Origin of the sequence: Bowmanella denitrificans (genome assembly GCF_039522935.1) — a bacterium.
Lineage (GTDB): Bacteria > Pseudomonadota > Gammaproteobacteria > Enterobacterales > Alteromonadaceae > Bowmanella > Bowmanella denitrificans.
The window spans coordinates 125,226-182,896 of sequence record NZ_BAAAEI010000014.1; the positions used below are offsets into that span (position 1 = coordinate 125,226).

Sequence of the window (57,671 nt, forward strand, 5' to 3'; positions counted from 1 at the left end):
CAACCTGTTGCAATGAGTTGCGCTGACCTGGCGATTGTTTAGCAATCAGTTGATTCAGCTCAACCAGTGCCAGGCTTTCGGCCGGTAAATAGTCGACAAAGCGATCCAACCGCTCGCCATGGTGATAGGCATCGGCCTGAAATTTCAGATGATGACGGGTGTAATACTGTGCCTGCTCCAGAAGATCCGCCAGGGTATACAGGGGCTGGATATCACCCGGTTGGTCCAGCAGCGCCTGAAAACCGTCCCGCTGTTGCGACTGATGAGCCAGGCCCACCACAGTGGCAAAATCATCCATCACCTTTAGCCGCTGGTACATGGCTTGTTCGTCGGTCAGCGTCTTGACCGACCACAGGCGCTCGGCAATAGCGTACAGTCTCGGCCACACCCGTAAGTCCAGGTTGTCGCCGGTGATCATTTCGGACCAGATGGTGGCTTCCCCGCCCAGGATATTCTCTGCAAAGGCCGGGTCAAAGTGGCTGGGTGCCGTGACAACCGGGGTATTGGCCTTGCCCTGGCCGGCCGCCAGCTGTGTTCCGGTGATCTTATAGGGACTGTTGCCAATCAGTATACGTCCCTGGATCTGGGTACTGTCGCTGAGATCCACTTCAAACTGCATAGGACCCATCCAGGTATCCAGCCAGAAACGGGTCAGTTTGCCTTGTTTCGTGACGTCCTTGAGCATACGGGTTTGCTGCTTGTTCAGACGCACATAGCCTTGTTGATGGCCATCGGGCTGTTCAATCAGCACTAAATCGCCGCTGACAGCGGCGCCTTTGAGTCTGGGCATCTTAAACTGCCAGTGTTGCCATTGGCTCTTTGCATGCCAATCTGGTCCAACAAAATCATTGGCAGGCACCGGCTCATTACGATAGTGATAGGCGGTTTTTTGCGGCTGATCGATATAAAAACCGGTGGACAACAAGCCCTGATAACCCGCCATGGCGGTTTGCGCTAAAGAATCCAGTCCCTGCCAGGACTGAATCATAATGTCCTTGGGTAAATCGGCATGGAATATCTCATCCCAGCCCATCATTTTCTTGCCGTGTCGGGCCAGGATTTTTTGCACTTGGGCATTGAAATGGGTATGCAACTGATGGTGGTCTTCCAACCCATGTGCCTGCATATAGGCCTGTATCTTTTGACTTTGCTGCCACTGCGTTGGATTGATTTCATCGCCGCCTATATGCAGGTAGGGATCAGGGAAAAGTTCGGCGATTTCTGCCACCAGAGTATCAATAAATTGATAAACCTCTGGATTGCTGGGATCCAGCAGAGGTTCAAATACCCCCCAGTGGCGTTCCAGTGCATATGGACCGGGCTGACTGATAAGTTCGGGGTAGGCCACCGCAATGGCCGTTGCATGACCTGGTACATCAAATTCCGGGACCACGCGTATGCCCAGGCTGTTGGCATAGTTAACCACCTGGCGGATCTGTTCGCGGCTGTAATACAAACCGTCTGACGCCAGCTGCTGCAGCTTTGGATAGGCTGTGGATTCCAGCCGCCAACCCTGATCGTCGGTCAGATGCCAATGAAACACATTGAGTTTGGCTGAGGCCATACCGTCCAATTGACGGTAAATGGCCTCAAGAGGCATAAAATGTCGGACGCTGTCGATCATCAGTCCGCGCCAGGGAAATCTGGGACTGTCCTGAATGTGCACAAAAGGTAACTTACCCTGATGGTCAAAGGCCAACTGGCGCAGGGTTTGCGCGCCGCGTAGCGCGCCGAGCTCGGTTTGCGCTTGTATCAGGATGCCATCCTCGCTGATACCTAACAGGTAGGATTCATCTTCCCCCAGTGCTGGGTAGCCAGGTGTGGATTGCGCAATCTCAATCTGCAGCTTTTGGTCGCTGTGGCCAAAGGTCACACCCAGGCTGGCCTGCAGCTGTTGCTTCAGCTTTGCTGCTCTATTCTCACTGAGGTTTTGCACTGTTAAGTGCAATTGAGCGGGCAGGCGAAAGTAGCCAGACTGTTGCTCTAACTTAGCAGGGTAGGGCATAAGTGCCAATGGCGATGTCTGCCCTAGACTTGGCAGACTTATGCCCGCAGTGAGCATTGCCGCCAGTATCAGTTTGTTTTTCATCATATTACTCCTTGATGGGCATCAGGTCTTGCATCGCCTCAGCAGCAATGATGGCACCGGGGTATTGAATTACTCTTGCTGCTAACCGGTGGCCGGTGGTCACCGCGGTTTCAATATCTGCACCGCACAGCCAGGCGCTCAGAAAACCGGCGGCAAATGAATCTCCGGCAGCGCTGGTATCCACTACCTTAGCTACCCGCTGACCGGCAACATGGCTAAGCTCCTTACGACTGCGAATAATGCAGGGCTGTGCGCCACGTTTGATCAGTACATAGGGAATATCGGCTGTACGGGCGAGTATGGCATCGACACTATCACCACCATACAGTGCGTATTCATCCTCATCGGTCAGCAGCGCCAGGTAGGCTAACTGCATGGCTTTTTCATACCAGGGTAACGGGTCATCACGCCACAGCACCGGGCGAAAATTATTGTCAAAAATCAACTTGCCGCCGCTGCGACAAAATTCAGTCAGTGCATCCAGCAAACGTTGTCTGTGCTCCGGGCTGAGAATGGCCAGGCTGATGCCGCTCAGATAGACATAATCGCAGCCTTGCTCTTTTAGCAGACTAAGCAGCGGATTGTTCGCTTCACGCAGGTAGTGACGCGCGGCGCTGTCATCGCGCCAATACTGAAAGCGGCGCTGGCCTTTGTCATCTGTATAGATGCGGTAGCGTCCGGGGAGCTTGTCGGCAAGTTGCAATACCAGCGCGGTGTCCAGTCCTTCTGATTGCCAGTTTTGCAGTAAGGTTTGGCTGTCTGCATCATCACCCAGTGCAGTAGCGTAACGTACCTGTAGTTTTCCAGGCTCGGCCATTCTGGCCAGATACAGCGCCGTGTTGAGCGTGTCGCCGCCATAACGAAACGCACCGCTGTCGCAGTGCTCCAGCATACATTCACCAAAAAACACGATGCGCATTTATGACTCCTGTGCAGCGGTATTGAGCACAGGAGCAGGGCTTTCCATCTTCTGCCGTTCTGCATCTAAAATAGCCAGGGCTTGCTCGCGGCTGATCTGGCAGGCCGGCGTGAGCAGACTGACCAAGAGCCCGGCAGTCAATGCGCCGAGCAGTGAGGGCAGCACCGGGTTGCCAAACAGGCTGTTTAATGTGGGTGTCAGGCTGATATACAGCGCTGTAGCGGTGCCTGTCACTAAGGTGGCCAGCGCACCTTGCCAGTTGTAACGCGGCCAGAAACGCCCGAGCAAACCGCATACGCACATGCCGGACATCAGAATCGCGATCATTTTAGTGATATAGGCAATGATATCGTTGGAAGTCAGAGCAAAACCCAGCGCCAGGCTGATGGTCAGTACCAGGGCAAAACGTGATAGCAGCACCACCTTGTGTGCCTGGGGCATCTTACCTGTTACCAGTACATACAGATCGCGCAGTACCACACTCACTGCAGCAATGGCGTCAGAGCTGGCGCTGGATAAGGTAGCGGAGATACCGGCGATGATTATTAGCACCCCCAGTCCAAGTGGCATAAAGTGCAGAGCAATATGCGGGAAGGCGAAAGACGGATTGTCTAAGTCTTTTACCGCTGCATAGGCTGCCATACCGATAATGGCAGGGATACAGGAAAACATCAGATACAGAACGCCGGAATACGTAAATGAACGGCGTATGGAACGCACATCACTGCCGGAGTAAATTCGCTGGCGGAATGAAGGGGTGGCCAGGATCCCTACCAAAATCGCCAATGACAGAGAGATGGCCGGTAACAGGCCAATGTTGTCTATGGCAAACCAGGAAAGGTTGCCTGCTGGTTGGGCAGCTAACATCGCATCCCAGCCTCCTACCTGATGCAAGGCAAAAACCGCCATTAAAATAAAGCCGCTGAACAGAATCAGCGCCTGAATCGAATCGGTCCACACCACGGCGGTATAGCCCCCGATCACCACGTAAATGGCAAAGCTCAATGCAATCAGTACCTTGGCCCATTGAATATCCATACCTGTCAGCCACGATAAGTACATGCCGCCGCCAATAATATGGGCACCCAGCCAGCCAATGCTGGCGATAAAAATGACCAGAGCAATCAGATTTTTTATCAGCGGATTGGCACCCACATAATAAGACAGCTCTTCACTCATGGTCATAAACCGCAATTTGCGTACCGGTGCAAACCACCAGGCCAGCAACAGAATGCCGATGGCACCGCCAATACCGTATAATGTTCCGGCCCAACCGTTCTGATAGGCAAATCCCACCGCGCCCATGGAACTGCCGGTGCCGACCATAGTGGCAACGGTGGTGCCCAGGGTCAGCAACAGAGGCAGGCTGCGCCCGCCCAGTAGAAAATCTTCGCCACCCTGACTTTTTCTGGAAACAAACCAGCTCAGGGCAATCATACCCAGCAGATAAAGGCCAAAGGCCAGCATAAAGGTCATTTGCATGGTGTTGAATACCTCAGAATACAGGGGCGGCTGTGACACCGCCGGAAAAACGGGCGGTGCCCGTTTTTAGGCGCCTTTGTAGCAGGTCACGTCCACTTCCACTTTACAGTCCACCACCAAATCGGCCACGGCGCAGATACGGGCAGGCGGATGCTCACCGAAAAATTCCTTGAAAACCTTATTAAAAGATTGGAAATAGCGGGCATCGGTCAGAATCACTGAAACATGCACGACATCCTGCAGGCCATAGCCCGCTTCCTGCATAATGTTCAGGCAGTTTTCAATGGCGATCCTTGATTGCTCAATAATACCGCCTTCCACCACCTCGCCGTCGCGCATGGGAGTTTGGCCGGACACATACAGCCAACCACCGGCTTCCACTGCTCTTGCAAAGGGTAGATGTTGTCCGCCTGTACCTGTGCCGCCACTGATGCCAAAACGCTTAATTGTCATGCTTGTTTACCTGTATGTTGAAGAAACTGGCCGGCCCGCAGCCCGGTCAGCGTGGGTTGTTGAAAATTTTCGTAGCTCAGTTGGCCGTTGACCCATACCTTGAGAATGCCGTCACTGGCTTGTTTAGGTTCAATAAAGCTGGCTTTGTCGCGGATTCTGACAGGATCAAACAACACCAGATCAGCCTGGTAGCCTGGTTTAACCTGTCCGCGACCGTGCAGCATAAATTCCTGAGCGGATAATCCGGTCATTTTGTGTACCGCCAGTGCCATTGGCAGTAACCCCTTGTCTCTGGCGTAGTGGCCCAGTACTCTTGGGAAACTGCCCCACAATCTGGGGTGAGGGCTTGGATCGCAGGGCAAACCGTCTGAACCAATCATACTTTTGGGGAAGCGAATAATGTTCTGCACATCCTGTTCATCCATGCCGTGGTAAACCGCGCCAGCGGGTTGCAACCTTTCTGCCGCTTCCAGCAGTGAACATTGCCAACTGTCAGCAATGCTCTGCAGCGTTTGCCCTGCCATGTGTGGATGCGGATCTGACCAGGTGATGAATATCTCGAAATCGGTGGTGACCTGTCCTAAGTCCAGGGTGCTGGAACTGGCACTGTAAGGATAACAATCACACCCCACATGCTGATGTGCCTGAGCGGACTGTAAATGCGCCAACACCTCGGTGGAACGCCCCCAGTTGGCCTTACCTGCACACTTCAGATGGGAAATAATCACCGGCACCCCGGCCTTTTTGCCCGTGGCAAAGGCTTCGTCCATGGCATCCAGAATGCCGTCAAATTCAGTGCGAAGGTGGGTAGTATATAAGGCGTCATATTCGGCTAATAGCGCCGATAACGCATCGATTTCCTGTGAAGGTGCATGAAAGGCGCTTTGATAGGCCAGGCCGGTACTCATGCCTTTTGCCCCTTGTTTGAGGGCCAGCGTCAGCATATCGCGCATCTGCGCTATTTCTTCATTGCTGGCCGGGCGGTCCAGTCTGTCCATTACCTGGGCACGTAGCGCCGTGTGACCGACCAGAAACGCGGCATTTAACGCAGGTTGAGCTTTTTCAAACGCCTGTCGGTAGGCGGCAAGGGTTGGAAAACAAAACTCATCGGCCCGGCCCAGCAGGTTGAGTGGGTCCGGGACCGTGTCAGTGACCGCCACCGGTGCGGCGCTGATCCCGCAATTGCCGACCACTACTGTGGTGATACCCTGGCTGAGCTTGCTCAACATGCCTGGGTTACGGATCAGCTCAATGTCATCATGGGTGTGTACATCGATAAAGCCCGGTGCCAGGGCCAATCCTTCGGCATCTATTACGACATCTGCCGACCATGCGTCCAGCGTGCCTATTGCTTCAATCTTGTCGCCACGGATTGCAACGTCTTGTTGCTTGGGTGGGTTTGGGGTGCCGTCATACAAACAGGCATTGCGAATCAATATATCCGTGGCGTGCGACAAATTAATCTCCGAGGGGTAATCGTTCCGAGCCTTTGCGGTGCTCATCAAGGTGGTGTTTTAAACGCCGCAGTTTTTCACGGCACTTGCGTTGGTTTTTCACTGCCACTTCGCCAGCCAGCATGTCAATGGCCGCCAGCATCACGTAGCGGGAAGCACTGGGGTTGAAAATGTAATCCGCTTCACGGGTCTGGATGGGCAGGTGAATATCCGCCACGGCAGCCAGCGGGCCCTGGGGACAAATGGCCACAACATGGGCCTCATATTCTCTGGCAATCTTCGCCGCCGCTTGCACATCCGGGCTGACGCCGCTTAACGACAGACAGATCAATACATCGCCTTTATTAACGGTGGATGCGGTCATGCGCATCAGCATCGGGTCAGAATAGGCGTTGCTTTTTACTTCCAGGCGGAACAGCCGGTTGTGACATTCCTGTGCCATCACGGTGCTGCCGCCACCGACACCGAATACCAACACATGATCGGCCTGGGTAACCAGTTGGCTGGCGGTCTCAATATCTTCATCGCGGATCAAACCGGCATTCAGATCGAGAATTTCGTGAATAGCCTGATAAATGGCAGGCATATCGGTGCGCTGCACCGGCTTGTCATTAATAAAACGTTCACCCACAGCGGCGGACTGTGCCAGCAGCAGTTTCAATTCTCGCACATTAGTGCATTCCAGCGCTCTGGCCAGTCGGGTAATACTGGCATGGCTGACCCCGGCCTTGTCGGCCAGTTCATTGATAGGGGCGCTGGCTGCAAAATTCAGATCGCTTAAGATGTAGCGGGCGACCTTCTGTTCTGATGGTCGAAGGTGGGCCAGGCGGCTGTTGATACGAGATACAATATCCAATCTTCACTCCCTAAGGCGTTAAAAGCAGGTTTGAATCAATTGCCGGATGCGATAGTCAGCATCGACAATTCCCAGATAACGCCATTTATCCATGGTTAGGCAGGGATGTGAAGTGGAAAAACACAAGATATCGCCAACAGTTAACTTATCTTCGGCAGAAATCTTAAGCATGGCGTGCTGATCCATGATGCGGGTCAGTTGCCAATGTGCCGGTGTCGGCACGGGAGCCTTATCGCCAGGACGGTAATGCAGCATCGGGGTTGGCAGGCCGGCATCAAAGGCGGCATCACGTTTGCCAAGGCCAATAATGGCCATACCTGGCTCGGGAACTGATTGTACATAAGCCCATACCTGCAGGCTGCTGACAAGGTCGCCCTGAATATCACAGGCCATACGACTTCTGCTTTTTACCCCGGCCTGGGCATCCTGATAAATACCGGTATCGTGAATCAGGTAACAACCAGGGCGGATCACCACCGCCATATCTTGTGGCAAACTGTTACTATCCATTTGCTCAGCAACCAGATCGTACCAGGCAGAGCCGGCACCGGTCAGAATAACTTCGCCTTCAGCAAAGCGTTTTTGCTTGTGCCAGGTTAAGGCCATGGTGCGGATGTCACCAACAAAACGGCGAATTTGCTGTGGGGCATCAATGCCATGGATAACCCCTTCATAAAAAGCGACACCGCGCAGGCGCAGCGCCGGAAGGGTTGTTATTATCTCGGCAAGGGCATCGGCTTGTGCTATTCCTCGAACACCGCAGCGGCCACCGCGAACGCCTATCTCCAGCAATACGTTGAGTTGTAAGCCGTGCGCCTGGAAATATTGATTCAGGGCGTTGGCATTGTCGATGGAATCAACGAAACAATAGAATTCCAGGCCTTTTTGCAGTTGCCCGGCGATCAACTGCATGTTGTGTTTACCCACCAGTTGATTGGCCATAATAATGCGCGACACGCCAGCAAGGCTGGCCGCAACGACCTGCGGCGCCGTGGCAAGGCTCATGGCCCAACTGCCGGACTGCAACTGCAGGGAAAACAGCTCAGGGGCCATGCTGGTCTTACCATGCGGAGCTAAACGCACACCGGTCCTGGCTGCATACTCCGTCATCCAGGCCTGGTTATTTTGCAAGGCCTGACGGCTTAATACCGCTGTTGGCAGGCTGACTTGCTCGGCCAGTATATTCCAACCCTGATCAAGGCTTTGATGGTCGCCAGTGCCTTTAGTAAAGGCGGCAACGGTCTCGGATGACAAACTCATGCAGCAACTCTCTGTCTGTTTAACCTTGATATCCCAGCATTCGCGTTTTGCTAAAAAATAACCATTGCATGCGTAGGGATAACAATGTTAAAAAATACCTGTCTTCTGTAAATTGCATTGGTAAAAAGTAACACGCCAGGCAAAGTTAATCATCCTTACTAACTTTGTCAACCCAAGAAGTGAGCAAAACAAAAACAGGAGACCAACAAATGAGACCACAAAGGTTTAAGCAACACCTGGTGGCGGCCAATATTTCTCTGATCCTCAGCGGAATGGCTGTGCCTGCCGCGCTGGCGCAGGAGCAGGTGGCGGACGATGTGGAGATATTGGAAGTACGTGGCATAGCAGCCAGTCATAAGCGTAATCTTAACGAGAAACGCTTTAGCGACGGTATTACCGACGCCATTACTGCGGAAGACATCGGTAAGTTACCCGATGTGACTATATCCGATACCTTGCAACGCATCCCTGGTGTACAGATTCGCCGCTCGGCCGGTGAAGGTTCAACGGTGAATGTAAGGGGGATGCCACAGGTCACAACCCTGTTAAATGGTGAACAACTACTCAGCGCCGGTTCCATTACCACAGTGCAACCTGATTTCAGTGATATCCCGGCACCTTTAGTGTCGGCCATTGCTGTGCATAAGTCTCCTACCGCCAGTCTGTTAGCCGGTGGCATTTCCGGTACCCTGGACTTGCAAACGCTGCGCCCTTTTGACCTTGAGCAGGGAATGACCCTGAACGGCGTGGTGGAAACCACCCGTGGCAGTTTGTCCAAGGAAAATGATCACAAACTGGTGGCCTTTGCCGGTTATCGTGGTGACGATATGGGTTTGATGTTTACCGCCTCATACGACACCAATACCCTGGCTAATTATCGCTATGGCACAATTTTGACCTCGTTCGATCTGCAAGGCGAAAATACCGGTGACAAGCGTGACTTTAATGCTGATGGTGACAATAACGACAGCTATCTGAGCCAGCGTTTTCACGGCATGATGGACAAACAAACCGAACGCGATCGCCTCGGTTTAAGCGCCAGCTTTCAGGCGATGGTCAGTGACAATCTGGAATTCATTGCCGATGTTTTCTACACCGATATGGATGATGCCGATCGTCAGCAAGGGCTGATGATTGACAACGCCCGTGGCAATATCTGGGCCTATTCCGATAACTTTATTGAGCGTGCACCGGGCCCGTTAGGTGGCAACATATATACGGTTAACCAGGCCGAGCTGTTAGTCCGCAGGGTCAGCTCGTATTCTGAAAGTCTGACCAATGACCGTCAGTCCACGAATGTTAATTTGCAGTTGAATTACTTGGGCGATGGCCCGCTGAGCGGCTCGGTAAGGTATTTACGTGGTGATGCGGAACGTTCACACACCGAAAATGTGGCGCACTCCTACCTGACCAGTGGTGCTCAGCACGCAGCCTTTACCAATAACACTGGTACGGCGACTCCGGTTAACCCTAATGGCTATGGCCCGGATCCCATCAAAGTTGACTTTGACCGCACTGGCGAGTACATCACCCTTGGTTATGATCAGGGCTTTGGCTCTGATGTGAGCAAGTACAATCTGGTATCAACCTACTCAGAGAATAACTTCGATGAAGAGGCGACACTCGATGTGCTGCGCGCCGACGGTACTTATGAGTTTCAGGGCGATCATCTGGCCAATGTGGAGTTCGGGGTACGCTGGGGTAAACGTGATGTTGAGCGCGACACCTATATTCTGGTCGCCCCCATGACCGGCGGGCAATTTACCGCCGATGTGATGTGGAAAGATTCCAGTGCCGCATTAGGTGATACTAACGGCGACGGTACGGTAAATGTGTCGCAGGGCGATCTGACCATTGGCAACACCAATTTCTTCACCGATTTGCCCGAAGGCTGGGTACATAAGGTAGACGGATTCGGGCCAGCCAGTGGCGACAGCTTCTATATGATTAATCCCAAAGTACTAGATGATCCTTTTGCCTTCCAAAATGCCCTTTACCCCGGCAATAAGCGCTTATCCAGACCTTCTCGCTCATTTGATATCAAGGAAGTGACCCAGACCGCCTATTTGCAGGCCAACTTCGACGGCATGCTGTTGGGCATTCCATACAAAGCCAATGTGGGCGGCAAATACATCAGAACAGAATTGGATATTGGCCAGTATATTATTGGCGATGGCCGACCTTGTTCGCTCTGTACCGCTGCCAATAGCACCGGCTATGAAGTGCTGGAGCGTAGCTATTCTGACTTCCTGCCTGCGGCAAATATTACCTTTAATATTACCGATGATTTCCTTATTCGTGCTGCCTATGGTAAGACCATGACCAGTCTGAATATGAGTCAGTTGTCTGGTGGTATCAGTGTCGGGCGCACCCGCGCTGGGGATGTACTGGCGGCTGAGCTGGGTGTCAGCCCGGATCTGCTGGTGGCCATCAACGGTAGCCGTAATGGTAACCCGGATCTGGAGCCATGGCGTGCCAGCAATTATAACCTGTCGGCAGAATGGTACTTTGACGATTCCAGTCTGGTCAGCCTGGGCTTGTTTAAGATGGATATCGAATCCTTTATTGAGCGTGGCCAGGTGATTATGGGCTTGCCGGATATCGACGGTGTGGTGCGCCGCGAAGTACCGGTAAACACCGAAATCAATGGTGAAGGCGGCAGTATTGACGGTGTGGAACTGGCATACCACCAGGCCTTTGACTTTTTGCCGGGCGTGTGGGGTGGCTTTGGCACTACTCTAAACCTGACGTATGCGCCAAGCGACAGTGCTAACGTTGACGTTTATGGTGGAGAACTGCCGATTCAGGATAACTCCGAGCGCTCCGCTAATGCTATTTTATGGTATGACCAAGACGGATTGCAGTTCCGACTCGCCGCTAACTACCGCAGCGATCGTCTCGACAGCCTGGGCTTTGCCGTGGGTGAGGGCGTATTGCCGGTGTGGGCCGATGACACATTGTATGTGGATATGTCAGCCAGCTACGATATTTCAGAGAACCTCAGCGTATATCTGCAGGGCAGTAATATTACCGAAGAGTTCGAGAATATTTATGCACAGTGGCAGGATAACGTAGTCACACAAAACGTGTATGAACGTCGCTGGACATTGGGCATTCGCGGTCGTTTGTAATATGCATGAGCCCGGTGTCACGTTGATGCCGGGCTAATACTATTTGTGATTCAGGCATTGCGTTTACGCTTCAGGTATTGCCCTGGAGTTAGCCCCACCACCTGCTTAAACTCATGAATAAAGTGTGCCTGGTCATAGTACCCGGCTTGCAAGGCCAGTTCGGTCAGACTGGCTGGCCCTGCTGCTTTAATCAACTGTCTGGCCAGTTGGATTCGTTGAAGTTTACTGTATTGTTTTGGCGAAAGTCCCAACCAGCGACCAAACTGGCGCTCTAACTGGCGCTGACTGATATTCATATCCTGGGTCATGGCCTGAATATTCTGCGAGCCGTTGCTTTGCTGGATACGGGTCAGCGCGTAAGTGAATGCCTGTTGTGCACCCAGATCCATGCTGAGTAAATGCAGCAGTTCCTGATCCAACCGTTTGATTCGTTGCGCAATAGAAAGTGGCGCCAGACGCTCTGCAAGTGCCAGCCCCGGGAAGCTTGGAATAATGTCCAGTGCTGAAGCTTGAATATCCAGAACATCACTGAGCGGTAAGCCAAATAGCGCCATGCCTTTACCTGGATTAAATCTTACGCCTAGTGCATCCACCTGTCCGGTTAAATGTAATCTGGTGGTCTGCCGGGTAGGTCCGGTCAACAGACAAGGGCTATGGTAGGGCTGGCCGTCAAACAGTAGTGCATCGGCAAAATTGAAAATAACACCGCAGCCTCCCTCAGGATGCATAAATTCGGCTTGAGTCGGATGCGGGCCAGCGGGCGCCTGCATGGTCCAGTAACACCTGATATGTGGCTGCAACTGTGGGCAGGGGGGATGAAGTTTAAAGCCCAGATGGGCAAGGTTATGCATAGTGATGTACCGGCTTTGTTGTCAGCTCAGTGTACTGGATCCGGTTAAGTCCTTACCACCCCGCCAGCCAAAAGAATACCGGGTCGAATTTATACAATTTTTTTCAACCAACCCAGGTTAGCCTGCATAGCGAATCAACTGCAAATTGGAGAGATGTGATGTCACTACGCGTAAATTATTATCAGCAGGCGCCGGGTGCTGTTCAGGCTATGATGGCATTGGAAAAGTATCTGGCGACTATTGCAGATCAACCGCAGGGCCTACCTAAAACCTTATTGGAACTGGTTAAGATGCGGGTCTCCCAGCTCAACCGCTGTGCCTTTTGTCTGGATATGCACAGCAAAGATAGTCGCGCCGCTGGCGAAACCGAGCAGCGCCTTTACTTGCTCAGTGCCTGGCGTGAATCCCCTTGTTATACCGAGCAGGAGCGTGCCGCGCTGCAGTGGGCCGAGCTATTGACGAATTTGTCGCAAACAGAGGTGAGTGATGCCTGCTATCACGAGGTAAAACAGTGCTTTTCCGACAAACAAATGGCGGATCTAACCCTGGCCATTAACGCCATTAATGGCTGGAATCGATTCTGCGTGGGTTTGGGGGCCGAGGTGGGCTCCTACCAGGTCGGGCAATTTGACTAGCTGGACTATTTAACCCATGTACAAATAAAACAGGGCTGCCACAAGCAGCCCTACTTATCTACCACGCGAAGCGAGGCGATTTCTTCATTGAGTTGATATTTTTTGTCTGTCACTATGGCCTCCAACACTTCCAGGCGTTTCTTAACCCCGTTCAGTTCTTCTTTTAGGCCCTGCTTCTCTGAGTTATCTAATTTAGCATTGGCCTTGGCCATTTCTTTCTTATGTCCCATCCACATCGCGGTAAACACAATGGGCAAAACAAACAAGAATAAAATAATCAATACAAATTCCGGGCCTTCCATTTTGGGTTCCTTATTCTTAATAAGATCGACGTAATTTAAGCATGGATAAGAGTCAATGCTATTCAACTTTGCAGCAATATTTAAACCAATATTTATTTCTATTAAAAACATAGAGTTATCTTTTTGCTTGAAGTGAATGTGCGAAAATATGGCCTAACCAACTAATAATTGGCCTTGTTTGCTAATAAGGGAACCTTGCACTCAGGAGGAAAAAGGGTAGATTGAAATAAGTGCCCATCAATAAGGTCGGCCTGATGCATCATGCCTTACTGGTAATATGTTTATTACTGACTTCGCTGGCTGTGATTGCCAAAGAGCGGGTCAGGATTGCGGTGTTTGATGAGCATAGTGAGTTTCTGGTAACCCATACAGGGTATGGGCTTGCCTGGGAAATTCTGGAGCTGGCCGCTGAACAAGCCGATATTGTACTTCTGCCGCAGGAAAGCTCATGGACCGGTGCATTAAATCGGTTGCATGCCGGCAAAGTCAAAATGATATTTGGGGTATTAAAGACCAAGGAACGTCAAAGCTGGCTGCAATTCAGCCTGCCCCTGGGGCAGGATAAAATCAGGGTTTTTACTGGCCCTGAGAACATGATCAACCAAGTCGAAGACATTGATTTTGCTTCCGCCAGAGTCGGGGTATCGGCCAAATCAGTCAGTGAGCAACATGCCAGAGCATTAGGGTTCAAACACATTTATGCGATTCGTGAGCGTGGCAATTTGTTTCAGATGCTAAGCAGTGGACGCCTGGATTACCTGATTTTTGGTGAAGCTTTTGTGGGGTATTTTTGTAAGACGGCAATGGCAAATTCATCGTCATGTCTCAAACCTTTGTTACCGGTATTGCAACATACGGATATTCGTTTTGCCGCTCCCCTCGATAACCCGGACGCCGTTGCCCTAAGCCACAGAATAGACCAGCAGATCCGGCTGTTAGCGACACGTCCTGATATCAGGCAGTTATTTGAGCGTTATCAATATTCTGAACAAGATTATCAAACCTGGCTGAATAGCTTACCGGTTGAGAACCGGTAAGCCAGGTAAACAAAGGCTAGGGGCTGTTTGTCTTTCATGTATAGGTTTTGTTCAAATCCAACCGCTTCTGGTCACGACGCCGGGCTGCAGACCTGATTAAACGGTTCTGGTAGCCATCGCAGGGGAGATGGCGGCGGCGCGTTTGGCCGGCCCCAATACCGCCAGTAACCCTACCAAACAAAGGGCCAGCATACCTATTGGCAGCAAGTACCAGTGCAGACGGGTGAGTCCGAGAGACTCTACCAGAACAACATTCAGTCCAAGGCTGAGCAACGCACCTAGCAGCACGCCGACTGAACTGATGATGAAATTTTCCAGCATAAAGTAACGCAGAATGCTGCCCTGACTGGCGCCCAGCGCGCGGCGGGTACCTATCTGCTTACGTCGGCGATTCACACTGAAACTGGCCAGACCGACGATTCCCAGGGCGGTCACCAGCGTCAGAGTTATCATTACCGTGCTAAGCACTTTGATCATGGCCTGATCGCGACGATAGCTGCGCTCCCGGGTCTCACTCATGCTGCGCATGCCCCTTACCACCCGACCTTTATTGCTGTCAGCCAGCAGTTGTTCCACTTTGGGCATCAGTTCGTCTAAGCGTCCTGGTTCGGTACGAATGATATAGGTACTGGTACTGAACAAGGTTTTTTCCGGTGACAGCATGGCATTTTCAACCCGGTTCCAGCCCACCCAGGGAGCCTGGAGTTTATCCACTATGCCCTGGATCAGTATGGGTTCGTCGTCGTTGATATATACGGTTTTGCCAACAACATCCTGATATTGATCATCGGGGAACAGGTTCTCCGCCAGGGCCTTGGTGACGATGGTCTGCGCTGGCCAGTCTCGCTGGGTACCCTGACGCCAGCGAATATCGGTGTCCTGGAAGGGCTGACCAGCAATCAGCTCAAGGTCCAACGTCTGAAGTACGTGCTCGTCTACCATGTAAACGGCGGTACCGACACCATCAAATTCAGTACCCGGTTGGGTTTGCAGTCCCATCGACCAGCCACCACCGCTAATGGGTATGGCATTTATCTGCATGGCATCCTTAACACCAGGCAAGGCACGGATAGCATCAAGATCGGTTTGGATGGTGACTTGCTGATTAAAATCAGCGGCAAATCCGGTACTGCTGATATAGAAGCTGTTGGCTTCGTCTATACCGCTGTCCCTGGCCATCTGAGCTCGTCGTTCCAGTAGAATATGTACTGCATTAACCACAATACACAGTGTCACGGCAATTTGCAGGGCGATGAGTAAAGCACTGACCTTATTGCGGCTTAAAGCACGAAAAATGGGACCTATTTCCAGACAAGAGAATGCTTGCATAATCATGTTCCTCACTGGCTTTTCAGTTGACTGGCCGGGGCGATATTGCAGGCCCGCCAGGTGGGGTAGAGACCGGCCAATATGCTGCAGACCAAGGACAGCAGCAGCGCAAATACCACCATATTCAAATCCAGGCTGGTAAGATTGTCGGCAAACTCACCATACAAACTGCTGATCCCCATCAGGCCCAACAACGCCAGCAACAGTCCGGCAATCCCTCCTGCTAAACCAATACAGGCGGTTTCCACCAAATGTTGGTAAAACAAGGCTGTTCTGGACGCGCCTATGGCCCGGCGCAGACCAATTTCCGATGATTTACCGCTGAATTTCGCCAACAGCAGACCAATGGTGTTGAGCAGACACACGGTTAAAAACATCAAGCTCAGCCACAGCATGACTTTGGCATCATCTGCTACCACTTGCTGGTTTTCCATCCATTGCATCACGTCAGATAAGCGGTTATTCAATGGTCGGGGGAAGCGCCCCAGGGCTTTTTGTTCATTGACGTAATGGGTCAGAAAGGTCAGATAATCCTGCTTAGTCTGGGTATCTGGTAGCTCTACCCACATTTGGTAGTTAACGCATTCTGAACGCAGAAACCCTTCAAAACTGTCCTCTTCCGGGGTTTTCCAGCAACTGGTATTGCCGCCATTGGGTAGCTGCAACGCCTGCTTGAGTAAGAAGGGCATAAACAATTCTTCCGTTTCGTGAAACGCACCGGTGGTGACGTCATAAAACCTGGGTACCGGCTGCCAGTCAGCCAGTACGCCGACGACAGTAAATTGGCGTCCGGCAATGCGCAGTGAACGACCAACCGGGTTTTCACCACCAAACACCTTGTCATTGGTTTCGCGACTTAAGATTACAACCTGTTCTTTGTTTGCATCCTGCTGAGCATCCCAGGGCCCACCATACAAAAATGGCGTATCAAACATGCTGAAAAAGTCACTGAAAGTGAGGCGGATACCAGCGTTAAAAGGTTTTGCATCCTGATCCGGGGGCTCCACCACGGCTGCAGAGGAAGCCATGGCTGCTTGGCGCGGTGCTTTTTGGGCGGCCATCAGGTTGGTGGCATCTGTCCAAGTCAGTTGGTCGGGGGGCTCATTGGGTTCTTCGGCCGGTTCATTAGGATCCCAACTGTCCACTTGTACATAAAAAAGTTGTTGGCTTTTATGCGGAATCGGATTGGCCGACATCAGATAGTTCACTGTTATGGTGGTCATACTGGCGCCTATGCCGAGCGCAATAGCCGCTACCATCAAGGCGCTGAGTATCGGATTACGGCGGATACTTAAATAAGCCAGTCGCAGATAATAACTAAACATGTCGGCCTCCCTAGTCCGCATTTACCGCTTGGGCGGTGAAAATCGCGGCTGTGGTAAGGGATGGCAGCTCACTGACTTTGCCGTCTTTGACATAAATATTGCGTTTGGCTTGTTGGGCCAGCAAAGGGTCGTGGGTGACCATCACGATGGTGGTGCCCCGGTCGTTTATGTCTTTAAGTAATTCCATCACGCTATGGGCCATCTTACTGTCCAGATTGCCGGTCGGTTCGTCAGCCAGCAAAAACCGGGGTTCACCGGCCAGTGCCCTGGCAATGGCGACCCGTTGTTGTTGCCCACCGGATAATTGCGAGGGGAGGTGTTTCATTCGATTAGCCAGGCCGACCAATTCCAGACAACACTCGATGCGGCGTTTGCGCTCGGCACTGTTAAAACCGCGATAGCGCAACGGTACATCGACGTTATCGAAAAGGTCGAGGTCGGGGATCAAGTTGAAACTCTGAAAGATAAAGCCGATTTTTTCATTGCGTAATCTACTACGTGCTTTATCGCTAAGGCCGCGCACATTCTCGCCATCCAGGTTGTATGTTCCCTGATCGAAGGTCTCCAATAATCCGGCGATATTTAAAAAGGTGGTTTTGCCAGAGCCGGAAGGGCCGGTCACCGCGACAAAGTCGCCTTCTTCAACTTGCAGGTTAAAGTTGCTTAGGGCGTGGGTTTGAACCAGTTCGGTACGATAGGTTTTGGTCAGTTCTTGCATGGTCAGCATGGGATATCCTCGTTGCTGTTTTTTTACTGTTATTGGCTGGCGAATTTGTGTCGTCTATTGGGTAATTTGCACCCACTGGGCCCCGTCAAACTGGTCTGTGCCCGAAACAATGATGGTGTCGCCGGGACTCAAGCCTGCCAATATCTCAACGTTGGATAGGCTGCGAGCCCCGGTTTCTATACGTTGTCGTCTGGCCATGCCGTCTTTGACTACATAGGCAATTCGGCCATTGCCGCTCTCCAGGAACTGCCCCCGCTGTACCATCAGGACATTAGGTTTGTTTTCCATCAGAATGCGGGTGGTCAGACGCTGGTTTTGGCGCAGGCCGGATGGGGCGGTGGTGGCAAAACGCACCCGCCCGGTCACCTGATTGTTCTCAATTTCCGGGGAGAGGGTGACCAGGGTTGCGGGGTGCGTTTCACCATTAAAGCTGACCTGGGCATCCATGCCGATGGCCAAGTCATCGGCGTAGCTTTCTGGTATCGCCACTTCCAGTTCAAACTGACTGAGATCCACCACTGATAGGATGGCTTGATGACGGGTAACCTGGTTTTTATCCTGTACGGCCAGGTTTCCGACTATACCGTTCACCGGTGAGCGCAGGGTCAGTTCATCCACTTTGCGTTGTAGTTCCGCTACCAACAGGGTTTGACGGTTTACCTGCAACTGCTGTGACTGAATATCAAAGGCCAGGCTTTCTTCATCCAGCTCTGCGTCCTGAATGGCATGCTGATAGACCAGCCTGGCATTCTGTAAATCATCCTGTGCTTTTTCAAAGTCTATCTGACTGATAGTACTGCTTTGATAGGCTTTGTCGGCACGGCGTTTTTCCCGGTCAGCAGCCGTCAGGGCGACCTTGGCCATATCCACTGACTTCTGATTTTCAAGGTGCTGGATCTTGGCCTGAATACGCTTTCTGTCCAGTTCCATCTTTTGTTTCTGTAAACTGGATTCCTCCTGTTTCAGCTCATTGGTCAGTTCCGGACTATCGATACTGGCCAGTACCTGATGCTGCTGAACCTGAGCACCCGCGTCTACCGCAAAGCTAATGGTGCCCTGAGCAGGGCTATACAGCCTTGGACTGACGGCGGCGACCACCTGCGCCTGCACTGACAGATCGCGAACGAAATCGCCCTGGGTCACCTGTGCCAGTCTTAAGCGCTGCAATGGCACTGAAGCCTGCGCACTGGACCAGTTGCTTAATGTCGGCATCAGCAGTATGCCTGTGGTTGTCAGCAACAACACCGCCGCCAATACATAAAGCGGTTTGCGGCTTTTGCGTGGCGTTAGCCTGACATCCTGGCCGCTGGTATCAGTAATCATCATGTTGTTTCCCCGTTGAGTTTGGCATAAGAACAATCACTGCCTAAGTCGAGCCATAGAGGAAAATGGTTGTTATCCATGTTGTAAAAAAATGTGTTTTTGTTAATGCTGTTAAAAAATTAAGTGAGGGAACAATATGATTACGCTGTTCTATGCCGGATGGCTGGTGCTACTGGTGGTCACCTTGTCGGTTAAGGTGATTCGTCTGCGACGACGCCACCAGGTTGCCATCGGTGACGGTGGCCATAAAGACCTGCAACTGGCGATTCGGGCCCATGGCAATGCGCTGGAATATTTGCCTCTGGCGTTGCTGATACTGTTTATGTTGGAGCAGGCTAATCTGGCATTTTGGGTGATCCATGGCCTGGGGGGATTATTACTAATCGGGCGCTTGATCCATGCTTACGCCATTCCGAATCGTAACCTGAAACTCAGGGTGCTGGGCATGGCAATGACATTCGCCATGCTGCTGGCCGGTGCGGGAATGGGTATCGGATTGGCCATAGGGCGCTGGTAAAATGGTTGTTCTGGTTGGGTTGCTGAAGAAGTGTAACGAGTATCTCCGTTTGATGCTGTTTATGGCTGCGCTTCTGGCCGGTGTGCAGCTTCCTGGTTTTGTTCAGCAATATGAAGATGCGGTGCTAGCCCATCTGGCAGAAGCCAGACTGGCGTTGGCACCTTTTGAAAGAGATGCCCGAATTCATACCCAGGGTGATGTCACGGCACTGATAAAACGCTATCAGCAGAACAGTGATGCGGCCGTGCGGGATGGTGCGGCCAGTATTCAGCAGTTGCTGCAGCGGGTCATATACCTGGAGCAAGTGGCCGAACAACTGCAAGCCAATGCATTGGTCCGTGGCTGGTACGCTTTATTACAACCTGATTCTGAGCTATTTGCAGAAGTACAAAGTTACTACGATTACAGGGTGCCTTTAAACCTAACTGCTATTATCTGGGGACTGACCTGTGGCATTCTGTTTGCCGCCGTGTTTGATTTTGTGGTTGCTTTATTGGTCTGGATGCTACCTAAGCGCCGCAGTAAATCTGGAGCATAGAGATGATAAAAAAGGCTGTCAGCTTGGTACTTTTGTATGCCTGCTGTTTCCCGGCGCTGGCAACGTCTGTCATGTTTGTTTCGCCCTCTACAGCTGATGATCCCTTCTTTAGTCGGGTTGAGCTTTTCACCCGTTTGGCGGCGCAGAGTCTGCAGTTAGATCTGACCGTTGTGTATGGCGATGCACACCGCATTTATCAGCACGCAGAATTGGAAAAACGTCTGGCCAATGAACAGCCTGATTATCTGTTGGTGCAAGTCTATTCGGGATCTGGAAAGGCTCTGTTTGATCTGCTGAAGAAATACCCAAAAGTTAAAGTTATCAGCCTTGAGCACTTATTGCTGAATCATGAGGCTGAGGAAGTGGGACGCCCTGGTGCGCAATATAGCAACTGGATCGCCGAAATCACCTTTGATAATCAGGCCGCCAGTGAATTACTCAGTCATTATCTGCTGCAGAGCTGTGACAAGCTGGCTCAGACTGGACGACACGGGGTGGTAGGTATTAATGGTCTGCATGGTCAGGAAGCCCTGCAAAGGCAAGCTGGACTGGTTGAGGCTGTGGATCGAAGCCCTGTTTATGAGTTGCACCAAGTCGTCAATGCCAAGTGGATGCGTGACGTTGCTCAGCAGCAGATCAGGGCATTACTGGGGCGTTATCCGGACACCAGCGTTATTTGGTCTGCATCTGACTGGATGGCGTTGGGTGTGGCAGATACCCTGGCTCCCCTGATGCGGGAAGGCCAGCCCTTTTGCATTGGTGGATTTGACTGGTTACCTGAAGTGGTTGGCGCTATTGAAAGCGGCCAGCTTACTGCCAGCGTTGGTGGTCATTTTATGATAGGCGCCTGGGCCATGGTAATGGTTTATGACCATTTGCATAAAGCTCTGCCTGATAGCGTTAAGGGAACTAACCCACTTTTCAGCCTGGCCTTAATGCATAAGGATAATGTCAATCAGATGGCCCCGCTGTTGGATACGCCTGCCTGGCAAAATACAGACTTTCGCAAATACAGTCTGTTTCACCATCCTGAGCAAAAGGAATATCGCTTTTCGCTGATTTCCCCTTAATCTTTGTTTAGGGCGTGAAATTGCATACTTTTATCAATGGCTTTATGCAGCTTTTTACGCTTAAACAGCGCCAAGCTGCCGTGCTTAGGAAGCAGGGCGCCGCCCAGGTTAATCCCCACAACGTTGCCTTTTGACCATATCTTACTGGCAGGCTCACCGCCTGTCACAATACAATCAAACTGGTCATATCGGCGTCCTTTACGGTGAGGCACAGAAGGGTTGAGCAGGCAGTCGAGCAGTTCACGTAAGCTTGCCAGCTCAAATCCCTGCTGACTGAAATCATCCAGGGGATAACGACTGACTAAGCCAATGGGGGAGTGCTTTTTCTGCCTGACAATCATAGCAATAGGAAGTTTAGCCAATGCTTTGCAGGCTTTGCCAAGATCCCATTTTAACCTGATATCTTCATCAAAGGCCCAGTGGCCGCCAGCCACATACCAGTTCAGATAATGTCCCCGTTGAAGGGCATCCAGCATCATCAGTTCATGCAAGCCCAGCACCGGGTAAAACCAGTTTTCACTGAGCAATTCCAGTACCTCCAGGCTCTCCTGACCGTGGTCAATCAGGTTGCCAGTACAAAAAAGCCTGTCCTGCTGTGGATTAAAATCGGCTTTGTGCATGGCCCGCTGTAGCAGGCTGAATTGCCCCGCCAGATCACCGACAAAGTAGTCCTTGCCGCTTTCATTGGCATCGAGGGTCTGCAAGCGTGTAAAGCCTGACAACAGTCTGGCCAGATCCATCTGCTTCATAAGTGCATTTGCCGGCTGGTCATGGCTGTCCAACTCGCTCAATTGCCAAGCTATAAATAGCTAAGCTAACAGCTGCTTAGGCTTAGGCAATAGGTTCATAAATATTTAATATTTAAGGCCTTACTTGTTAAATACCGGGTCGCCCATATCAATGGCTGTTTGTATCGGGAGATAGGCGACATGAAACCAGCAAATACAGAAATTGAAAGCCACAGACTAAAGCTCAGACGCTTGCAACATCGTGATGCTAAAGCCTTGTTTGGCATTTTTTCCGATCCCCGGGTTATGACGTATTGGCACACGCCAGCATGGCCATCCGTTGAGTATGCCCAGAATTATATTTCAGACGAGCAGGTCGCCTGGGATGAAGGTAAGGCTTTTACTTTTGCTATTGAACACCGCCACAGTGGTGAAGTAATGGGGAAATGTCTTTTGTGGCATTATGACGCTCAATCCCGGCGGGCTGAAATCGGCTTTGGGCTCGGTCCTGATTATTGGGGACAAGGGTATATACAGGAAGCCGGAATGGCATTGTTGCAGTTTGCTTTTAACCATCTTGATTTAAATCGACTGGAAGCCGAGATTGATCCGGACAATAAGGCCTCGGCCAAGGCCTTGGAACGGCTGGGGTTTAAACAGGAAGGCTATTTGCGTCAGCGCTGGATTATAGCCGGGCATAAGTCCGACTCTGCTTTATATGGCCTGTTACGAGAGGAATTCTTGTCCATAGGTATTTAACCCTGAATATTGGACCCAATATAAGTCAGTAAGTAACTGATTATTGGAACGCCCCATGTTTGCATCTCGTCCATCTGCCGCTTTAGGGCAATCTATGTTGATGGCCTGCCTGTTTTTATGCCTGTTATGGTGGGTTAAGCTGGCAGAGTCATTTCTGGGGCTGGATTTAAGCAATCTGGCAGTGGTCCCTCTGCAACTTAGTGGTTTGCTGGGTATTATCACGGCGCCATTGGTGCATGCATCGTATTTGCATATATTCAGCAATAGTTTGCCGGTACTGGTGCTAGGCACCTTACTATTTTATGGGTATCCGCGCTCCTGCAAACCGGCACTATTGCTAATTTGGCTAATGTCAGGTTTGGGAGTGTGGTTATTTGCCAGACAGGCTGCTCACGTGGGGGTCAGTGGCGTGGTGCACGGCATGTTTTTTTATCTGCTACTGTCCAGCATTCTGCGACGGGACAAATTATCCGTCGCCCTGATGATGGTGGGGTTCTTTTTATATGGCGGCATGCTGATGACCATTTTCCCCAGAGAACCGCAAATCTCATTTGAGTATCACTTTTTCGGTGCCGTGGCCGGTTGCGTGGCATCGGTGTTGTTTCAACACCGCGATCCCAAGCCAGAAGAGAAGACCTATCAATGGGAAAATGAAGAAGACAGCCAGGACCCGCTAATTGGCGATTTATGGCAGCAGAACCCACAACACCCATATTCCGATGGTTCCCAGACACCACATGAACACCGCGATACAGAGAACAAATATTAATCCCATCAAGTACTTGCTTCTCATCTGAGGATTGTGTGGCTACAATGGGGACCTTATTGATGCAACAGGCTCGAGAGATTGATGGCCACAGGCGTATTACGTCTTATTGGTGTGTTGGGGGGCATTTGCTTACCCGTAGTGACCGCTGCCCAGCCGGTGGCAGTGGACGAACTGATCCGCTCTCTAAAAGCGGAGGGTTATGAATGTCCGAGTGACCAGCATGCCAGGCAGATTGACTCATTTATTGGCCAGGCATTGCCGGTTCAGCAGGCATTCTATCTAAAAGTTCGTAAGGCGCAGTATCTGGCCTGTGGTGGGCGTTTGGAAGAGTCAGCAGAAATTTTGGATGCGCTTCTTAGCGTGACATACCCACCAGATGATAGCGAAAATCTGGCCTACGCCCTGTATTTAGCGGGCATTGTCACCAGTAACGCCGAGCAAACCCGCAGATGTGATTATTACCGGGCCGCAGAGCAGGAAGCGCTGCGCGTCGACGCCCCGTCGATTTTGCTGGGGGCCCAACTTGAACTGACCTCAACCTGTGATATCGACGAGGACAACATCGACAAGAGTCTGGCTAAACTCTATGCCTTGTTGGAAAAGCATTCGTCAGCGGAAGATCAGGCGATTCGCTCCGATATATTCAATAATATCGGCAACCTTTACGCCATTCTGGGGCAGCATGAACTGGCAGGTGATCAGTACCTTAAGTCCTATCAGATGTCGCAAGGTAATTACACTGGCGAGACATTGCTGACCCCTCTGTTTAATGCCGTGACCGCTTACCTCAAAAGTGGTCGTATTGATCAGGCGCGTAGCGCGATGGACGAGCTCATTCAGCAAAACGCTCAGGTCAACACCCCCTTAACCAACGCCTGGGTGCAGCAGGCACAAGCTATTTATGCACTGCATATGGGAAATTTTCAGTTGCTTAAAGACAGTTTGGTGAAATGGGCGGTCTTTTTACCTGATCTTTCCCACCCGGATATGGATACTATGTACCGTCGTATGCAGGCGCAAGCCTGTCTGCATGAGCGAGACGAACGGTGTTTAAAGGATTATCTGACCTTTGAGTTACAGGATCATCCCTTTGAACAATCTGAAGATCTGGCATACCTGCGTTTATTGATTCAGAGTTATCGCCTTCTGGACCAGCCAGAAAATGCACTACTGGTGTTTGATCAATACGACAGAGTCAATAAACACTTAATTGAAATGCAGCAATCATCGTCGAAAATATTGGGTGTAGCACAAATGCTGTCTGATATTGTCGAGCTCGAATCAAACCTTGAAAAGGCCCGGCAGGAGAAAGCTCTGGCGACCATGCGTCTGGTCTTCGCGTTGGCATTGGTGGGGGCATTACTCGGCCTATTGGTCTGGCTTATATACCGTCGCCAGCGTAGTCATTTTAAGCGGGATCACCTGACTGGATTGTTCAGCAGCAGTGCGGCAGTGGAGCGACTCAAACGCTTTGGTCGGCCGTCGGTGCTGAGAGTGCATGCCTTAGCCCTGTTTAATGTGGATGGTATTCAGGCGCTTAATCCTGAATACGGACCCGGCAGCGTCGAGGTGGTGTTGCAGCAGGTTGCCGAGAAACTTCAGCAAGCCAGTCAGGCTGGCGATGTAATAGGCAGAATGGGCAGTCAGGAGTTTTTGGTCTGCCTGTATGACATTGACGAAGTTCGTGCCAAGAATCATCTTGAACGCTTGTATTTGGCGCTGACTGAGTCAACTTTTGATACGGTGTCAGGGCAGGGGGTCAATTTATCGGCCCAGTACTCGGTGATGATACTGGATGAGGCGCCGGATGACGTAATAGCCCTGTATCAGGGACTGGTTGAGGCGATGGCGCAGGAGCGCCGTATGCAAGCGGCCCAGCAGCGTTAAGTTTCTCTTAAGGCTTTTCCTCTACTCTGTATCGCAGATTGTAAAGAGGAAAGGTTGATGTTCAGGTGGCCGGTTTTTCTGATTCTCGTCATTGCAGGTGGTTACCAGCAATGCGCCTACCCGTCTTCAGAGTCGGCCTTGCTGAATAAGCTGTCAATACTTTTGTCCAGTCATGATGACACTACAATACTGAGAGAGCTTGCGTCCTTACAGCATGAAGCCCGGCAATTGACATACCAGTGCTCTGAATGCCCATTCGATTGGTATGTTCTTGGAAGAATCGAGCATGAAATTGCTCGCAAAAGTGGTGGGCTGGCGCAGTTGAAAGCGGCACGGCTTGCCAAAAATGCATTGACAAGAGCAGCAAGATTGGACATCCGTGTGGCTCAGGGCGATGCCCTGGCAAATCTGGCCCAGCTTTACCTTGAAACACCCTCCTGGCCGCTGTCATTTGGTGACAAACATAAAGCCAGGCAATTGCTTGAAGAGGCATTAGTGATTGCACCGCAAAACATTAGTGTTTTGTTAGTGGCCGGCCAGCTTTATCTTGAACTGGGGCAAACAGACAAAGCCAGACGATACCTGCAAATGGTGGTAGACACTGAGCCGATGAATAACGCTTTAACGCACCACTTGAAAATAACGCAAGCCTCAACCATGCTGACAAAAATTAATAATAAGTTATTGGAACAATGAGACTTTTACTTATTGAAGACGATAGTCAACTGGCCAGTGCCTTGTCTTTGGCGTTGCGCAGTGAAGGTTTTGCAGTCGACCATCTAAATAGTGGGCGTCAGGGATTATCCGCCTTACAGGCCAAGCAAGCCGATATGGCTATTTTAGATCTTGGCTTACCGGATATGGACGGCATTGAGATACTAAAAACTGCCAGACAGCAGCGACTGGGGATACCTATTTTGGTGTTGACCGCCCGGGACAGCACCGCCGATAAAATTAAAGGTCTGGATCTGGGCGCCGACGATTATCTGGCCAAACCCTTTGAGGTTGAGGAACTGCTCGCCCGTATCCGGGTGATTGCCCGTCGTCTAGGCACCTCAGATGACGCCAGAGTTAAAATAGGTGACGTAGTGCTGGATACGCTGGCGCATAAAATTCTGGTGGAAGGTGAACAACTGGCGTTATCCCGTCGGGAGTATATGCTTGCCAAAGCGTTGATGGAGAATGCGGGGCGGATACAGTCCCGCGAACAACTTGAAACCCGTTTATATGAATGGGGAGAAGAAGTGGCCAGTAATGCTATTGAAGTGCATATTCATCACCTGCGCAAAAAACTGCCGCAGGGCTTTATACAAACCATTCGTGGCGTAGGTTACACCGTAAACAAATGAGTTCAATCCGACGTTATCTGGTGCTACTGCTGTTATCGGTGATAACTATTGTACTGTTTTTTGCTGCAATCAAGGGCTATAAAAGCAGTATGGAGCGTGCTACCCGTTTGTTTGACAGCCAACTGGTGACCGTGGCAGATACTCTGGAATCGATGCAACTTACCGGTAACGTCGGGCAGTTGAATCAGGATGCCGAGATGATTTTGCAAATCTGGCATCAGGATGAATTGCTGTTACATTCGATCAATGGTCCCCTTACTCCTATTACGTTACAGTCTGAGGGATTTCGTGATGAAAATCTTGCCGGACAGCGCTGGCGTACCCTGGCACGTTACTACCCGCAATCCGGACACTGGCTGATGCTCGCCCAGCCCCTTAGTCACCGTTATGAACTGACCGAAGAGCTGGTACTGGCAGCAGTGCAGCCTTTGGTATTCAGCCTGCCGGTTCTGGCGCTGCTGATTTCCCTGGCGGTTAAGCAGGGTTTACGCCCATTGGTGTCGCTGTCTGATGCACTGCGCCAGAAACGTGCTGACGACTTGCGCCCCATCAGTCTGAAGCGTACCCCGGCAGAACTGGAAGCGGTGGTCATTACCATTAATCGCCTGCTGGCCAGGCTGGATGCGGCGTTTTCCCGGGAGAAACGTTTTGCTTCAGATGCCGCGCATGAGCTTCGAACGCCCTTGAGTGTGCTTAAAATCAACAGTCATAATCTGGCCCTGGAATTAGGCAAAGAATCTGTCAATCTGAACTTACTCAAGGATGGCGTCGAGCGAATGAGCCATGTGGTCGATCAGATTCTGCTGCTCAATCGCACCAATCCTGAGCATTTCAGCTTGCAAATGAAACCCTTGGATCTTTACGTTCTTTGCCAGCAATGTATTGCCAGTCTCTATCCGCAGATTCATGCCAGGCAGCAGGAAATCAGTCTCAGCGGTGAAACCTGTCTGTTGGCAGGCGATGCGTTTTCATTGAATGTGTTGTTGCAGAACCTGATTTCAAATGCCAGTAAGTACAGTCCGCACAACAGTCAGATTGAGGTCAGCATTACTCAATCGGCAGAAAAAGTGGTGCTATTGGTGGAAGATTCTGGACCTGGGTTGGAAGAGTCTGAATATGAACGGGTTTTTGAGCGATTTTATCGGGTCGGCGGTGACCGGCATCAGTCTGGTGTCAGCGGTTGTGGCTTAGGGCTGGCAATCGTTAAGCATATTGTTGAGCTGTACGATGCCAGCATCAGTCTTGGCCGCGCCGTGCATCTTGGTGGTCTCAGTGTCAAAGTGGAATTCAGCAGGCGAGGGAGAGGGCATGTCAAAAACCAGCATTAAACTGGCTGTGCTGATGTTACTGGCTCTGCCCTGTAAAGCTGAGGTGGAAGAGTTTGAGTTGGTGCTGAAATCGCATTTGTTTTATCCGTCAAAACTCGAAGTACCCGCTGGCCGAAAGGTTAAACTGGTTATTCATAATCAGGATGATACCCCCGAAGAGTTTGATAGTTTTGACCTCAACCGTGAGAAAGTCATCTTTCCTAACCGTAAGGCCACTGTTTATATCGGGCCATTAAAACCCGGTGTATATGAGTTTTTCGGTGAGTTTAATCCCAATAGTGCCAGAGGCCAGGTAGTGGCCATCGACAGGGAGGGCAATGGTGCTGATTAATTCGGTGATTCTGTTTTTGCGTGATGCCTTACCGGTATTCGTTCTGATCAGTCTGCTACTGGCTTTTGCCAATTTTGCAGGACGACGCTGGTATTGGCTGGGCGGTGCTTTACTAATGGGACTGGCGGGCAGTATGTTGCTGACCCATCAGGTCGACAACTTAAGTGAATGGTTGGAGGGGGCTGGGGTAGAGGTGTTTATCTTTGCCTGCCAACTGATTATCTATGCGCTGCTGCTGATAAATTTACAGTGCCAGTTTAAAGATTATCAAAATGCCTGGATTGCCACTGCTGTGCTCATGGTTGGGTTGGTGCTGACCCTGGATGGTGCCAATTTTCTGGTTTATCTGTTCAGTTACTGGTCGCATGAGCAAACCCCGATGGCCCTGGTTATGGGCACTATTCTTGGTGGTACGGTTTGCATGAGTCTGGCCGTACTGCTTTACATTGGCTGCCAGCATTGGCTGGCCAGCGGTTATCCATTGCTGTGTGCACTGTTAATGTTGCTCTGGGGAGCGGGGCAACTAAGTTATTCCCTGAATTTACTCAGTCAGGTTGATTTGCTGCCGCCTATGCGACCAGTTTGGGATACCTCTGACTGGATTGCCGATAATTCAGAGCTGGGACACCTGCTTAATTCATTAATGGGTTATGAAGCCGCACCGGGGTTATTGCAAATTATTGTTTATATGCTGGCTGTGTTATTGCCATTTATCTGGCTGTACCACCTGAATCGTCACGCTTACCCGACGCCCGTGGTTAAGGGGGAGGTATGAGAAAGTCACTTATTGCCACTGTAGGCTTATTGCTGAGTCTCAACGTGCTGGCAGATGGTTATGTGGTAGACAAGGTTTACCACCCTATAGTGTTACCTGGAGAGCAGCGCCTGGAATGGCGGTTTATGTCGCGCCAGACGGATGACCGCAATGTGCTGGCACAGCGTATCGGGTATGGGCGCTCGTTGTCTGAATATGTGACTCTTGAAGCCTATGTGGTGGGGGAGCGCGATCACGAGGATAACTTTGGCTTGCAGGCATATGAGCTGGAAAGCCGCTGGATGCTCACCGACCAGGGTAAGTACTGGGCGGACTGGGGATTGGTGTTTGAGTTGGAAAAACAGCACAAGCAGGATGCGTGGGAAGCCACCTCCGGCCTGGTGATGGAAAAGGAGTTTGGCCGCAATAGCTTAACCATGAACTGGTTCCTGGTATACGAATGGGGTAAGGCGCTGCACGATGAATTTGAAAGTGAATTTCGCCTGCAATACCGGTTCCGCTGGAAGCCTCAGGTGCAGCCCTCGTTAGAAATGTATCTGGGAGAAGACTTTGTTGGCATTGGACCTGCTCTGATGGGGGTGCAGCGCTTTGATGGCCAGCGTCAGCTAAAATGGGAATTGGGTTTTATTTCCGAAGTCAGCGGCATCGCGAAAGATCATACGCTCAGATTTGTATTGGAGTATGAGTTTTAAGGGCAGACGGGACAAGGGCTCTGGTTAGCAGTTTGAACCCACAGCCCGGCCCGTCGTTTGGGCCGGCTAGGGTTTTCCCGGCAGCATACGTTTAAGCGTGTTATCTCTTTTCACATAGTGGTGCCACAGGGCCGACAAGGCGTGTAATCCAATTAGGCCATAACCTGCCTTGCCAATGCTCTCGTGCCATTCTTTAATCATGCCTGCCAATTCCCGATTCTCACTGATCAGGGGCGGCAGACTGAACGAAAAAAAGGGCACAGGTTTGCCCGCCGCACTTAATATCAGCCAACCAGCCAGTGGCAAGCCCAGCATCAGCAAATACAGCAGTGCATGCATCAGGCCTGCTACCTTGCTCTGGACGGCAGAAGGTGGCGGTTGTATGGCCGGAGAGCGTATTGTCAGTCGCCAGTAAAGGCGCAAAACAACCAGTATGCCAACCAGTAACCCCAGCATAAAGTGCCATTGTTTGAGTGCTTCACGGGGATCACTGCCTTTCGGGTAGAGCTCTCTTAACTCAATACAGGCGTACACCGCGACGATCAACAATAACATCAGCCAATGCAGGCTGATGCTAACCGGATGATACTTCTCAGACATAACGAGGCTCCTTTTTACTTACTCAGACACAATGGGATTAGGCTGCGCTCTTCGGCGGTGAATATTGTGCAAACTTAACGCCATCTGGTGACGATAATCGGCATAAAAACACCACAAACTGCGATAAAATTTTACGTTAAAGGTTTACCCACCCTACCTGATCCAAATCAAGCTTGGTATGAATTGGCAGGCAGCGGGGGCGCATCATTTTGTATGCTTTTACTCTCCGGAAGTTTCCACAAATTGGTTGGGGCAGGATAAAAGCGGTATACCAATGCTGCATTGAGGCAGCATATGCCCCAACTGAGCAACATAGACACCAGGGTGTGGCTGAGAAAATGATCACCAATCAGCATTTTATAGCCGCCCATCAACCAGCCCAGTGACAATGCGCCTACTATTGCCCACTGCCTGGCTCGGTCAGTAGGCATCAAAAATATCAAGGCAAGCAAGCTGAATCCGCCGCTGGCATGTCCAGCAGGAAAGCACTTTTGCGGTGCTGCCGGGCGTTTGTCCGCCGGATAAGCGCTAAACAATGGCACATGTTCAACCTTACCGCCGAATTGCAGCAGATTCACCGGACAGGCCATATTAGTGGTGGCTTTAAGCAGACCGACAGTGGCAGGGACGGACAGCATCGATAGCATGACAATGAGTAGACCCGGCTGTAAAGGTTTGATGGCATGTTTGATAAAACTGACAACAAACATCAGTAGCAAGCTGAGAAAAAACACCAGCAGCACCACTTTGATGCCGTCGTAAAACAATAATCTGGCCCAGAATTCCTGCTTGTCCCACCACCATTGATGACTGCCTTGGTTATACAACAGTTGTTGTATTTGCATATCCAACGCGGTCAGCTCAAAGATCAGGATGCACAATATCAGGGCCAGGCAAGTTACCAGCAGATGGCGGGCTAAGCACTTATTCATCACGATACACGAAGTAAGGAACACAAGGAGTGTTGCCAATGATGTGGCTATCAATTTCAAATGACTGCAATAAGCTGCAACTGAAATCATCGTGGCTATATGCCTGGTGCGTCAATCCTCTGGATGGCTCAAGCAGAATGTCGGAGCTTTCACCCACCCAAACCAGAAAAGGCACATGTGTTTGGGAACGGGGCGCTAAGAAGTAAGGCATACCGTGCAGGTAAAGGCCATTTTCCCCAAGTGATTCACCATGATCGCTCATGTACAGCATCGCGGTTTCAAATTTGGGAGTATTGCGTTTGAGCAGTTCTATGACCTGATTGAGAAAATAATCGGTGTAAAGAATGCTATTGTCATAGGCATTGATGATTTCCTGTGTAGAACACTCGGCCAACTCCTGGCTTTTGCAGGCAGGTACAAAGTGTTCAAAATTTGCCGGATAGCGTTTGTGGTAAGCTGGCCCATGGCTACCCATTTGATGCAGCACTATTAAAATGTCGCCTTGCTGTTGGTTAATATAGTCCTGCAATCCAGCCAGCATGCCGATGTCCCGACATTCGGTTTTATCGCACTCCGGGTTGTGGTCTGGCGAGCGGAAATCTTCATAAGGCAGCCGGGTAGCGACGCCTTTGGAGTCCGAATTATTATCCCGCCAAAGCACGTTTACGCCGGCTTTATGCAATACATCCAGCACGTTCTCGGTGTATTTGGCGCTATCCAAATCAAAAGCGTCACGGTGACTGAATGAAAACAAACAAGGGACAGATACGGCGGTAGAAGTGCCGCATGAACTCACATTGGCATAGCTTAGCAGGTTCGCCTGTTTGCTCAGCATAGGATTAGTCTGGCGGCTGTAGCCATTTAAGGCGAAGTGATCGGCCCTGGCGGTTTCTCCCACTACCACAATTACTAGTTCGGAGTGGCCGGTTGGTTTGGGGGCGAGGTGCTCACCCGTCAGCTTCACCAATTGCTTATGGGCTGGGTTTCGCAACTGCCGGGCCACAAGGTCCACCGCCGAATATATTGGGTAAATAGGGTTAGCGTGATAGCGAACCGACTTATGTTCACGGAAAAAGCTGGCGTATTGGTCACTAAAAGGCAGCATACTTAGCAACGTCAGGGCGAAGATGCTGCATAGGGAAATAACCGACGCTTTTATAGCCGGGCGCTGCAGCCCTTTGCTGCCTGAAAGCAGCAAACCAGGCAGCACGGCCAATAACATGATCCGCCACACTAAACCGGCACTGAGTAAATCTTTCGCTTCGTCAGGGTTAGTTTGCAGCACATTAGTGAGCATAATCCGATCAAACACAGTACCCAGTTCATCGGTGAAATAACCGGTAATGGCGGCTATCAACAGTAATATTGGGTACAACCAGCGAGGTGCAATCAATATGCTTAGAAGCTGGATCATCAAAAGCAGTAAAAAGCCAAGCAGCAACGCCACTGAGAGCACAAAACCCAAATGCTGCGGCAGAGGATAAAGGGCGGTTAACTCAGCAAAAAAGCTTAAGTTGGCGCTGATAAGCAGGAAAAACACCAATAAAAGTTGGCTCTGCCATGGCCTGATGCGTACAGAAAACATATCAGAATGCATGTTTTACCTCTACGCGAAACTCCAGGCCGCTAACATCGTCCTGATCTGAAAAAGGATGCACGAGATCCATATGAATAACCTGCCGGTCACTGGAATGAGTGGAGTAAAAGCGGGCACCAATACCCACGCTTTGCAGTAAACCGCTATCTTCGTTGGCTCTTGGGGTGTCGCCGAAGCTCTTGCCCACGTCATAAAAGACCGCACCGCCCAGTTCGAAAAGTTTGAACAGGTTAATGCCGGGGTAATAGCGCAGCTCGGTGCTGAGCAGCAGGTTCTGTTCGCCATACTGATACTGCAGTGGATAGCCGCGCATACCCGTATCGCCGCCCAGATTTACGGGGTTATCCAGGGTCGGATTATCTGAAAATTGCCAGGCTGCACTGGCATACCAGGCGAAACGTTGATTGAGGCGATGGATAAGTTCACCGCTGAAACGCCCGGTCAGGGAGCTGTGATCTTGCGCACCGCCGTTAAATCCTCCGGCCTGAAAGCGCCCCAATAGCAAGGTATCAGCATTCCAGGCCAGTCCCTTGCTGGCCGACATATTCCATAGCCAGGCACCTTGTTGCGGCCCGCTGACCAGGTTATGGCCCAGATTAGCCTGTATATGCCAACCAAGATTAATGTCTTCTTTTTGTTCGATAAGATGCAAATTGCGCAACGTAACATAGTCGTCCTCTAACCACTCAACGCCAACCCAGGGATAGTTAAATCGCCGATCGGTGGGAAGGTAGTCGGATTGCGGCTCACTAAAGATGTGTTCGTCTTTGGTCCAGCCCGCCAGTATGCGCAGATGCTGATCATCCCAGTTGCCGATTTTCCAACCCAGGTTCAGGGTTTGGTAATCAATCTTGTGTCTGAACAGCAATTCATCCTGACTATTGTGGAACAGCGTATCTACTCTATCTTCGCGGTTAAAGCCCACGCTGCCGCCAAAATTGCTATCCACGCTGACCAGGGGTTTGTCCAGAAATACACTGCGCTGATAGCCGTCTGGGCTGTCTATCAGGCGAATGCGGGCGTTGCTGTTGTAACCAAGAAAGAGCGGGAACTCGGTATCCAGCTTATATCCACTGCGCTGTGGATCGGAAAAATAGGCAAGCTCTGCATCCACTCCCAGGCCGAGCAAATTGCGGTCCTTTAAACCCAGTTCAAAATGGTTTTTACCGCCTTTTCGGCCAAAATCGAGGATCGGCATTAATGACCAGGTATCCCAGGTGTCGATTTGGATACGGGATTGTTGTTCGTTCTTAACCAACTGCACTTTGGCATCACGCAGATAGTTACGGGCACGCAGGTGTCTTTCCACCTCATACAATTTGTCCGGATCTGCCTCACAAGGAGATAAAAACGCCAGTTCATTCTCTAGCGTTGCTTGTTGCGTATCCACATGCAGGTTATTGGCCAGTTTATGTAGCCAGGTGGTATCCGGGTCCTGTTCATCAAAAATACTGTGAATATTGAGCTCAATCTCAGTAGGTTGCTCACAGGCGATTGAGGCGCTACAGGCCAGTATAATGCTCAGACTAAGGGGGATTGCCACCCGGCACTGGGATTTAGAACGCATGGCATTTCCTGAAAAATACGGCTTGTTTTAAGACTATTTCCTGAACCTTAAGGAAGTCTGAAGGTGGGCATTTTTTTTGGGATGATGTTGGCTGTTTACTTTGGCGTGCTAAACGGCGCTGAAACAGGGGCGACTATTCGCCCCTTTGCTGGCCCGGATAGAAAATCGGCAAGGTTGGTGAGGTAATCTGACAATCTGCTGTTCTGGCTGACTGGTCCAGCAGTAACCAGTCCTGACGATGGGCAAAACCCAGATCCAACCCTTTGTTCAGGTCAAAACAACCTAGTGCTTCCTGACGGGCGACCAGAATTTTGCCCTGAGGATGGTCACTCAGCCACTGCCAGGCCGATTGTTGCTGTGCTGACATGGGGCTGTGATAACCAAAATGCCCCATTGAATATGGCCAAAACAGCAGAAACTGCTCTTTCAGGCCCAGCATTACTAGCGGCGTATCGCGTGTTACATGCAATTGCAGGTTTTCCACTACCAGTTTAGGGGTTTTAACCGGCGTCAAGAGCACATAACCCCAGGAACTGTAGAGTAACCAGAACGAAGACATAAAAAGCAGCCAACTTAAGTGCTGACAGCGTCGGCTGACAAATAAGCTAAGCAGACCGAAGACGCCGATACAAAGTAAAAACCACCAGGGCTGTACAGGGTAATCCAGCACCAGTTGCTGAACCTTATCCAGGCCAGCCAGACCGGCAATAGCTAATGTGATAAACACCAGGGTAAATAGGGCAACAGTGGCCATTATCAGGCGGTTTGGCCAGCGCTTTTGCAGAATACCTTGTACAAAAGGGGCACTGATAAGCGCCAGCATCGGCAGTGCAGGTAAAATATACACACCACGCTTACCTGGGCTCAGGCTGAAAAACAAAACCACCAACCCGATCCAGACAAGAGGCAGTAAAATGCGTCTATCGCCAGCTTGAATGGCACGCCACCAATTGGGGATGAGCCAGGGCAACAGTAAACTCAGGGGCAGCCAGAACACCGGGATCACTGAGGTGAGGTAATACCAGAATGGTTTAATATGGTGCCAGGAATCGGCATAGCGTCTGGCAGTTTGTTTAAGCAGAATATTATCCCGGTAAACCTCATAAGCACTATCGGCCTGGTTTGCCACTAGTATCAGCATGGGCACAAACCACAGCGCAATCACCAACAACATGGTCAGAGGGCCGGCCCACCAACGCCAATTACCCTGGATTTCATCAGGCTGAGTCTGGAAGTGCCTGGCCAGGAAAAATGGTAACAACATCAGCAGTGGTAAAAAGCCAACACCTTTAGTAATCACTCCCAATCCCATGGCTGCAAAGCCCAGGTAATACCAATGCCAACCGTCTTTACACAGAAGATGGCGTAGTAAGCCATAACAACCCAGCGTGATCCAGGCGCACACCATCGCATCGATTTGGGCGGTTTTGGCCTGCAGAGTAAATTGAAAGCTTAACAGCAATAACGCCGCTGCCAGCATGCCGGTCTGTTCATTCCACAAACGCTTACCCAGATCGTAAACTAAGTACAAGGTAAGCAAGCCACTTAGCGCTGAAGGAAGCATGAAGGCCAGTTTAATGCTGCCCAACAACCAGTAAAACAGAGCAATACTCCACATAAATACTGGCGGTTTATCTGGATACAGCTCACCTCCACGCATCGGGAAAAACCACTGTCCTGAGTCCACCATTTCGACAGCGATCTGAGCAAATCTCGGTTCATCGGCAGGCCAGGGATCGCGCAGTCCCAAACCGGTAAAAAGCAGCACAAATGCCAGCAGCGCCAGTTTGAGCCTGGCCTCATTACCTCGTAACGACAACTTAAACATGGGCATGAATGTCCTGCTGCGTGGCGATTTCCTGTTCTATGCGGCTACGCCGGTAAAGCCAGGCGCCCAGTGCGCTGGAGAAAAGCAGCAATACCACGCCAACAACGATTTGCAGTTGGGCATTAAATTTTAGTCCGCTGCCGGAAAGGGCAAACACCAGCATTTGCGGTAAGTAGCCGATAAAGGACCCCGTCAGAAAGGCCCATAAAGGCAGGCGAATCAACCCGGCCAGCAGATTCACCGCCAGGTTGTTGCCTATGGGAAACAGCCTCACCGCAATCGTGGCCTTAAAGGTATTATGCGAGAGAAACTGACGCAGTCGCAGACCCGGCAAGCGTTTATGAATAACCTGATCACCTATTAGCCGGATAGTGAGCAAGGTGATACCCGCGCCGATGGTAACGGCGAAGGTTGACAATACAACACCGGCCAGCACACCAAAATAGTAACCACCGATAAAGGCCGGTATTTGCCTGGGTAAACCGACCGCACTGAGTCCGGCAAACAACGCCACAAACAGGCAGGCATCCAGATACAGATTACCACTTAAATACTGGCCGAAGCGTGCTGGTTGCCATTCGCTCAGCCACTGTGACTTGCCGACAAACCAGCCAACAGCAAGCAGTGCGGCAAGCCATAGCAGGGCTGGAAGCAGGCTCTTAGGTAAACATCTATGCGCCTGACTGGTCATGCCGATACTCCCTGCATTCGGTAGTCAGACGATTGCGGCGCTGTAGCCACATCACACCAAACAGGTCAACCAAACCCACCCAGGCGCGATTCAGCATGCCGTATTTGGATATACCGGCCATTCTGGCGCGGTGATTAACCACCGAAATTTTTACCTGCCCGCCGCATCGTTGCACCAATGCAGGCAGGAAACGATGCATATGATCAAAATAGGGCAGTTTCAAAAAGGTCTGGCGTGGGAACAGTTTAAGGCCACAGCCGGTGTCGGGGGTGTTGTCGCCGAGCAGGGTGGCGCGAATTTTATTGGCTATGCGACTTTGGAGCAGTTTCCAGGCACTGTCATGGCGGTTTTTACGATAGCCCGCAATCAGGAAATCCTGCTCTGGTGCAAAATCTTTGGCCAGCGTCAGCATGGCAGGAATATCGGCCGGATCATTCTGGCCATCGCCATCCAATGTGGCAATTAACCTGCCCTTGGCGGCGTGAATACCCAAATGAATTGCCGTGCTTTGGCCTCTGCTGTGCGGGTTTCTTAAAATCCGTAGCGCAACATCGCCAGTTTGCTGCAGGCTTTCCAATATCTGAAAAGATTGGTCATCACTGCCATCGTCAACGTAAATGATCTCATAGCTGATTAGACCTTCGAGATTCTGGCAGATCTCTCTAATAAGGGGATGGATGTTGTCTTGTTCGTTTTTTATGGGTACGACGACGGATAGTTCGATCATTGCAATTCATGCTGAAATATTGCCTGTTTGCTCAGCATAGAGGCGCTAACTTAAGGTTTTCTTAAGGCACAATAGCTGAAGGATAAGAAATGCCTGGGCCTTGGGCATTTATCTGTAGAAGAACAGTGAAAACGGCATACATTCAGGCAAAAGTAAGCTACACTGCGCCGCTTTTTTGTTCGGCCCTTTCGGCTTTTATCTATTTGCTAACAGGTTTCTATGATCGCTACCGCCAATATCACCATGCAGTTCGGCGCCAAGCCGCTATTTGAAAATATTTCCATCAAGTTTGGCGGCGGTAACCGCTATGGCCTGATTGGGGCCAACGGTTGTGGCAAATCCACCTTTATGAAGATTCTGGCCAACAAGCTGGAGCCGTCGGCAGGCAATGTGATGCTCGACCCGAACGCCAGAGTCGGCGTATTGGGGCAGGATCAATTCGCTTTTGAAAACTTTACTGTTATCGATACCGTGATCATGGGCCATAAGGAATTATGGGAAGTGAAAAAGGAGCGTGACAGAATTTATTCCCTGCCTGAAATGAGCGAAGAAGATGGGATGCTGGTAGCAGAGCTGGAAACCCAGTTCGCGGAAATGGATGGCTACACCGCGGAGTCGCGGGCCGGTGAGTTATTGCTGGCGCTGGACATTCCGGTTGAACAACACTTTGGCCTGATGAGCGAAGTGGCACCAGGCTGGAAATTGAGGGTTTTACTGGCCCAGGTATTGTTTGCCGAGCCGGATATCATGCTGTTGGATGAGCCGACCAACAACTTGGATATAAACTCAATCCGCTGGCTGGAAGACACCCTGGCACAAAGCAATGCGACCATGATTATTATTTCCCACGATCGGCATTTCCTGAACAAGGTCTGTACCCATATGGCAGATTTGGATTACGGTGAGCTGCGCTTGTATCCTGGTAACTATGACGAGTATATGACGGCCGCCACCCAAGCCCGTGAGTTGTTACTCAATGAAAACGCCAAGAAAAAGGCCCAGATCGCGGAACTGCAGACCTTCGTCAGCCGCTTTTCGGCTAACGCGTCCAAGGCTAAACAGGCCACCTCCAGAGCCAAACAGATTGAAAAGATCGAGCTGGCAGAGGTTAAGGCCTCCAGCCGCGTCAGCCCGTTTATCCGCTTTACGCAGCACAAGAAGTTATTCCGTAATGCCCTCGAACTGGAAAATCTGGGCAACGGCTACGACGAACTGTTATTTAAGCAGTTTAACCTGATCCTTGAAGTGGGTGAAAAAGTAGCGGTGATTGGTGCCAACGGTATTGGTAAAACCACCTTTCTGAAAACCCTGGTCGGTGAGTTACCGGCTAAAACCGGTACGGTTAAATGGTCGGAGAATGCCAGTATTGGTTATTATGCCCAGGATCACAGCAGTGACTTTGCCAAGGACATGACGTTGTTTGACTGGATGAGCCAATGGAAAAACCCGGGCGATGATGAACAGACCGTGCGTGGCTTACTGGGCAGAATGTTGTTTTCACAGGATGACATTAAAAAGTCAGTAAAATCGCTCTCTGGTGGTGAAAAAGGTCGTATGTTGTTTGGCAAACTGATTAATCAGCGCCCCAATATTCTGATTATGGACGAACCCACCAACCACCTGGATATGGAGTCTATTGAAGCCCTTAACCTGGCACTGGAGCACTTTGAGGGGACCCTTATTTTTGTCTCTCATGACCGCGAATTTGTTTCGTCGCTGGCCAGCCGGGTGCTGGATATCAAGGCTGACAGAATCATCGATTTTCAGGGTCCTTACGAAGAATATCAGGCCAGTCAGCAGGCCTGATCCGAAATATGCTACGGCGCCCACAAGCGCCGTTTTACTTCCGGGCCCGGACGGGGTTAGTGTGAATGCTCGCAGTGCCCATGATGGTCGTGTGGTGTGGGCTCCTGGTCCCGACAGGTTTCCTCAGGATGTTCAATTTCAATGGTGGTATGGGCCAGCTCAAAGGGTTTCAACTGGTCATTAACCGCCTGTTTCAGGGCTTGGTATTGCGTGGCTGATAACATCTGGGCACTGACCAGGTGTACGGTCAGCACATGTTTCTCACCGTCCAGTGACCAGAAATGCAAATGATGAAATCCGGTAATCTGCGGCAGAGACAGCAAGGCCTGTTCAACCTCTTGCTGCATTTTGACATCCGGACTGCGTTGCAGGAACAGCCCCAGGCTGCTGGCGGTATGGCGTAGTACATTAAATAAAATAAACAGGCTGAAACAAATGGCCAGCAGCGGGTCAAGTATTGGCAGCTCCACAACCATCATCACCAGACTGACAACCAGTACGGCGACCCAGCCGAGCATATCTTCCAACAGATGCCAGTTCAGTACTTTCTCATTCAGGGTTTTGCCCCCTTGCATACGCCAGGCGGCATAACCGTTCACGGCAATGCCCAATATCGCCAGACCCAGCATACCTGCAGTGTGGGGCATTTGTGGGTCCCACAAACGGGGGATAGACTGATACAACACCCAACTGGTGCCCGCTATCAGCACCAGGCCGTTAATCATGGCTGACAACAGTGACAGGCGCCGGAAACCATATGTAAAGTTGCTGTTGGCCGGGCGACCTGAGACATTACCCATCAGCCAGCCAAATCCGATGGACATGGCATCACCCAGATCATGCACAGCGTCAGCCATAATGGCGGTACTGTTGGTCAGCAGACCACCAATAAACTCAATAATGGCAAATCCAAGGTTAAGAAAGAACGCCACAGCCATGTTATCTTGACTGCCATGGGCATGATGGTGGTGGTGATGGTCGTGCATAGCCTGTCCGGCAATTAATCTCTGCTACCAGACTACCTGCAAACAGCTGCCTGCGGCAAGTAAGCCGCCTGGATAACAAAAGGGTATAGGGAAGATAAACTTAGATGCTCGCCAAGGCTGTTAGCTGAATGTTAGTTTTTGCACTTTTGAGTAAATAGGAGCACAGGTGTTGAGCAGAAATCTTGCAACCTGGGGATTTTTATTACTGGCGCTGATGGCCGCCTTGTACGCCAATCAGGCCCAGCATCCGGTATGGAAAGAGCAAAGTTACCTGTATGAGACCTTTCATACCGCCGATGGACGTCTGATGTACCGCTATCAAGGTGAGGTGCTGCCGGTGGATGGCCTGGTGGCTTATCAGGATTCACCGCTGCGACAAGTCAACCTGGACAGGTTGCAGGAAGAGCCTGCCGTTAAGCGCCAGTGGGTGGAAAAACAAGACGGCCAAATCATGTTGTTACAGGCCGATTTTCATTATGGCATCTGGTCCTTATTGCCCGCCTTTGTCACTATTGCCCTGTGCCTGATCTGCCGCGAACCCATAGTGGCGCTATTAGCCGGTATCGTCACAGGTGCATTCTTAATCGGTCAGTTTGATATAGTCGATAAGGTGTTAATTCCTAGTCTGGGCACACAAAGTGCGGCCGCCATTTTAGTCTTGTACTTATGGTTGCTGGGGGGCTTAACCGGCATCTGGGCCAAAACTGGCGCGGCACAAGCGTTTGCCCAAACCATGACTCGCCACTTTGTCAGAGGCCCGCGCTCTGCCAAATTAGTTACCTGGTTGTTGGGGGCGATGTTTTTTCAGGGCGGCACCATCAGTACCGTGTTGGTGGGCACGACCGTCAGGCCGATTGCCGATAAGGCCGGGGTCAGCCATGAAGAATTGAGCTATGTAGTGGACTCCACCGCATCACCTATCGCCGTTGTATTGGCTTTCAATGCCTGGCCCGCCTACGTGCAGGCTTTTATTTTTGTGCCGGGAGTCGCCTTTTTGGCCACCGAGGCCGATCGCATTGCGTTTTTCTTTGACAGCATTCCCTTTAGCTTTTACGCGATTTTAGCGGTACTGGGTACCTTGTTGATGAGCTTAAATATTTTCACTTTTTCGGGGAAACGTCTGAGAAAAGCCCATGAACGTGCAGCTAAGACCGGACAACTTGATGCTCCCTCCGCCAGACCCATGAGCAGTGGCGAGCTACATAAAGTGCAAGTGCCAGCCCATTATCAGGCCAATATGTGGGAGTTTTTGTTACCACTGCTACTCTTGCTGGGCATTGCAGTAGGCACTTTTATGTGGCTTGGCAGCCCTAAGGTAAACTGGGCGTTTGGCACTGCTCTGGTGGTGGCATCTGCCATCGCCTTATGCAAAGGCATGAGCCTGGAGAACCTGCTGGATGGTTTTGGTGATGGCCTAAAATCCGTGGTGGTCGCCTCGGTGGTTTTGATGCTGGCGATTACCATAGGGGGGATCAGTAAACAGATTGGAGGCGGACTGTATCTGATTGACTTATTAGGGGAAACAATACCCTTTTGGGCGCTGCCGGTGATTTTGCAATTGATTACTATGGTGATTGCATTCTCTACTGGTACCAGTTGGGGCACCTATGCCATTGCCTTTCCACTGGCGATGCCGCTGGCCTGGATGATTACCCAGGATCAACAATTAGCCAACCCCGAATTGTATATGGCCATCTGTTTTGCCACCGTACTCAATGGCAGTGTTTATGGTGACCAATGCTCGCCAATTTCAGATTCTACTATACTCAGTTCCATGACCACAGGTTGCGATTTGATGGACCATGTCAAGTCCCAGTTGTTTCCGGCTGGACTGGCTGCCAGCGCGGCAGCCTTGCTTTGGACCTGCGCGACATTCTTCGCCCTTTAAGTCTTTTATAACGGATACGCTTTGATAGGTTTATCCGTTTTTTCAACTTGTTAAATATCGGTTCAGGCTATATGTTTGTATCGTTAGATGGGTGATTTCATGCGTTTATTGACGGAGACAATCCGTCTGGAAGCATAGTTTATGCCGTTTTCTTGATTGTTACTTTTCCTTAAGTTTTAGAAAGAGATAGCACAAGAAAAAACAAACAGGCAAGGAATCATCCAAACAACGCTCAAAAATAAATCGCTATTTTGGTGCAGCAGTGCACCAGAGGCGATGCAACAACGGAACTGTGCATGATTTTCACCCTTGAGGTGAAAGCAGCAAGTAAAAATAACAACAAGTTGGAGAAGGTTAATGCCTACCCATATCAATAAGTTATCTAGAAGTATCAGGATTGCACTCACATCAGCAGCGACAGTGGTCACCACCTTTGGTGTTAACGCTCAGGATCAATCTCAGGGCGCAGATACCGACGCGCCGGTAGAAAAAATTGCTATTGTCGGTACCCGTGCAGCGCCCCGTTCGGTAGGGGATTCTGCGGTACCACTGGATATTGTCGGCGGTGACGATTTTGCCCGGCAAGGGGCTACAGACATCGACAAAATGATGATGTCGGCAGTCCCGTCTTTTACCGTAAACGAACAGCCGATCAATGATGCCTCGACCTTGGTTCGACCGGCTAACTTGCGAGGTCTGGCTTCTGACCAAACGCTGATTCTGGTCAATGGCAAACGTAAAAATCGTTCGGCTGTCATTACTTTCCTGGGCGGCAGTTTATCGGATGGTGCCCAGGGACCGGATATTTCCACTATTCCTGCCATTGCGCTGCGTCAGATAGAAGTGTTGCGAGACGGTGCTGCGGCACAGTACGGCTCAGATGCCATTGCCGGGGTGATTAACTTTTCACTGAAAAATGACAGTGATGGTGGCCAGTTTGAGGCGCGCTACGGCTCTTATTACGAGGGCGACGGCGATATGATGCAGTACTCAGGCAATGTGGGGCTGCCGCTCACCGATGATGGTTTTGCCAACCTGAGTTTTGAATACCGTGAAGCCGACCCCACCAGCCGAAGTATTCAGCGTCCCGATGCCGCAGCTATTGCTGATGCGGGTAACGAGTTTGTTGCTAATCCGGCACAAGTCTGGGGTAACCCGGAAATTAAATATGACTATAAGATGTTACTGAATACCGGATTGGATCTGGGCAATGACAAGGAAGCCTACATGTGGACATCCTGGTCTGAGCGGGAAGTGGAAGGTGGTTTTTACTATCGTCACCCTCATACCCGTGGCGGGGTCTATTCCAACGATGGTGGTGAAACACTGCTGGTGGGGGATTTGACCCCTAATGATGGTATTGATTGCCCTGTTGTACCTATTACTGCTAACGTCCTGACGTCAGCGGCTTATCAGCAGGTAGCAAATGACCCCAACTGCTGGGCATTCAATGAGATGTTCCCGGGTGGTTTTACTCCTAGTTTTGGTGGGGTGGTATTCGATGCTTCTATTGTGATGGGCACTAAGGGCGAGCTGTCCAATGGTATTATGTATGATGTCAGCGCCTCGTTTGCCCGCAGTGAAGTAGAGTTTTCCATTAGCAACACCGTTAACCCTTCACTTGGCCCAGACACGCCTAATAGTTTCAGCCCTGGTCAATATAATCAGACCGAAAAAGGCTTGAACCTGGATCTGTCTTATCCGATGGAGGTAGACGGTTGGGACGAGCCAATTAATATAGCCGGTGGCTTGGAATGGCGGCGTGAGTCATTTGAGATTCAGCCTGGCAATCCGGCTTCTTATGAAGTAGGACTGTTGGCCTATGATCCTGCCACCGGGGAGTCCCAGGGTTTTGGCATTGGTTCAAATGGATTCCCTGGATTTAAACCTGAAGATGCTGGTACCTGGAGTCGTGGCAACGTGGCCGCTTATGTGGATGTGGAAGCCTACCTGAGCGACAACTTTATGGTAGGGGTTGCTGCCCGTTATGAGGACTACACCGACTTTGGTTCCACTTTTAACGGTAAGCTGGCAGCCAGATGGCAACTGAACGATGACTGGGCATTGCGTGGCGCAGCCAGTACAGGTTTCCGTGCACCATCCGTTGGCCAGAGTAACGTACGCAACGTGACCACCGCCTTTGTTGGTGGACGATTACAAGATCAGGCTACTTTACCACCCACACATCCTATTTCGTTGCAAAAAGGCGGTAAACAACTTGAGCCTGAAGAGTCTGTTAACCTGAGCTTTGGTTTGGTGGGTGAGTTTGACAATGGTCTGTATATGACGATTGATTATTTCAATATCAAAGTCACAGACCGGATTAGCCAGACTTCCAGCCTGACCTTAACACCAGCAGATATCGAAGCATTGTTGGCATTGGGGCAACGTGATGCTACCAGTTTCACCAGTATTCGTTACTTTACCAATGACTTCGATACCCGTACCCAAGGGATAGATTTGGTGATGAACTACAGCATGGATATGTTTGGTGGTGACACTAAGCTGTCGCTGGCTGCCAACTATACGGATACCGAAGTGTTAAATGTCGGCCCTGATGGAACCGTAGGGAACATTGGTGCCAACAAGGTTATGATGCTGGAGGATAACCTGCCGGATACCCGCTTCAGTGTGACGGCCGATCATACCAACGGTGATTGGCGCTTCCTGGCAAGAATCAACTACTTTGGTGATTACTTCGAAGATCACGTGGATGATGGTACGCCGGATGCCAGAATTTACCCGGGGGCAGAGACCACGCTGGATGTGGAAATGGCCTACAACTTTACCGACAACTTGAGTGTGGTGGTTGGCGCCCAAAATGCCCTGGACAACACTCCGGACGATAACCCGTTAGCGGATTGGGTTGGCTCAGCTTACCCAACCACGGCACCTATGGGAATTAACGGTGGTTTCTACTACATCAGAGGCATCTATAATTTCTAACTTGTTAGTTTATTCTCAGGCCGCTTAATGCGGCCTTTTTTATTCTCTGCTCATAAACTAAGCATTCAATCTTGCCTAATTGGCATTCCTCAACTGGCTCTTCTAGCTTTAGATGGGGTCAATCGAGCTGTCGGGTTTATACAACTTGATGACATATTGACCTATATAAAAATATAGGAGAAGCATCATGGACACACTGATAAAGCCCTTGGTCACCACTATTCGATATGCACTTTACGGCATGCTGACATTAGGTGGGACTCAGGTTGTAGCGCAACAACAACAGAATCAGCAGGAACAGGAGGAGCAGGACGTAGAGGTGATTATGGTCACCGCCACCAAACGCGCCTCTACCTTGCAGGAAGTGCCGTTTTCCATTAATGCCCAATCCCAGGCGGATATTGAAAGGGCCGGGGCGACGAATTTAGAAGAGTTGTCCAGGAATGTGGCTGGGTTATCGATTCAGAACCTGGGGCCTGGCCAAAGTCAGGTGGCTATTCGCGGTGTATCCGCCGGGCAGGTGGTGCGTGACCAACCGGGGGTGAAGGAACAAGTGGGGGTATATCTGGATGAGAGTGTGATTTCACTATCACTGTTTACCCCGGATTTGGATCTTTATGATTTGAATCGGGTCGAGACCCTACGTGGCCCACAAGGCACCTTGTTTGGCTCAGGCTCTATTGGTGGCACTATCCGCTACATAACCAATCAACCCGAAGTCGATGAATTGACCGGCAGTCTGGAGCTTAACCTGAATACACTAACCGACGGCGATACCGGCGGGCATGTTAAGGGCATGGTGAATCTGCCGTTAGTGGATGACAAACTGGCCATGCGCGCGGTGGTTTATACAACAGAATATGCTGGGTTTATTGATGCACTGGGTGAAAATGGCAGTCGCAAACAGGATGTAAATGGTGGCAATCGCACCGGCGGGCGACTGGCTCTGACCTGGTGGGCGACTGACAATTTGACCATCACCCCAAGGGTGGTATACCAGGAAATTGATGTAGATGGGTTTAACCGTCAGGAAGTCTTTAATCTGTTTGCCAATCCGTATACCACGACCCGTCCGGCCATACAGTTAGGCGAGCGGGAACAATACTTGCTGCTGGATGAAGGTTTTAAGGACGAAACACTGATTGCCGATATCACTGCAGAGTGGCAGTTGGACAGTGTGGATATGACCTTTGTGTATAGCTACACCGACAGGGACATTCTGGTGAGTCGCGACGCCAGTGCGCTGTCCGGCAGCGTTAGCGTGGACCTGGGCTTCCCCGAGCAAGCAGTATTGTTGCCGTCGAACCTGCATGATCGCACAGAAGTTGAGCAGGACACCATTGAACTGCGGTTTAGTTCGAACACTGACCATGCACTGCAGTGGCTGGCTGGGGTGTTTTACTCTGATACCCAGCGTCAGTACAGTCAACGTTTGCCGACTCCGGGTTATGATGCTTTTACCGACGCTGTATTAGGCGAGGGGCAAGCTGCCGCTGCTGCAAATGGTTTTGGCCCGGATTCGCCGTATAACGCGGATTTACCCTACGACCTGACACAAAAATCGGTGTTTGGTGAGCTGACTTACGATGTAAACGATAAACTCAATCTGGTCCTTGGCAGCCGTTTTTACGATTATGAAGAAGAGCGGCGTTTTACCACCGGCGGGTTATTTTCAAACGCGGATGACCAGGTGGATGCCACCTCATCAGATGGTTTTACATCAAGGTTTATTGCCAATTATGAGCTAAACGAAACGGTGAATCTTAATGCACAGATATCGCAGGGCTTCCGTTTGGGGGGAGTCAATGACCCATTGAACGAAACACTTTGCCAGGGCTCAGATCTGCAAACTTTTGGCAGCTTTCAGAACTACGATGATGAAAAGCTGGTTAACTATGAAGTGGGTATGAAGGCCAATGCCAGGCGCTGGAGCGCTAATATGGCTGTGTTCTACACTGATATCAGTGATTTGCAGGTGACATTGGATGCCGGCTCTTGTTCTTCGCGCATTTCCTTTAATGTGCCAGAGGCGCATACGGTTGGATTGGAATATGAACTCACCCGCCGTGCTACCGATAATCTGTTCGTCACCTTGTCTGGTAGTTTTGTAAAGGCCGAATTTGACTCCACCGTGCGTGACGGTGATGGCAATGTACTAGGCGGGGTAGAAGATGGCAATCGTCTGGCATCGGTGCCTGAGATTCAGTTTGCTTTGGCAGGCACCTATGACTTTGATACCGCCATATTGAGTGCCAATGACACATACCTTTCTGCATCCTTTCAATATGTGGGTGACAGAATTACTCAGCCAAGTGATCAGGTGGCGGGGGCGGGCAACTTTGTGTCCGGCTTGCCCTTTGGTGGTGCCACGGGTAATGAGCTGACGGCCTTGGATCTGGAACTGGATGCCTACAATACCCTGAATCTCAGCGCAGGTTTGGTTTACGATACCTGGGAAGCGGTGTTGTATATCAATAATGTCACGGATGAAAATGCCAATCTGTCCTTTGACCGGGAGCGGGGAGGGCGTGCCAGGCTGGCGTATCGTACCAATCAGCCACGCACCTTTGGTGTCACTTTGCGGGCAAGGTTTTAATCAGAATAGCCTGATGATAGGGCGATGATTCAAATCTAAACGCTGCAAAACATAGGGTTAATATTAATGTCAGTCAGCATTAAATCGTTGTGCGAGTGGTATTGATGAAACAAGTGCTTTTATTACGCCATGCCAAATCCAGTTGGAAACATGTGGTGGACGATGAGTTTCGCCCTTTGAATGCCAGGGGCTACCGGGACGCGCCAGTGATGGCAGAAACCTTGCGAGGGCGGCTACCGGATAAGATTTTGTGTTCACCCTCGATTCGCACCTACAGCACCGCCATGTTTTATCTGCGTAACCGGGATATGCCACTCGAACTTCTGCATCTGGACTGGGCGCTTTATGAGGCCAGTGGTGACAGGTTGATGCGTTATCTACTGGCGCTGGATAACAGTTGGCAAAGTGTTTGGTTATTTGGCCATAACCCAGGTCTGAATGAATTGGTGGAGCTGGCCACAGGCCAAGCCGTAGACAATATTGTGACCGGCGCCAGAGTGCAGTTGCAATGGCCGGTGAAAGACTGGCAAGCATTGCAAGATGGCCAGGCCCGTTTAATAGGGATTGACGCCCCGCAAAAGCAATAGCTTAGAGGAGCAGGCAGCGCTATGCGCTGCCTGCTTTTTTGACAAGCTTACCAGCCGCACTGACGGCCCTGGTTTTGCTGATCCAACCAGGTTTTCAAAGGAGCAAAGTAATCAAGAATAGCTGTGGCGTCCATCTGGTTTGACCCCGTCATGGTTTGCAATGCTTCCTGCCAGGGTTTGCTCATACCCATTTCCAGCATATCATTTAGCGCTTTACCTGCTTCTTTGCTGCCGTAAATAGAGCAGCGATGCACAGGCCCCTGATCACCGGCAATTTCGCATAAGGCCTTATGGAACTGGAATTGCAGAATATGGGCCAGGAAATAACGGGTATAAGGCGTATTGCCAGGTACGTGGTATTTTGCACCTGGATCAAAGGCATTAGCATCCCGCGCTACGGGTGCCATCACACCCTGATATTTTTCACGCAGTTCCCACCAGGCCTGGTTGTAATTTTCCGGTGTCACTTCCCCGGAAAATACCTTCCAGCGCCACTGATCCACCATCAGGCCAAAGGGCACAAACGCAATTTTATCCAGTGCCACCTGTAACAGCATACCCAGGTCATTGGATTCATCCGGGATCTCATTGATTAAGCCAATTTGCTTAAGGTATTTAGGTGTAATAGACAAGGCAATCGTATCGCCAATGGCTTCATGGAAGCCGTCGTTCGCGGAGCCGCGATACAGCAAAGGCTGGTTTTTATAGGCACGCTGGTAAAAGTTATGTCCCAGCTCATGGTGGATAACATTGAACTCTTCACCGGTTTTCTGGATACACATTTTAATCCGTAGATCGTCTTTGTCATCCAGATCCCAGGCAGATGCATGACATATCACATCTCTGTCCTGGGGCTTAACGAATTGCGAACGTTCCCAGAAAGTTTCAGGCAGGGGCTCAAAGCCCAGCGAGGTAAAAAATGATTCGGCTTGCTTGACCATTTTTATTTCGTCATAGCCATGCTTTTTCAGTGCCGCCGTGACATCCGGCACCTGCATTTTCTGCTCAGGCTTAACTAAATCATAAATATTCCCCCAGCTTTGTGCCCACATATTTCCCAGCAAATGCGCGGGAATGGGCTTGTCCTGCGGAACAACGTCTGTGCCGTAGTAATCACCGAGCTTGGCGCGCACATGGCAGTGCAGTGCTTCATAGAAAGGTTTGACCTGTTCCCAGGTACGGTCCAGTTCTGCAGAAAAATCCTTGGCCGGCATATCATATTTGCCACGCCATAGTTCGCTGGTATCGGCAAAGCCCAGTTCTTTGGCGCCTTCATTGGCCAGTGTGACCATTTCTTCGTACAGGGGCTTCATAGGCACAGAGATTTGTCGCCACCCTTGCCAGATTTCCAGCAGCAACTCGTGATCCCGGCTTCTGGCCATCTTGGCGGTCATCTGCCCCAGATCCCAACATTCCCCGTCTTTACGACAGTAGTCGCCTTTGCCATACATCCCGTCCAGTTCCGAGGATATCTGCGACATGCGCTCGGATTTCTCTGGCGCTGACGGAGGGGCCAGGACAAAGGAGTTAAGCAATAAGTCCAGTTGACGACGGGTATTAGCATCCACCTCAACATGGTTGAATTTGGCTGCCTCCTTGGCCAGTTCGGCAGTGCGGACTGACAGTTTTTCACTCAGGTAGGCAGACACTGCGGCGGTATCCTGATTGATATAGGTGGCATAGGCCCAGGCAGCCTGAGAGGCAGGAAACTGCAGTTTTTCCATTTCAGCCTGGGCACTTTCGATAAAGTCCCTGGCGTCCTGCGCGCTGTGGGTTGCGGCTTGTTCTACCTTGGCCGGGCTTTGGTTGCTAGCGGCCTGGTCTTGCTGACAGGCTGCCAGGCTCATAGAAAGTCCTACCATAATGGCAGACAGGGTAAGTTTATTTGGCATGATTGTCCCTTTTATTGTTCGTTGTTGGCCCGTTTATTCTTAATTGAATCGCTGGTTTTCGGGGCCTCTCCATTATAAGAGTTCGGCCAGGTAGAAGATACCCTGAGACACATTTAGCGGGAACAACATAGGAGCAGCCAATAAAAAAGACCCGGTTTCAAAAGGCGCTAGTGAAATCGGGTCCAGGGAGAAGGGAAACAAAACTCTCATATACTCTGACTGTCAAAACCTGAGCAAGTTCCCAATTCGTCGCATTAAAAAATCTCTTTAAAAATCATGCGTCTGGAACACTGTAGCAACTAGCACTTGAAATTCCCCTGATTTAAACATAGATTTCAAACTGTTGTTTGAATTGGTTGTTTGATATGAGCGCAGAAACCAAAGTACAAATTCTGGATGCCGCCGAGCGTTTGTTCGCTGAGCACGGTTTTGGTGATACCTCGTTACGGGCGATTACCACGCAGGCCAAAGTTAATCTGGCCTCGGTTAATTACCATTTTGGTTCCAAAAAGCAGCTTATTCAGGAGGTATTGCAGCGTTACCTGACCGTGTTGATGCCGGCCGTGGATGATGAATTGCAAAACTTGCTGAGAAGACAGCCGAGTCCTGATGTGGGCCAGGTATTTTCTTGCCTGGTTAAGCCATTGTTGAGTCTTAATCTGGTGCATCCGGATGGTACGGCAATTTTTGTCCGTTTGCTCGGCCGTGGTTACTCAGAGTCCCAAGGACACCTGCGCAAATATATCACGTTTCATTATGGAGCGGTGCTGCGTGCGTTCGTGCATGCTGTGCATCTTGCCGTACCACAATTATCGCCGGCGGAAATCTTCTGGCGTCTGCATTTTGCCATCGGCACTTTTGTGTTCACCATGGCATCAAGCAAGGCGTTAAGTGAAATTGCCCTGGCCGATTATGATCAGGAAGTGACGGTTGAGGGTATTATCGCCCGCCTGATGCCTTACATCTCAGCAGGTGTTGGTGCACCCGGAACCGAAGTTTCCCCACATCCTTTAATGGATATTGCTTAATAGAAGGTGTAGTCATGTCTATTTTATTGATTCTGCTGGTAGTTCTCGCCGTTGTGCTTGGCGTGACAGATATCAGGCGTAACCTGATCACCAAACCGGTGTTCCAGATCTTCAAGAAGATTCTGCCACCCATGTCCACGACCGAACGTGAAGCTATGGAAGCTGGCTCTATTTGGTGGGAAGGTGAGCTGTTTTGCGGCAAACCGGATTGGAACAAGCTGCACGGCTATGCAAAACCTGCGTTAAGTGAGGAAGAACAAGCCTTTATGGACAATCAGGTGGAAACCCTGCTGAAAATGCTGGATGACCACAAGATTGTGCATGAAGACAAAGATCTGCCCAAAGCGGTATGGGAATATCTGCGCAAAGAAGGTTTCTTTGCCATGATTATTCCGAAGTCTTTTGGCGGACGTGAATTTTCGGCGATTGCCAATTCCACCATCGTGTCACGCATCTCCACTCGCTCCTTGAGCGTGGCAGTTACCGTGATGGTACCCAATTCTTTGGGCCCAGGTGAGCTGTTAATGCATTATGGCACTGAGCAACAGAAAAATTACTGGTTGCCGCGCCTGGCCGATGGTACTGACATTCCCTGTTTTGCCTTAACCGGTCCTGAAGCGGGCTCTGATGCTGGCGCTATTCCTGATACCGGCATCGTGTGTAAAGGTATGCACGAAGGTAAAGAGGTGCTAGGCCTTAAGCTAAGTTGGGACAAGCGCTATATTACTTTGGCACCTGTTGCTACCGTATTGGGGCTTGCATTTAAGATGTACGATCCCGATGCTTTGTTGGGTGACAAGAAAGACCTTGGTATTACCTGTGCCTTAATTCCCACCAGCCACCCTGGTGTTAACGTAGGTGATCGTCACTTCCCAGTGGCAATGGCCTTTATGAACGGCACCACCACAGGTGAAGACGTGTTTATCCCCCTTGATTGGATCATCGGTGGCCCGGATTACGCTGGGCGTGGCTGGCGGATGCTGGTGGAATGCTTATCGGCAGGACGGGGGATCTCATTGCCGGCCCTGGCAACGGCTAATGGCCACTTGTCGGCTCGCACCACGGGTGCTTATGCGGCGGTGCGTAAACAGTTTGGTTTGTCTATTGGTAAGTTTGAGGGTATTCAGGAAGCCATGGGGCGTATCGGTGGTCTGACTTACACGTTAGAAGCCATGCGTACCATGACGGCTGGCGCCATTGACTTGGGTGAAAGCCCGTCAGTAGTGACAGCGATTGCCAAATACCATATGACGGAAATGTCACGCGAAATCATTAACGATGCCATGGACATTCATGCTGGTAAGGGTGTACAGCTTGGTCCTAAAAACTACCTTGCGCATCAGTATTTCGGTACCCCTGTGGCAATTACCGTGGAAGGCGCCAATATCCTGACCCGTAATCTGATGATATTTGGTCAGGGCGCAACCCGTTGCCACCCCTATGTGTTTGAGGAAATGGAAGCGGCGGCCAATCCCGATACAGAGCAAGGCCTGAAGGACTTTGACCAGTTGCTGGTTAAGCATGTGGCTTTTGCTACCGGCAATTTCTTTGGTGCGTTGTGGCAAGGGCTGACAGCTGGTGCCTTTAATCGTGCCCCGGTATCAGGTGAAACGGGTGAGTATTATCAGCAGCTTTCACGTATGTCGAAAGGGCTAGCACTCTGTGCAGACTTTTCCATGTTGATTCTGGGCGGTGATCTTAAACGTAAGGAGATGATTTCTGCCCGTCTTGGCGATGTACTCAGCCAGTTGTACATTGCCTCGGCTGTGCTGCGTCGCTATGAATCTGATGGTCGTCAGGTGGCCGACTTACCCTTTGTGCATTATGCCGTGCAACGTTGTTTGCAGCGTATCGGTGTAGCCTTTAACGGTTTCTTCCAGAACTTCCCCAATCGACTGGTGGCTGTGATGCTTAAACGTGTGGTGTTCCCCTGGGGAATCAACTATCGCATGCCGCATGACGATATTACCCAGCAAGTGAGTGACAGCCTGATGCAGCCTGGCGTGATGCGTGACCGCCTGACCCACTTGTGCTATATCGGTGAAAAAGCTGATGATCCGGTTGGAATCGTCGAAAACGCCTTTATTGCCATGCATGATGTCGTGCCAATTGAGAAGAAAATTCTCAAGGCGCAAAAACAAAAAGTAATTCCACGTAAGTTGCCTTTTGCGACCATGCTGGAGCTGGCTCTTAAGGAGGGTATTATTTCCGAGCATGAAGCTGAACAGCTTAAGCGTACGGATGTGTTGCGCAAAGAAGCCCTGAGTGTGGACAGCTTCGCGCCCGGCGTGCTGGAGGGACATAAGGCACACACGCAGAAAGACAAATCTGTGGCCTAACTACCTTGCATGACAAAAAGCCGGTCTTCTGACCGGCTTTTTATATCCAGGGATGGATGGTATGTCGACGTTGCAGGAGCATTCGTCGACGATATCCAGGGATGGATGGGCAGAAAAACTGCTCCTGCGTTTTCTGCACTACCACCATCCCTGGCGGGCGTATATCGGCGTTGCAGGAGCATTCGCCGACGATATCCAGGGATGGATGGGCAGAAAAACTATAAGCTACGTCCCTGAAGCTTACCTGCAAAGCAGGCCAGCTAAAGCTTTTCTATAGCGTTCCATACGCTATAGTGCTCCTGCGTTTTCTGCACTACCACCATCCCTGGTGGGCGTATGTTGGTGTTGCAGGAGCATTCGCCGGGGTTATTGCAGTCTCGGCATATTCTTTTCAATATAGTCGGCTATAAAGTCCCTAAGACATTTCGCCCGTTCACTCAATAATCTGCCACTTGGCCATACCAGATAAATATCACGTTTGTCCCCTTGCCACTGTGGCAGGACTCTTACCAACTCACCGTTTTCCAGTTGTGGCTGCACTTCGGTCAGGGGTAACAGGCTGATTCCCTGATGATCACAGACTAAATGTTTCATCATCTCGGTGTCATTGAATGTGGCGTTAAAGCGCGGGAATAGCTCCTGCACAGTGCCAGACTGGTGGACAAGTTGCCATTTGCTCCACAAGGTAGTGCCAACGAGTCGGTGCTCTTTAAGTTGTCCTGGATGTTCGGGTATGCCGTTTTCAGCCAGATAGTCAGGTGAGGCTACCAGCAGTTTGGGGATTTGCCCCAGTTTCTGCTGGTATAGCAGAGAGTCGGGCTGCGGTCCTACCCGCAGTGCAAGCTCAGCCTTGCTGTTAATTAAATCCTCGCGCTGATTAGCCAGTATCAATTCAAGCTGAATCTGTGGAAACTGCCGACTAAATCCCAACCACATAGGGCGCAGAAAGCCGTGGGATATATTGATGGGCGCCAGCACCTTGAGTTTGCCGTGCAGTAATTTATGCGATTCGCTCAACTGCTGTTGTGTCTGTTCAAATTGGCTGACCAAATCAGCGTAGGCTTGATAGTAGATTTCCCCTTCCTGGCTCAATACGCATTGCCTGGCAGAACGATGCAATAACTGGCTGCCTAACTGTTGTTCCAGTTTTTGCAATCGTCTGGTTACGGTTGCGGCAGGTAGTCCCATAAACTGGGCCGCGCCAGAAAGCCCCCCTTGCTGCACAATGTGCACAAATAAGCGAATGTCATCGAACATGATTTCAAATATGCAATTTAAGATTGAAAAAGTGCTTATGTTTTTATTTTGGCAGGTGAATTATGATGCAGCAACTTAATTCGGCAAGGCCAGTTTTAGGTGGCATTGCCGGGAATATCAACCGTCTCTGGAGCGTATCGATGATTCATCCCAAATATACCCAATACGTGTTCTCCTTCTTCATGGCATTGCTGATGTCCTGCATTATGTCATTGGTGATTACCGTCTTTAACGTGGGTGCCGTCGACGGTTTACTTCTAATTTGGCTAAAAGCCTGGTTGTTTGCCTTTGCGGTGGCGCTGCCCACCATTAATTTGGTGACACCACTGGTAAGGCGTCTGGTCGGTATGGTTATCCGCCAGGATCGCATGGCCTGAGGGTAGGGAGAGTACATATGCAATATTGGCTTGACGTGCTGTTGATTGGCGTTGGCGCTACCCTGGTAATGGATTTGTGGGCGCTGCTGTTAAAACGCGGGTTTAATATCGCATCGTTGAACTTCTGTATGGTCGGGCGTTGGCTATGCCATATACCAGATGGGCAATTCTACCATCAGGGAATTGCACGCTCAGCACCGAAGAGTGGCGAATGTGCGGTGGGGTGGACTGCCCACTATGTTATCGGCGTTGCCTTTGCGTTGGTACTGACAGGAGTGCCGGATTGGCTGAATGCGCCAACCCTGCTTCCAGCTCTGGTATTTGGCGCGATCACGGTGTTGATTCCTTACTTGGTGATGCAGCCTGCGCTGGGTATGGGGATTGCGGCAGCCAAAACCCCTAATCCCATGCTGGCCAGAGTGAAAAGCCTGATAACCCACCTGGTATTTGGTGCCGGACTCTACCTGTCTGCGCTGATTGTCAGGGCTGTATTTTAACCTTGGATTGTGCTGATTGTGTTACCTGTAAAGCCAGTTTATCTAAACTGGCTTCTAATCTCGCTTCGCTAATGTGTCCCTGTTGATAGCGTATTTCCGTCTCAAGCAATCCCTTAGCCTGTTGCAGCAGGTGTTGGTATAACAAAACATCATGTACCCGGCTTCTTTTTAAGTTGATTAGCAATTCGTTAAGGTCAGTCAAACTTTGCCCGCTGATATTACTACCGGTCAGGCTGTGGCTGAGCATATTATCCAGAAAGTCGGGGTAGGGCGGTGGATTTTTATCATAGAAGCCGATGCGTTGTTTGTCTGTCAGCTTACTTTCATATTCAGCTAAGATGCTCGCATAATCATGGCTGGTTTGTACGCTGGCAATGGCAGCGTTAAGGAGCTTGATCAAGTCCCGCTTTTCTTTCCCTTTTGCTTCATAGTTAGATATTGCTATGGCGATTAATACCCCGATAAAAGTAGCAACCAGGGTCAGATAGAAATTAACGGCGGCGCTATGGGTTTGACTGAGACGTTGGAACCTAGGGTGAAAAGTCAGCAAACCCAGCAGGGAAAAAGCCAGGGTAGCGATGATATACGACATAATGATAGTTGGCAGCGAAATAAAAGTGGCAGCAGTTTAGCCGACTCTTCTGTGCCATTCGAGTGTTATAAGGTAGGGGAAAAGCAGACCGGCTTAGCACCGGTCCGCTACCTGTTACCCAGTGTTACGCATTCCCACAGCGATACCGGCAATAGCCACCATCATTGCCCGTTCCAGGGTTGGGTTTTCACCTTGCTGCTTACGCACCCGGTCCAGTAATTCTATTTGCAACAGGTGTAATGGCTCCAGATAGGCAGCACGGATTTGCATGGATTCCTTGCCTTGTGGGTCCTGTTCCAGCGCACTGCTTTGTTTCATCAGTTTAAAGATCATCGCCTGACTTTGCTCAAGCTCTTCGCGTAGCGCTTTGCCGAAGTACTGCAGCGATTCGGGTACCAGGCGTTTGTCATACTCAGCGCTGATGCGTGCATCCGCCTTGGCAAACACCATGTCGAGCATCGACAGACGGGTTTTGAAAAAGGGCCAGTCGCTGATCATCTCATCCAGTATTTTCTGCTGTGTGCCATTGTCCAGCGCATATTTTACCGCTTTCATTACACCTAACCATGAAGGCAGCACCAGACGATTTTGTGCCCAGGCAAATATCCAGGGAATAGCGCGCAGGCTTTCCACCCCACCATCGGGTTTACGCTTGGACGGACGACTGCCAAGTGGCAGCTTGCCTAATTCCTCTTCAGGGGTGGCCGCGCGAAAGTAGGGCACAAAATTGGCGTCTTCACGCACTACTGCACGGTAGTTATCACAGCCTTGTGCGGCCATCTCGTTCATCAGGTTGCGCCATTCAGCTTTTGGCGCTGGCGGCGGCAACAACATGGCTTCCAGAATAGCGCTGGCATAAAGTTTCAGACTGCGGTTGGCCAGTGCTGGCATGCCAAACTTGTAGCGAATGGTCTCGCCCTGTTCGGTGACCCGAAAACCGCCTTTTAGTGAACCTGGAGGTTGGGACAAAATCGCTGCATGAGCCGGCAGGCCACCCCGACCGATAGTACCGCCACGACCAT

The 57,671-nt window shown here is 50.7% G+C and carries 50 protein-coding genes (2 of these 50 cut by a window edge); 24 read left to right on the plus strand and 26 right to left on the minus strand.

Translation table 11 applies throughout. The features are described 5' to 3' along the window. The 7 genes from ABD028_RS13125 to ABD028_RS13155 all read right to left on the minus strand — a co-directional run. On the minus strand, positions 1-2,092 hold the 5' portion of the coding sequence (locus tag ABD028_RS13125) for a family 20 glycosylhydrolase (RefSeq protein WP_343845430.1). 281 nt of this gene lie to the left of the window's left edge; the window shows 2,092 of its 2,373 coding nt (coding positions 1-2,092); the start codon lies at positions 2,090-2,092; its stop codon lies off the left edge, out of view. 1 nt (position 2,093) lies between these two features. Then, the gene (locus ABD028_RS13130) at positions 2,094-3,008 is read right to left on the minus strand and encodes a sugar kinase (protein ID WP_343845432.1); all 915 of its coding nucleotides are present in this window, start codon (positions 3,006-3,008) and stop codon (positions 2,094-2,096) included. Further along, on the minus strand, positions 3,009-4,490 hold the full coding sequence (locus tag ABD028_RS13135) for a sodium:solute symporter family protein (protein WP_343845434.1): 1,482 nt from the start codon (positions 4,488-4,490) through the stop codon (positions 3,009-3,011). Positions 4,491-4,556: 66 nt separating this feature from the next. Next, a complete protein-coding gene (locus ABD028_RS13140; protein ID WP_102795165.1) occupies positions 4,557-4,943 on the minus strand; it encodes a RidA family protein in 387 nt (128 codons plus the stop codon). Further along, on the minus strand, positions 4,940-6,400 hold the full coding sequence (locus ABD028_RS13145; RefSeq protein WP_343845437.1) for an N-acyl-D-amino-acid deacylase family protein: 1,461 nt from the start codon (positions 6,398-6,400) through the stop codon (positions 4,940-4,942). The genes ABD028_RS13140 and ABD028_RS13145 overlap by 4 nt, the downstream gene beginning before the upstream one ends. 1 nt (position 6,401) lies before the next feature. Next, positions 6,402-7,253, minus strand: coding sequence for a MurR/RpiR family transcriptional regulator (locus ABD028_RS13150; RefSeq protein ID WP_102795167.1), 852 nt, complete (start codon positions 7,251-7,253; stop codon positions 6,402-6,404). 18 nt (positions 7,254-7,271) lie between these two features. Continuing rightward, complete coding sequence (locus tag ABD028_RS13155; RefSeq protein ID WP_343845439.1) at positions 7,272-8,513, minus strand: amino acid deaminase; 1,242 nt, start codon at positions 8,511-8,513, stop codon at positions 7,272-7,274. A 209-nt stretch (positions 8,514-8,722) separates the two neighbouring features. Between ABD028_RS13155 and ABD028_RS13160 the strand changes: the two genes are divergently transcribed. Then, positions 8,723-11,644 carry a TonB-dependent receptor gene (locus ABD028_RS13160; protein WP_343845441.1) on the plus strand — a complete coding sequence of 974 codons (2,922 nt, stop codon included), beginning with the start codon at positions 8,723-8,725 and terminating at the stop codon, positions 11,642-11,644. Between the two features lie 50 nt (positions 11,645-11,694). Here the strand turns inward: ABD028_RS13160 and ABD028_RS13165 are convergent, their stop codons facing one another. Further along, a complete protein-coding gene (locus tag ABD028_RS13165) occupies positions 11,695-12,495 on the minus strand; it encodes an AraC family transcriptional regulator (protein WP_343845443.1) in 801 nt (266 codons plus the stop codon). A 158-nt stretch (positions 12,496-12,653) separates the two neighbouring features. On the opposite strand from ABD028_RS13165, the gene ABD028_RS13170 reads away from it, so the two are divergent. Then, positions 12,654-13,130 carry a carboxymuconolactone decarboxylase family protein gene (locus ABD028_RS13170; RefSeq protein ID WP_343845445.1) on the plus strand — a complete coding sequence of 159 codons (477 nt, stop codon included), beginning with the start codon at positions 12,654-12,656 and terminating at the stop codon, positions 13,128-13,130. A gap of 50 nt (positions 13,131-13,180) precedes the next feature. On the opposite strand, the gene ABD028_RS13175 is transcribed toward ABD028_RS13170, so the two are convergent. Further along, a complete protein-coding gene (locus tag ABD028_RS13175; protein WP_343845447.1) occupies positions 13,181-13,543 on the minus strand; it encodes a hypothetical protein in 363 nt (120 codons plus the stop codon). Between the two features lie 143 nt (positions 13,544-13,686). Between ABD028_RS13175 and ABD028_RS13180 the strand changes: the two genes are divergently transcribed. Next, positions 13,687-14,469, plus strand: coding sequence for a substrate-binding periplasmic protein (locus tag ABD028_RS13180; RefSeq protein ID WP_343845449.1), 783 nt, complete (start codon positions 13,687-13,689; stop codon positions 14,467-14,469). 96 nt (positions 14,470-14,565) lie between these two features. Here the strand turns inward: ABD028_RS13180 and ABD028_RS13185 are convergent, their stop codons facing one another. Genes ABD028_RS13185 through ABD028_RS13200 form a run of 4 tightly spaced genes read right to left on the minus strand, consistent with a single transcriptional unit; the run spans position 14,566 to position 19,176 of the window. Beyond that, complete coding sequence (locus tag ABD028_RS13185; protein ID WP_343845451.1) at positions 14,566-15,798, minus strand: ABC transporter permease; 1,233 nt, start codon at positions 15,796-15,798, stop codon at positions 14,566-14,568. Positions 15,799-15,809: 11 nt separating this feature from the next. Then, entirely contained in the window at positions 15,810-17,123 is a 1,314-nt protein-coding gene (locus tag ABD028_RS13190; protein WP_102795175.1) for an ABC transporter permease, read from the minus strand. Positions 17,124-17,133: 10 nt separating this feature from the next. Beyond that, positions 17,134-17,850: an ABC transporter ATP-binding protein gene (locus ABD028_RS13195; RefSeq protein WP_343845452.1), complete on the minus strand. Its 717-nt coding sequence runs from the start codon at positions 17,848-17,850 to the stop codon at positions 17,134-17,136. A 54-nt stretch (positions 17,851-17,904) separates the two neighbouring features. Then, the gene (locus ABD028_RS13200; protein WP_343845454.1) at positions 17,905-19,176 is read right to left on the minus strand and encodes an efflux RND transporter periplasmic adaptor subunit; all 1,272 of its coding nucleotides are present in this window, start codon (positions 19,174-19,176) and stop codon (positions 17,905-17,907) included. Between the two features lie 133 nt (positions 19,177-19,309). Here ABD028_RS13200 and ABD028_RS13205 point away from each other — a divergent pair, with 133 nt between their 5' ends. Genes ABD028_RS13205 through ABD028_RS13215 form a run of 3 tightly spaced genes read left to right on the plus strand, consistent with a single transcriptional unit; the run spans position 19,310 to position 21,298 of the window. Next, the gene (locus ABD028_RS13205; protein WP_343845455.1) at positions 19,310-19,690 is read left to right on the plus strand and encodes an MAPEG family protein; all 381 of its coding nucleotides are present in this window, start codon (positions 19,310-19,312) and stop codon (positions 19,688-19,690) included. A gap of 1 nt (position 19,691) precedes the next feature. Next, positions 19,692-20,228 (plus strand): DUF2937 family protein, encoded by a 537-nt coding sequence (locus ABD028_RS13210; RefSeq protein WP_343845457.1) that lies wholly within the window; start codon positions 19,692-19,694, stop codon positions 20,226-20,228. 2 nt (positions 20,229-20,230) lie between these two features. Then, positions 20,231-21,298, plus strand: a complete 1,068-nt coding sequence (locus ABD028_RS13215; protein ID WP_343845459.1) for an ABC transporter substrate-binding protein — start codon at positions 20,231-20,233, stop codon at positions 21,296-21,298. On the opposite strand, the gene ABD028_RS13220 is transcribed toward ABD028_RS13215, so the two are convergent. Beyond that, entirely contained in the window at positions 21,295-22,047 is a 753-nt protein-coding gene (locus ABD028_RS13220) for a metallophosphoesterase (protein WP_146027103.1), read from the minus strand. The two genes, ABD028_RS13215 and ABD028_RS13220, sit on opposite strands and share 4 nt — an antisense overlap. 180 nt (positions 22,048-22,227) lie before the next feature. Here ABD028_RS13220 and ABD028_RS13225 point away from each other — a divergent pair, with 180 nt between their 5' ends. The 9 genes from ABD028_RS13225 (at position 22,228) to ABD028_RS13265 (ending at position 29,916) form a co-directional block, all read left to right on the plus strand. Then, the gene (locus ABD028_RS13225; protein WP_102795182.1) at positions 22,228-22,785 is read left to right on the plus strand and encodes a GNAT family N-acetyltransferase; all 558 of its coding nucleotides are present in this window, start codon (positions 22,228-22,230) and stop codon (positions 22,783-22,785) included. Positions 22,786-22,840: 55 nt separating this feature from the next. Further along, positions 22,841-23,554, plus strand: coding sequence for a rhomboid family intramembrane serine protease (locus tag ABD028_RS13230; RefSeq protein WP_343845464.1), 714 nt, complete (start codon positions 22,841-22,843; stop codon positions 23,552-23,554). Positions 23,555-23,635: 81 nt separating this feature from the next. After that, a complete protein-coding gene (locus tag ABD028_RS13235; RefSeq protein WP_343845465.1) occupies positions 23,636-25,441 on the plus strand; it encodes a GGDEF domain-containing protein in 1,806 nt (601 codons plus the stop codon). A 57-nt stretch (positions 25,442-25,498) separates the two neighbouring features. Then, positions 25,499-26,137 (plus strand): tetratricopeptide repeat protein, encoded by a 639-nt coding sequence (locus tag ABD028_RS13240; RefSeq protein WP_343845467.1) that lies wholly within the window; start codon positions 25,499-25,501, stop codon positions 26,135-26,137. Next, positions 26,134-26,790: a response regulator gene (locus ABD028_RS13245; RefSeq protein ID WP_343845469.1), complete on the plus strand. Its 657-nt coding sequence runs from the start codon at positions 26,134-26,136 to the stop codon at positions 26,788-26,790. The genes ABD028_RS13240 and ABD028_RS13245 overlap by 4 nt, the downstream gene beginning before the upstream one ends. After that, complete coding sequence (locus ABD028_RS13250) at positions 26,787-28,118, plus strand: ATP-binding protein (RefSeq protein ID WP_343845471.1); 1,332 nt, start codon at positions 26,787-26,789, stop codon at positions 28,116-28,118. The genes ABD028_RS13245 and ABD028_RS13250 overlap by 4 nt, the downstream gene beginning before the upstream one ends. After that, entirely contained in the window at positions 28,099-28,449 is a 351-nt protein-coding gene (locus tag ABD028_RS13255; RefSeq protein WP_102795188.1) for a cupredoxin domain-containing protein, read from the plus strand. Before ABD028_RS13250 ends, ABD028_RS13255 begins: the two co-directional genes overlap by 20 nt. Next, positions 28,436-29,224, plus strand: a complete 789-nt coding sequence (locus tag ABD028_RS13260; RefSeq protein ID WP_343845473.1) for a hypothetical protein — start codon at positions 28,436-28,438, stop codon at positions 29,222-29,224. Before ABD028_RS13255 ends, ABD028_RS13260 begins: the two co-directional genes overlap by 14 nt. Continuing rightward, a complete protein-coding gene (locus tag ABD028_RS13265; RefSeq protein ID WP_102795190.1) occupies positions 29,221-29,916 on the plus strand; it encodes a hypothetical protein in 696 nt (231 codons plus the stop codon). The genes ABD028_RS13260 and ABD028_RS13265 overlap by 4 nt, the downstream gene beginning before the upstream one ends. Before the next feature lie 66 nt (positions 29,917-29,982). Here ABD028_RS13265 and ABD028_RS13270 read toward each other — a convergent pair whose 3' ends face one another. From ABD028_RS13270 to ABD028_RS13300, 7 genes are all read right to left on the minus strand, one after another. After that, complete coding sequence (locus tag ABD028_RS13270; protein WP_343845475.1) at positions 29,983-30,516, minus strand: cytochrome b; 534 nt, start codon at positions 30,514-30,516, stop codon at positions 29,983-29,985. A gap of 167 nt (positions 30,517-30,683) precedes the next feature. Further along, entirely contained in the window at positions 30,684-31,448 is a 765-nt protein-coding gene (locus ABD028_RS13275; protein ID WP_343845477.1) for a phosphatase PAP2 family protein, read from the minus strand. After that, a complete protein-coding gene (locus ABD028_RS13280; protein ID WP_343845479.1) occupies positions 31,441-33,045 on the minus strand; it encodes a phosphoethanolamine transferase in 1,605 nt (534 codons plus the stop codon). Before ABD028_RS13280 ends, ABD028_RS13275 begins: the two co-directional genes overlap by 8 nt. Further along, positions 33,035-34,612, minus strand: a complete 1,578-nt coding sequence (locus ABD028_RS13285; protein ID WP_343845481.1) for a ShlB/FhaC/HecB family hemolysin secretion/activation protein — start codon at positions 34,610-34,612, stop codon at positions 33,035-33,037. Before ABD028_RS13285 ends, ABD028_RS13280 begins: the two co-directional genes overlap by 11 nt. A gap of 133 nt (positions 34,613-34,745) precedes the next feature. Continuing rightward, the gene (locus tag ABD028_RS13290; protein WP_343845483.1) at positions 34,746-36,440 is read right to left on the minus strand and encodes an ArnT family glycosyltransferase; all 1,695 of its coding nucleotides are present in this window, start codon (positions 36,438-36,440) and stop codon (positions 34,746-34,748) included. Further along, the gene (locus tag ABD028_RS13295; RefSeq protein WP_343845484.1) at positions 36,433-37,131 is read right to left on the minus strand and encodes a TVP38/TMEM64 family protein; all 699 of its coding nucleotides are present in this window, start codon (positions 37,129-37,131) and stop codon (positions 36,433-36,435) included. The genes ABD028_RS13290 and ABD028_RS13295 overlap by 8 nt, the downstream gene beginning before the upstream one ends. Next, the gene (locus ABD028_RS13300; RefSeq protein WP_102795197.1) at positions 37,112-37,858 is read right to left on the minus strand and encodes a glycosyltransferase family 2 protein; all 747 of its coding nucleotides are present in this window, start codon (positions 37,856-37,858) and stop codon (positions 37,112-37,114) included. The genes ABD028_RS13295 and ABD028_RS13300 overlap by 20 nt, the downstream gene beginning before the upstream one ends. A gap of 219 nt (positions 37,859-38,077) precedes the next feature. Between ABD028_RS13300 and ABD028_RS13305 the strand changes: the two genes are divergently transcribed. Next, positions 38,078-39,664 carry an ABC-F family ATPase gene (locus tag ABD028_RS13305; protein ID WP_343845486.1) on the plus strand — a complete coding sequence of 529 codons (1,587 nt, stop codon included), beginning with the start codon at positions 38,078-38,080 and terminating at the stop codon, positions 39,662-39,664. Positions 39,665-39,720: 56 nt separating this feature from the next. Here ABD028_RS13305 and ABD028_RS13310 read toward each other — a convergent pair whose 3' ends face one another. Then, a complete protein-coding gene (locus ABD028_RS13310) occupies positions 39,721-40,650 on the minus strand; it encodes a cation diffusion facilitator family transporter (protein WP_343845487.1) in 930 nt (309 codons plus the stop codon). 166 nt (positions 40,651-40,816) lie between these two features. Here ABD028_RS13310 and ABD028_RS13315 point away from each other — a divergent pair, with 166 nt between their 5' ends. The 4 genes from ABD028_RS13315 (at position 40,817) to ABD028_RS13330 (ending at position 48,667) form a co-directional block, all read left to right on the plus strand. Then, the gene (locus ABD028_RS13315; protein ID WP_343845489.1) at positions 40,817-42,538 is read left to right on the plus strand and encodes a Na+/H+ antiporter NhaC family protein; all 1,722 of its coding nucleotides are present in this window, start codon (positions 40,817-40,819) and stop codon (positions 42,536-42,538) included. A gap of 357 nt (positions 42,539-42,895) precedes the next feature. After that, a complete protein-coding gene (locus ABD028_RS13320) occupies positions 42,896-45,484 on the plus strand; it encodes a TonB-dependent receptor plug domain-containing protein (RefSeq protein ID WP_343845491.1) in 2,589 nt (862 codons plus the stop codon). Positions 45,485-45,671: 187 nt separating this feature from the next. After that, positions 45,672-48,080: a TonB-dependent receptor gene (locus tag ABD028_RS13325; protein WP_425542108.1), complete on the plus strand. Its 2,409-nt coding sequence runs from the start codon at positions 45,672-45,674 to the stop codon at positions 48,078-48,080. A gap of 104 nt (positions 48,081-48,184) precedes the next feature. Next, a complete protein-coding gene (locus ABD028_RS13330; RefSeq protein ID WP_102795201.1) occupies positions 48,185-48,667 on the plus strand; it encodes a SixA phosphatase family protein in 483 nt (160 codons plus the stop codon). 47 nt (positions 48,668-48,714) lie between these two features. Here ABD028_RS13330 and ABD028_RS13335 read toward each other — a convergent pair whose 3' ends face one another. Next, positions 48,715-50,562, minus strand: a complete 1,848-nt coding sequence (locus tag ABD028_RS13335) for a M2 family metallopeptidase (RefSeq protein WP_425542110.1) — start codon at positions 50,560-50,562, stop codon at positions 48,715-48,717. 362 nt (positions 50,563-50,924) lie between these two features. Here ABD028_RS13335 and psrA point away from each other — a divergent pair, with 362 nt between their 5' ends. Further along, positions 50,925-51,587, plus strand: a complete 663-nt coding sequence (gene psrA, locus ABD028_RS13340; RefSeq protein ID WP_102795203.1) for a TetR family transcriptional repressor PsrA — start codon at positions 50,925-50,927, stop codon at positions 51,585-51,587. Between the two features lie 14 nt (positions 51,588-51,601). Then, positions 51,602-53,926, plus strand: coding sequence for an acyl-CoA dehydrogenase (locus tag ABD028_RS13345; RefSeq protein WP_343845495.1), 2,325 nt, complete (start codon positions 51,602-51,604; stop codon positions 53,924-53,926). Between the two features lie 366 nt (positions 53,927-54,292). On the opposite strand, the gene ABD028_RS13350 is transcribed toward ABD028_RS13345, so the two are convergent. After that, positions 54,293-55,183: a LysR family transcriptional regulator gene (locus tag ABD028_RS13350; protein ID WP_343845497.1), complete on the minus strand. Its 891-nt coding sequence runs from the start codon at positions 55,181-55,183 to the stop codon at positions 54,293-54,295. A 62-nt stretch (positions 55,184-55,245) separates the two neighbouring features. On the opposite strand from ABD028_RS13350, the gene ABD028_RS13355 reads away from it, so the two are divergent. Continuing rightward, the gene (locus ABD028_RS13355; RefSeq protein ID WP_343845499.1) at positions 55,246-55,560 is read left to right on the plus strand and encodes a DUF2798 domain-containing protein; all 315 of its coding nucleotides are present in this window, start codon (positions 55,246-55,248) and stop codon (positions 55,558-55,560) included. Between the two features lie 17 nt (positions 55,561-55,577). Continuing rightward, positions 55,578-56,057 (plus strand): DUF2938 domain-containing protein, encoded by a 480-nt coding sequence (locus tag ABD028_RS13360; RefSeq protein ID WP_343845501.1) that lies wholly within the window; start codon positions 55,578-55,580, stop codon positions 56,055-56,057. On the opposite strand, the gene ABD028_RS13365 is transcribed toward ABD028_RS13360, so the two are convergent. Further along, positions 56,041-56,649: a hypothetical protein gene (locus ABD028_RS13365; RefSeq protein ID WP_343845503.1), complete on the minus strand. Its 609-nt coding sequence runs from the start codon at positions 56,647-56,649 to the stop codon at positions 56,041-56,043. The genes ABD028_RS13360 and ABD028_RS13365 overlap by 17 nt on opposite strands. Positions 56,650-56,763: 114 nt before the next feature. Beyond that, positions 56,764-57,671 carry the 3' end of a phosphoenolpyruvate carboxylase gene (gene ppc / locus ABD028_RS13370; protein ID WP_343845505.1) on the minus strand. Its footprint extends 1,711 nt past the window's final position, so the window shows 908 of its 2,619 coding nt (coding positions 1,712-2,619); its start codon lies beyond the right edge, outside the window; its stop codon occupies positions 56,764-56,766.

Bases quoted from the DNA above. Each gene is read 5' to 3' on its own strand.
- ABD028_RS13140 (WP_102795165.1), bottom strand. From the start codon at position 4,943: ATGACAATTAAGCGTTTTGGCATCAGTGGCGGCACAGGTACAGGCGGA.
- ABD028_RS13195 (WP_343845452.1), bottom strand. From the start codon at position 17,850: ATGCTGACCATGCAAGAACTGACCAAAACCTATCGTACCGAACTGGTT.
- ABD028_RS13210 (WP_343845457.1), top strand. From the start codon at position 19,692: ATGGTTGTTCTGGTTGGGTTGCTGAAGAAGTGTAACGAGTATCTCCGT.
- ABD028_RS13325 (WP_425542108.1), top strand. From the start codon at position 45,672: ATGGACACACTGATAAAGCCCTTGGTCACCACTATTCGATATGCACTT.
- ABD028_RS13350 (WP_343845497.1), bottom strand. From the start codon at position 55,183: ATGTTCGATGACATTCGCTTATTTGTGCACATTGTGCAGCAAGGGGGG.
- ABD028_RS13235 (WP_343845465.1), top strand. From the start codon at position 23,636: ATGGCCACAGGCGTATTACGTCTTATTGGTGTGTTGGGGGGCATTTGC.
- ABD028_RS13165 (WP_343845443.1), bottom strand. From the start codon at position 12,495: ATGCATAACCTTGCCCATCTGGGCTTTAAACTTCATCCCCCCTGCCCA.
- ABD028_RS13130 (WP_343845432.1), bottom strand. From the start codon at position 3,008: ATGCGCATCGTGTTTTTTGGTGAATGTATGCTGGAGCACTGCGACAGC.
- ABD028_RS13245 (WP_343845469.1), top strand. From the start codon at position 26,134: ATGAGACTTTTACTTATTGAAGACGATAGTCAACTGGCCAGTGCCTTG.
- ABD028_RS13170 (WP_343845445.1), top strand. From the start codon at position 12,654: ATGTCACTACGCGTAAATTATTATCAGCAGGCGCCGGGTGCTGTTCAG.
- ABD028_RS13275 (WP_343845477.1), bottom strand. From the start codon at position 31,448: ATGAATAAGTGCTTAGCCCGCCATCTGCTGGTAACTTGCCTGGCCCTG.
- ABD028_RS13190 (WP_102795175.1), bottom strand. From the start codon at position 17,123: ATGTTTAGTTATTATCTGCGACTGGCTTATTTAAGTATCCGCCGTAAT.
- ABD028_RS13345 (WP_343845495.1), top strand. From the start codon at position 51,602: ATGTCTATTTTATTGATTCTGCTGGTAGTTCTCGCCGTTGTGCTTGGC.
- ABD028_RS13185 (WP_343845451.1), bottom strand. From the start codon at position 15,798: ATGCAAGCATTCTCTTGTCTGGAAATAGGTCCCATTTTTCGTGCTTTA.
- ABD028_RS13260 (WP_343845473.1), top strand. From the start codon at position 28,436: ATGGTGCTGATTAATTCGGTGATTCTGTTTTTGCGTGATGCCTTACCG.
- ABD028_RS13230 (WP_343845464.1), top strand. From the start codon at position 22,841: ATGTTTGCATCTCGTCCATCTGCCGCTTTAGGGCAATCTATGTTGATG.
- ABD028_RS13300 (WP_102795197.1), bottom strand. From the start codon at position 37,858: ATGATCGAACTATCCGTCGTCGTACCCATAAAAAACGAACAAGACAAC.
- ABD028_RS13160 (WP_343845441.1), top strand. From the start codon at position 8,723: ATGAGACCACAAAGGTTTAAGCAACACCTGGTGGCGGCCAATATTTCT.
- ABD028_RS13355 (WP_343845499.1), top strand. From the start codon at position 55,246: ATGATGCAGCAACTTAATTCGGCAAGGCCAGTTTTAGGTGGCATTGCC.
- ABD028_RS13280 (WP_343845479.1), bottom strand. From the start codon at position 33,045: ATGCATTCTGATATGTTTTCTGTACGCATCAGGCCATGGCAGAGCCAA.
- ABD028_RS13240 (WP_343845467.1), top strand. From the start codon at position 25,499: ATGTTCAGGTGGCCGGTTTTTCTGATTCTCGTCATTGCAGGTGGTTAC.
- ABD028_RS13290 (WP_343845483.1), bottom strand. From the start codon at position 36,440: ATGTTTAAGTTGTCGTTACGAGGTAATGAGGCCAGGCTCAAACTGGCG.
- ABD028_RS13220 (WP_146027103.1), bottom strand. From the start codon at position 22,047: ATGAAGCAGATGGATCTGGCCAGACTGTTGTCAGGCTTTACACGCTTG.
- ABD028_RS13360 (WP_343845501.1), top strand. From the start codon at position 55,578: ATGCAATATTGGCTTGACGTGCTGTTGATTGGCGTTGGCGCTACCCTG.
- ABD028_RS13135 (WP_343845434.1), bottom strand. From the start codon at position 4,490: ATGCAAATGACCTTTATGCTGGCCTTTGGCCTTTATCTGCTGGGTATG.
- ABD028_RS13305 (WP_343845486.1), top strand. From the start codon at position 38,078: ATGATCGCTACCGCCAATATCACCATGCAGTTCGGCGCCAAGCCGCTA.
- ABD028_RS13270 (WP_343845475.1), bottom strand. From the start codon at position 30,516: ATGTCTGAGAAGTATCATCCGGTTAGCATCAGCCTGCATTGGCTGATG.
- ABD028_RS13225 (WP_102795182.1), top strand. From the start codon at position 22,228: ATGAAACCAGCAAATACAGAAATTGAAAGCCACAGACTAAAGCTCAGA.
- ABD028_RS13200 (WP_343845454.1), bottom strand. From the start codon at position 19,176: ATGATGATTACTGATACCAGCGGCCAGGATGTCAGGCTAACGCCACGC.
- ABD028_RS13285 (WP_343845481.1), bottom strand. From the start codon at position 34,612: ATGCGTTCTAAATCCCAGTGCCGGGTGGCAATCCCCCTTAGTCTGAGC.
- psrA (WP_102795203.1), top strand. From the start codon at position 50,925: ATGAGCGCAGAAACCAAAGTACAAATTCTGGATGCCGCCGAGCGTTTG.
- ABD028_RS13265 (WP_102795190.1), top strand. From the start codon at position 29,221: ATGAGAAAGTCACTTATTGCCACTGTAGGCTTATTGCTGAGTCTCAAC.
- ABD028_RS13295 (WP_343845484.1), bottom strand. From the start codon at position 37,131: ATGACCAGTCAGGCGCATAGATGTTTACCTAAGAGCCTGCTTCCAGCC.
- ABD028_RS13155 (WP_343845439.1), bottom strand. From the start codon at position 8,513: ATGAGTTTGTCATCCGAGACCGTTGCCGCCTTTACTAAAGGCACTGGC.
- ABD028_RS13205 (WP_343845455.1), top strand. From the start codon at position 19,310: ATGATTACGCTGTTCTATGCCGGATGGCTGGTGCTACTGGTGGTCACC.
- ABD028_RS13175 (WP_343845447.1), bottom strand. From the start codon at position 13,543: ATGTTTTTAATAGAAATAAATATTGGTTTAAATATTGCTGCAAAGTTG.
- ABD028_RS13320 (WP_343845491.1), top strand. From the start codon at position 42,896: ATGCCTACCCATATCAATAAGTTATCTAGAAGTATCAGGATTGCACTC.
- ABD028_RS13310 (WP_343845487.1), bottom strand. From the start codon at position 40,650: ATGCACGACCATCACCACCACCATCATGCCCATGGCAGTCAAGATAAC.
- ABD028_RS13365 (WP_343845503.1), bottom strand. From the start codon at position 56,649: ATGTCGTATATCATCGCTACCCTGGCTTTTTCCCTGCTGGGTTTGCTG.
- ABD028_RS13330 (WP_102795201.1), top strand. From the start codon at position 48,185: ATGAAACAAGTGCTTTTATTACGCCATGCCAAATCCAGTTGGAAACAT.
- ABD028_RS13215 (WP_343845459.1), top strand. From the start codon at position 20,231: ATGATAAAAAAGGCTGTCAGCTTGGTACTTTTGTATGCCTGCTGTTTC.
- ABD028_RS13255 (WP_102795188.1), top strand. From the start codon at position 28,099: ATGTCAAAAACCAGCATTAAACTGGCTGTGCTGATGTTACTGGCTCTG.
- ABD028_RS13250 (WP_343845471.1), top strand. From the start codon at position 26,787: ATGAGTTCAATCCGACGTTATCTGGTGCTACTGCTGTTATCGGTGATA.
- ABD028_RS13180 (WP_343845449.1), top strand. From the start codon at position 13,687: ATGCATCATGCCTTACTGGTAATATGTTTATTACTGACTTCGCTGGCT.